This window comes from Acinetobacter sp. YH12098 (genome assembly GCF_013419235.1).
GTDB classification, from domain to species: Bacteria; Pseudomonadota; Gammaproteobacteria; order Pseudomonadales; family Moraxellaceae; genus Acinetobacter; species Acinetobacter amyesii.
Genome location: NZ_VPAO01000023.1, coordinates 1 through 57,671, shown reverse-complemented (window position 1 = coordinate 57,671; position 57,671 = coordinate 1). Strand labels below are relative to the sequence as shown.

The following is a 57,671-nucleotide window of genomic DNA, read 5'->3' as shown; positions in this document are numbered from 1 at the left end:
CCTAAATAGCTTTCATCCAATTGAAATTGCAACGATAAACGTGTTGCAGTTGAGTCTGAAGTATGGTTATCTGCATCCTCAGAATCTTCAAGTAAATTGAAATCAGTTTCAGGGAAATTAGAATTGGAAGATTGTGCTTGACTCATTTGCTCATTCAGACAAAAGTGGTTTAATAGTTCAATTGTAGCTCATTGCCCGTATTAACAGAGGAATTTTTATGTCGCTACCAAAATATAAAATGACAATGCTTGCTCTAACAATAGGCATTGCATCGGCAATGGTAGGCTGTAGCAGTAATCCAAAGAAAGAAGTGGTCGACACAGGTCCACAATCAAGCGAACAGATTTATATCGAAAAAGCACAAAAAGCGCTTGAACGTAACCAATATACAGATGCAGCAAAACACCTTGAAGCTCTAGAGACCTACTACCCTACAGGTAACTATGCGCAGCAAGCACAACTTGAACTATTGTATGTAAAGTTTCAGCAAAAAGACTATGAAGGTGCGATTGCACTTGCAGACCGTTTTATTCGTATGAACCCACAACATCCGCAAGTTGATTATGCGTACTACGTGCGTGGTGTTTCAAACATGGAGCAAAACTACAATGGTTTGCTTCGCTATACTTCTTTAAAGCAATCGCATCGTGATGTGAGCTATCTCAAAGTGGCTTATCAAAACTTTGTCGACTTTATTCGTCGCTATCCATCGAGTGAATATGCAGTCGATGCCGCACAACGTATGAAGTTCATCAGTCAAGAATTGGCTGAAAGCGAAATGAATGCGGCACGTTTTAATGTGAAGCGTAAAGCATGGTTAGCTGCTGTTGAACGTTCACTTTGGGTGATCGAACATTATCCGCAAGCGCCACAAGTTCCAGAAGCTCTAGCGACTGTAGCCTATGGTTATGACAAACTTGGTGATAAAACCACGTCTCAGCAATACATTGAAGTACTTAAACTGAACTATCCAAAACTTGTGAAGTCAGACGGTACAGTCAATATGCGTGCTGCACGTAGTGAAGGCAGCTTCCTTAACCGTGCAACCTTAGGTATTTTCGGTAAAGAAGCACAGACGATGTCTGAGCAAACCTCTACAGACGTAGTTGAAACCGATGAAGAAAAACGCAGTTTAACCAATCGTTTAAGCTTTGGCTTATTGGATCGTCCTCATAGCGAAAAAACTGAGTCGTCAGAATCAGCTGAATAATATAGTCGCAACGAAGGTCGATTTTTCACAAAGGGCAAGTTAGAATACTTGCCCTTTTATCTTTTCAGGATCTACAGATTCGGTTAGATTAAAAGGTATACAATAGTTCGATGGACGATGCTGTACTGCATCTCCACCTGAACTTACAGCATTGCTGATTTCAACATATTTCACGAACTGCCCAAATTCAATAGATAGACAGATAAAACAGCATGGCCATTCCTCAACATACAATTGATCAAATTTTAGATCGCACCGATATTGTCGATGTGATTGGTCAATTTGTGAAATTGAAAAAGACTGGACGCACCTACTCAGGATGCTGCCCATTCCATCAGGAAAAATCGCCATCTTTCCATGTCTATCGTGATAAACAATATTTTCACTGCTTTGGTTGTCAGGCCAATGGTAATGCCATTCGTTTTTTAATGGATATTGCTAGCCGTAACTTCATCGAAGTAATGAAGGATTTATCTAGCCAAACGGGTATTGAACTACCGAAAGACAATAACGATTCCAATAAACTCAAATATAAACGCGAATCTAAACCCAAACCTGTACAAAAACCTCCAATCGAAGCAAAAGCTCTGCCACCCAAAACAGGCGAAACCGACACAAATTCTGCTGCAGTAAATTTCGAACACGACCCATTTGCTGAGTTTCAAAATAACGAAGATGCCTTTTATGGGAACGATCCGTTTGCTCACTTTGACCAAGTTGCCAATGGTTTTGAAGATGTGCCGCAAGACGGAAACTTATATGACTTGCTGGAAAATGTCGCACAGTTTTATGAGCAACAACTTCCGCTCAGTCCAATTGGGCAAGCTTATTTTAAACAACGGGGTCTCAGTGCAGACACCATCGCCTATTGGCGTTTAGGCTATGCCCCTGAAGATTGGCAACATCTGGAAAAAGCCTTTCCACAAGATATCGAAGGACTCAAACTTCTCGGTTTGATTCGCACCAGTGATAGTGGTCGTGACTTTGACTTACTGCGTGAGCGAGTGATTTTCCCGATTCGAGATGCGAAAGGTCGCGTGGTCGGTTTTGGTGGTCGTGCCCTAAATGATGAAATCAAACCGAAGTACATCAACTCCCCTGACTCTGAAGTTTTCCATAAAAACCAGTTACTTTATGGTTTATATGAAGGCCGTAAACAAAAAGCCCAAGATTGGTTAATGGTCGAAGGTTATATGGATGTCATTGCCCTACAGCAATATGGCATTCATGGCGCTGTAGCGACTTTAGGGACTGCCAGTAATACTGAACATTTAAACATTTTATTTAAGCAAAATAGCCGTATTACTATTGCATTTGATGGTGATGCCGCAGGTCAAAAAGCAGCTCGTCGTACGCTCGAAATTGCACTGCCATTACTGAATGATGGACGTGAACTTAAATTCTTTGTTTTGCCAAATGACCACGACCCAGATTCACTGATCCGCCGTGAAGGTATTGAAAATTTTCGACGTTTACTGGACACCTCACCGCTACTTTCTGAGTTTGTTTTTGCACATTTAACGCAAAATCATAATGTTGCTTCGCCTGAAGGTAAAAGTCAGGTGATGGGCGAACTGAGACAACTGACTGAACTGTTGCCGAAAGGTGGTTCATATCGTTATTTGCTACAGCAATATTTCCGTGAAAAATTAGGGTTTAGCCGAAAGTGGCAGCCTCAAGTCAATAATGATGCATCATTGAGCTTTAGTACAAAAATTGATGCCGAAGAATATGTGATTGCGATTTTGATCAATCATCCTTATCTCTACATTCATTTTGAGCCTTTACGCGCCTTAGTTTCACAAGATCTCTTGCTTTATCACGTTTTAAATATTTTCAATGTGATTTTTGATGAATTGCCTGATGACCCAGAGTTATCGACCTATTATGTACTCGGTGCATGTGCAGCGCATCATCATGAATTACAACATATTTTAGAGCATGCCAATATCAGTGACTATACGTCATCACCTGAACAGGCAGATAAACTTGCAGCAGATTTATCGACAAAATTGCAATATCAATTCTTACAACTCAAGATCAAGTCGAATAAGTTTTCTAGCCTTGCTGAAATGCGTAATTTAAAACAACGTATTTATGATATTGATAAAAAAAGATCGCTCACCCTCCTTGAAGATTAAGTTTTAACTTCAAGTTCAAGCTGTGAACGACATGCTATTCAATGAATCAGCTTATTTATTTTTTTGGTTTACGGCGATTTTCAGCCACATTAACTAAATTTTGTTCTAACATTTCAAAATAAGCAGGGTCTTCCGCCATTGCTGCATTTCGCAGCACGATAGAAGTTGGATGCAGCAACTTTTGGGTTAAACGATGTGACATTTCTTGCATAATCTTCGCAGCATCTTCGCCCTTTTGTAGACGATTCAGCGCCAAAGCCAGTTCTTCTTGACGCAATGACTCACCATGTTCACGGTATGCATGAATCGTCGAGCCAGCCAAATTCACTTTTTGCTGCGTGATTAAATCTGTCGCAAGCTGATTGACCATGACTTCGGCTTCAACTGCCGCCTGACGACGCTGAGCCAAATTTTCTTCAATGACAGTTTGCAGGTCATCGACACCATATAAATAAACGCCATCTAGACTTTCAACTTTGGCTTCAATATCTCGTGGTACAGCCAAATCAACCAATAGCATTTGTTTATAACGACGTTTTTTCAGTGCTGCTTTGACATCCGCAAAATAAATCACTTGATGCAAGCTTCCGGTACAACTTGAAATTACATCTGCACGATGTAAATTGTCTGCCAAATCTGCAAAATCAATAATTTCAACTTCTACACGATGAGCAATCTCTTGCGATAAAGCTTCGGCACGGGCACGTGTACGGTTACAGATAATAATTCTGCCCACACCCATTTCGGCCAAATGCTTTGCAACCAAGCTATTCATTTCACCAGCAGCAACAATCATCACCGTCAATTTTTCAGGCTGACTAAAGACCTGTAAAGCGAGCTGAGCAACAGCATAGCCCATCGACACCGCATGACTTCCAACGGCTGTTTCAGAACGCACACGTTTTGCCGCATAAAAGGCATATTCAAAAATACGGTTTAAATTTGGGGAAACGGTTTCGGCATCTTTGGCTAAGGACAAAGCCGTTTTGACTTGACCTAAAATTTGAGGCTCACCAAGCATGAGCGAATCCAAGCCGCTAGCCACACGCATGAGGTGTGTCACCGCTTGTGCATTTTCATAACGATACACATGATTTGACAATTGCTTTACATCGATACCATTTGATTGGGCGAGCCAATTCAATACCACGTCTGCATTTTCAGACATCGCATAGACTTCGGTACGATTACATGTAGACACCACCACCATGTCATTGAGTTCAGGCGTATGGCTTTGCTGTTCAAGCAGTGCAGTTAACTTTTCAGGGTTAAATGCAATCTGTTCACGCAGCTCTACAGAAGCGGTTTGATGGTTGACACCCAATGCAAAGAAAGACATATCAGATCATCATTTCGCTAAATTTATGCTATTGTGCAACATCGATGTCATAAAAAGCATTACTTGGATCAAGAAAAATTGCGTCTAACAAATAGCCGACTGAACGGCCAGACAATAAAGCAGTATTCTACCACATTCTTACTTGTCGGTAGCATGGCTTCTACTGCCCCAATTCGGGCCGTGGGAGAAGTTTACCATGCAAATTCAGGATATGATGCAATTAAACAAAGTATGATTGCGGAATTTGCCTTAGCCTATAACGACATTCCAACCGCGCTTCATAATTACACCGTGCTTGCAATCAAAAGCAAATCCACCATGGTCAAACAGCGTGCTTTAAACGTTGCTATTGAGCAAAATGATTTACAAGCAGCCTTAGATATTGCTACACATTGGGTTGTGCAAGAACCTGAAGATGTACCAGCATTATTTTATTTATCACATATTGCTTTGAAAGCCCATGAATATGAGCTTGCCGCCGAAACACTTGATAAAATTTTAACCATTGACCCAAATGCAGATTTAGAACAAATTTTGGCGGGTATTTCCCCTGAATCAGAGGAAGATCGCGCTTATCTGATTCAAGCACTGACCGCTAGCAAGGAAAAAACCAACCCTTCTATTTTGGTCTTAGTCGCAGGTTTACAAGCTCAAAATGGTGCCTTTGCTGATGCCTTAGACACCATTAATTTAGCACTGAAAAAACGCCCGAAAGTGACTGGCTATATCTTAATGAAAGCCAATTTACTTATGTCGTTGGGTGATGAAGACGAAACCTTAATATGGTTCGAAAAATCGAGCCGCAAACACCGCAATAATATGGAAGTTCGCTTAGCAGAAGCAAAATATTTAATTAAAATCAATCAGTCAGAATTAGGTCTAGAAAAACTCGAAGATATACTAAAGAAATGGCCATCTGCTGAAGAACCGCTATTTATGGCAGGTTTGACCAGTATTGACTTAGAGCTTTATGAAAAAGCCGAAAAGTATTTGGTGGAGTTACGTTATTCGAGCAAATACCAAAATGAAGCGTATTACTATCTCGCAGTAAATGCTGAACGCAAACAGCATTATGAAACGGCAAAAGCCTATTATCGCCTTGTTGATGGCAGTCTTTATACAGTTTCACGTCGCAATATGATCAGCATTTTTAGCCAGCAAAATAAGCTGCATGATGCACTGCGCTTTTTAACCCAAGAGCGGGTTAATTATCCTCAACATGCCAGTTTCTTATATCTTGCTCAGGCAGATATTTTAAAACGCATGAACAATAAAAAAGCAGCAGTCCGTTTGCTTGATGAAGCGGTAAGAAACTTGCCCGAAGATCCTGAGCTCATTTATGCCGAAGTTCTACTGCTCGACGCCCATCAAGATAAAGATAGACTCGACCAATTACTAAAACAATTACTTGAAATTGAACCCAATAGCCCGACCTATTTAAATGCATATGCCTATACCTTGGCGGTACAAAATAGACGCTTAGATGAAGCCCGAAAATACGTCGAACATGCCTTAGAATATGCTCCTGAGCAAGCTTCAATCTTAGATACGTTCGGTTATATTTGTTATTTGCAAAATGATTTTAGTACATCTGCATCTGTTTTGGCCAAAGCGTATGAACTGAGTAATAGTTTAAAAATTGGCATTCGCTACGCACGATCAGTCTTCATGCAAGGTGATATGAATAAATTTGACGCGTTGTTACAACAACTCCAACAAAAACATCCGAATGATCCGCAATTAGAGCAACTACATTCGTTATTGTTACCCCAACCCATGAAAAAGAGTTAAAAAGACTTTATGCAAGTATCTTCAAAATTTGGGGTATCTGCCCTGACCTGCTGCGCTTTATTTTTTACCGGTTGTCAGCAATACGTTAAAACACCCGCTCAACCTAGCCCAGAAGAAGTCGCTGCCAATCAATTTAACTTACAAGGTAAGATTGGTGTGCGCACGCCACAACAGTCAGGAAGTGCTTTTTTTACGTGGGTTCAAGACCGCAATGAATATGACATCGAACTGAGTGGCATCTTGGGTGTTGGAAAAACTCAAATCAGCGGTAAACCCGGTCAAGTTCAGTTAAACAGTGCAAAAACCGGTTTAATTGAAGCAGAAACACCTGAAGAATTACTGGAACGTGCTACTGGTTGGCAAGCTCCCATTACCCACCTCGTCGACTGGGTACAGGCGCGCCCTGCAACCACACAAGCAAAAATTCAACGCGATACTGCACAGCGCCCACAACAGATTATTGAAGATGGTTGGACGGTTGACCTAAGCTATAACGAGACTGCGACGGTACCGAACAAGTTAATTTTAAAACAAGCACTTGAATCCGGTCAGGAAAACCGTATTACAATGGTGATTCAAAATCGTTAATTTGCCTAAAAGCTGAGCTATGACTTCTGTGATTCGTGTACCTTCTCCTGCAAAACTCAATTTGTTTTTGCACATTACTGGCCGACGTCCTAATGGATATCACGAATTGCAGACGATTTTTCAGCTCATCGATTTATCTGATTGGATGGAATTTCACCCACTTGCAAATTCTGCTGATGAAAATTTTATTCAAATTGAGGGCTTAAACAGCGTCAATCTAGAGCAAAATTTAATTTATCGTGCTGCTCAAATACTCAAACCGTTTGCTAAAGCACTGACTGCACAAAAAATCCACATCGAAAAAAATATTCCGATGGGTGCAGGGCTCGGTGGTGGTTCATCCAATGCAGCAACAACCCTTATTGTGCTCAATCAACTGTGGAAATGTGGTCTAAATACTGAACAACTAGCAGAACTCGGCTTACAACTTGGGGCAGATGTTCCCGTGTTTGTACATGGTCTAAATGCATGGGCTGAAGGCATCGGTGAACACTTAACATTCATAGATTTAGCTCAAAAACAGTACATTGTGCTGAAACCTGACTGTTTTATCAGCACTCAACTGCTTTTTTCACAAAAAACGTTGACAAGAGACTCAAAGCCCACTAAATTTTGCGGCTATCAGGAAACGCCATCTGATTTTGGAAATAACTTTGAGTCTGTGGCACGAAGCTTATATCCCGAAGTCGATGAAGCAATGCAGTACTTAGATCAGTTCGGTGCCGCAAAGCTTACAGGTACAGGTGCTTGTGTATTTACTGAAGTAACTGAAAATATGAATATTGATGACATATTGAAAAATGCACCATGTAAATCTTACTTGGTTCGCAGTTTACAAGAATCACCATTACGTCATTTTGAAGTTTGATATAGGGGCGTCGCCAAGTGGTAAGGCACCGGGTTTTGATCTCGGCATCCGTTGGTTCGAATCCAGCCGCCCCTGCCATCATTTTTCACCTGTAGATGTAATTGCTGTAAAGTATTAGGGGCGTCGCCAAGTGGTAAGGCACCGGGTTTTGATCTCGGCATCCGTTGGTTCGAATCCAGCCGCCCCTGCCATTTACTTTATTCGCTATTTCATCAATTTAGGGGCGTCGCCAAGTGGTAAGGCACCGGGTTTTGATCTCGGCATCCGTTGGTTCGAATCCAGCCGCCCCTGCCATTTACTTCAAAAAAGACAGAGCATAATTTGCAGTATCTTTGTTGTTTCAACTTGACAAAATACCGCAAAAATATTAAAGTTCTGCCGCATTAGGGGCGTCGCCAAGTGGTAAGGCACCGGGTTTTGATCTCGGCATCCGTTGGTTCGAATCCAGCCGCCCCTGCCATCTAATTCCCTAATTTGCCAACCGCCAAGGGTGCTTCATGCCCAATCTTGTCGTTTTTAGTGGATCTGCACATCCACAATTCGCCCAAAAAGTCGTTAGCCACCTTCACATCCCTCTAGGTGCTGCATCTGTAGGTCAATTTTCTGACGGTGAAATCGCTGTCGAAATTACTGAAAATGTTCGTGGTAAAGACGTATTCATCGTACAACCAACTTGTGCCCCAACTAACGATAACCTTATGGAAATCTTAGTTATGGCTGATGCTTTGCGTCGTGCAAGTGCTGGTCGTATCACTGCTGTCATTCCTTACTTTGGTTATGCTCGTCAAGACCGTCGTCCACGTTCAAGCCGTGTGCCAATTACAGCAAAAGTTGTTGCAGATATGCTCACAACTGTTGGTATTGACCGCGTTGTCATGATCGACCTTCATGCTGACCAAATCCAAGGTTTCTTCGATATTCCTGTAGACAACATTTACGGTACTCCTGCGCTTTTAGCAGATCTTCGTCAACAGTCACACGACAACTTAATGGTTGTTTCTCCTGACGTTGGTGGTGTAGTACGTGCGCGTGCTGTAGCTAAGCAAATGGGTGATATCGATCTTGCGATCATCGACAAACGCCGTCAAAAAGCGAATGAATCTCAAGTAATGCACTTGATCGGTGACGTTAAAGGCCGTGACTGTGTCATCGTTGATGATATGGTGGATACAGCAGGTACATTGTGTAAAGCTGCTGACGCACTAAAAACTTTTGGTGCTCGCAAAGTTGTTGCTTACGCAACTCACCCAGTACTTTCTGGTAAAGCTTTAGAAAACTTGAAAAACTCTGTGATTGACGAATTGGTTGTAACAGACACCATTCCGCTTTCAGAAGAAGCTCAAGCTCTTGGTAAGATTCGCCAAGTTTCAGTTGCAAGTATGGTTGCTGAAACAATTCGTCGTATTAACAACGAAGAATCTATTAGCGCAATGTTCGATTCTTATCTATAATATAGCGCTAAATTTAAAAGCCCTGCCTTTTGGTGGGGCTTTCTATCACTAGACTGGTCGAAGGTCTAGTCAATTAAACTTAAATAGGAATGTCTATCATGGCAAACTTCGTATTAAATGCAGTAGCACGTGAAGAAGCAGTACAAGGGAAAGGTTCGAGCCGCCGCCTTCGTCTTCAAAATAAAGTACCAGCAATCATCTACGGTGGTGCAGCTGAACCTGTAGCAGTTACTTTAGAGCTTCGCGAACTTGTTAAAGCTTTAGAAAACAACGCTTTCTTTGAAGAAGTTGTTGAAATTAACATCGACGGTAAAGCTGAAAGCGTTAAAATCCAAGCTTTACAACGTCATCCAGCTAAAAACACTCCTATGCACGCTGACTTCAAACGCGCATAAGTGTTAAATGGTGTAAATGAGTGAGTAAACTTTCACTGATTGTTGGTTTGGGTAACCCAGGTTCTGAGTGTGCCCAAACCCGCCATAATGCAGGCTTCTGGTTTGTAGAACGCCTTGCAGAACAATATGGCATCCAACTTAAAGCTGATCCTAAATATAAAGGCATCAGTGGTCGTGGTAATATCGAAGGTCAAGACGTTCGTCTGCTGTTACCTACAACCTTTATGAACCTCTCTGGTCAAAGTGTTGTTCCCTTCGCCAAATTCTATCAAATTGCTCCTGAAGCAATGCTTATCGCACATGATGAACTTGATATGAACCCTGGTGTCATTCGCCTGAAAACTGGCGGTGGTCATGGTGGTCATAATGGTTTACGCGATATCGTCCCGCATATTGGTCCAAATTTCCATCGTTTACGTATTGGTATTGGTCATCCTGGTTCTAAAGAACGTGTCTCAGGCCATGTTTTAGGTAAAGCACCAAGTAGTGAACAAGGCTTAATGGATGATGCTATTGCACATGCCTTATCACGTACTAAATTGTTGGTAAGTGGTGAGATTCAGCAAGCCATGAACCAGATCAACGCTTACAAATAGAACTGACAATTCCACAAATTGTTGAACAATACTTATTGCCATCTGAATGATTTCAGAGCAAAATGCGCTTGCATTTGACTGCTCACCCAGCATTCAAGAGATTGTTCCACCATAAGATACGATCTTAGGTCTACCAAGGAGACGCTAGCCATGCTATCTCGTTTATTAAAAGCTAAAATCCACCGTTGCGTCGTTACACAAGCAGAATTACATTATGAAGGTTCTTGTGCAATTGACGGTATTCTTCTAGATTTAGCCGGTATCCGTGAATATGAAGAAATTCATATGTGGAACGTGACTAATGGTAAGCGTTTTACCACTTATGCCATTCGTGGTGAAGAAGGTTCTGGCATTATCTCTGTAAATGGCGGTGCTGCTCACCAAGCAGATATTGGCGACTTGATGATTATCGCAACTTTTGGCGATTTCACAGAAGCCGAAGCAAATGCACATAAGCCACGCTTAGTCTATGCGAACCCAAATAACACAGTGAACCACACAGCGAACTGTATTCCAGTTCAAGTTGCTTAATTCAAGTATTTAAAAATTCTAAAAAGCCCGCAAAATTTGCGGGCTTTTTTATGGCTGAACTATGCATTATTGACTGCAAAAATTCAGTATTACACATATATCCCTACCCAACGCAACATCTCAACTTATTTGTCTACCCTGCTCTCGGGCCCTTCCACCATGCTTGATTTTGTTTACAATCAAAGGGCTGTAAATGCTCTCCGACCAACCCCACCAACAAAGGCTGACCATTTTCTTGTACCTTTAGCTCTGCATATTGCGCATCGCGATAGCACGCTTCCAAGCCTTCAGCAAATAAAAAGCTGCTCGCCGCGGGATATAAACCCTCAAATCTATTGTCAGGATTTTTGAGCACCAGTTTTGTAGATGAGCTTGGATACTGCGCTAATAACTCTGGGTTGAAACTGGTTCGAATCACTCTACGCTGTGCATCAAGTTGCGCATAACTCACAATACTGTTTTGATCTACAAAATAGTCACGGTGTACATTTTCTTCTTTGTTCACTTTGGCTGTCTGCCTATTGGCAGATTGCTCTTCAGAAGGCTGACTACCAAAATAGAGCTGATAATTCAAGGCCATATAATCTCCTTGAATCAAAGAGCGAGGGTCGACAGGTTGCAGCTTTACATAAATACTCTGACTGTTTGCCAGATGCCATTCATGCCGTGCAATCATCAGTACAAATAAAAGAATACTGAGTACAGCCAAACCAATAGGAAGCATTTTTTTATTGAGTATGTTCATCATGCTCCTTCCCCTTGTTTATGCTGTATCGCAGTTAACATTTTGGTGATGCCAAGCAGCAAAAGACCAGAGATCAAAATCGTTAAACTTTTCAGTAAAAAGCTCAACCCTAAATTGTAATACAGCATCCATAAGCTAAAAATGATCAACACGATGCAAAGGGCTTTAACCAAAGATTGCTGATAGACCTGCGCCCATGCCAATAAAACCAATAACAAGAAAATTTCAAAATAGCCCATCGCAATCAGCACAAGGCCCAATAGCAGTAACAGCCATTTTTCGCGCCCCGTCTGTTTTTGCTGATTTGCGATGTAAAGGCCAAGCCAAACCACAGGCAGCAGGTAACCGACAAACAGGTCAAGAACACCATTTTGGGTCTGTTCAAACTGTAGAATGTTATTTGACAACGTCTGCAACACCACACCCGCCAATACGATGCATAACATCCATAACACAATGCTTTTTCGATACATCGAGTGCAACCAAGCTGTTGCACTCCCGAGCAAGAAAATCAGTAGAATATAATTCAATCCAATCACAGCTAAGATGACATGTTCATTGCTCATAAAAAGATCGGCATCAAATAGTGTGGCCACTGCAAGGCCGTATCCTGCAATGAGTTGAATAAAAACAATAAACCAATGCATTCGACTAAACAAACAGAGCAATATAACGCCAATTTGCAACACTAAAATAAACGAAATGCTATTGGTTAAGCTCTCTGTATGAATGAAGACCGCAGATTGGCCACATACCCATAAGCAGTAAGCAAATTGGCGACTAAAGATACTTTTAGCTCGTCGAATCAACCACCAAGCCACAGCTACAAAAACTAAGCCCATGACGATCGAAAACGCCATCCAATAGGTCAGCAATAAGCTCGATAAAATAATGCCTGCCAACCATGCCCCAATCGCTAAAGGAATAACCGCAAATTTAGTCTGTGGCAGAAATTTCATCAGTGCCCAACTGATCACCGCAAACCAAGCAAATATCAGCAAAGCAAAAACCAGCAATCCTGCAATCGAATCTGATAAAATATGTTCTGCCCATTGGAAAATCAAAATACTGAAACTCGCGGCAAGACCCGCGGCTTGTAAACTGGTTTCTAATGCACGCTGTTGTCGATAAAAATAGATAATCAGATAAATTGGAAGCAACAATGCAAAAATTAAATATTGCCATTGATACTGATCTGCCCCATTTCCGCAGTATAAAAACATGCAATACATCGACATTAATGTAATGAATGCAATAAATACAAAGCGCAGTGCAGCATAATATTTCAAACACAAGGTCACACATATTGCCGTCAATATATTCATACAAAGTAAATACCACCATGAATGATCAACGATTAAATAGCTTTGTTTAAAATATAAAAATAATGCCAATTGACTGATCAAACACAGTAGCGTAAAGACTCCGATATTCGGTCGATATAACCAAGGTAAAAGCAGCAAAGCCCACACCAAAAACAACAGATAACTGTCTGCACCTGTTTGATAGACCTGCCCAATCACAGCCAAACTCAATCCAAGCAACAAAGCACTTAAAGTATCTAAACTTTGCTGAATCCAAACACGACTTGCAACATATACACTCGTCACAGCACTCAGCAGCAACAGCAACATTGGAATTGCCAATTGGATGAATTTTGGCAACATCAACCAGTTTGCCGCGATCAAATACACGAAACTGGCTGCTATCAGTGCAACACCGATTACTTGCAGATACCGAATAACCTGTACATCTTGGAACAGATCTGTTGAAAACTCTTGATCTAACTGTGAATGATGCAGCTTTATATTCTGCTGCTGAGAATGCTGAGGAGCGGTCATTTTTTATCATTATGCAATCATGGTTGATTTATCGGCACGATAGCATGCTTTGACACACTTTATATAAATGCTTACAAATCCAATCTTATAACTTTACTTATCTAAAATTTTGCAAATGATTCTAAGCAATAATCCCCCATCATCACTCAAACAGGTCTATACTCAAGACACATCGCTTCAGGGCGGGGTGAAATTCCCCACCGGTGGTAAATTTGCTGGGTTGAAAGCCCTGCAAAAAGCCCACGAGCCAATCGTTTGAACACGATTTGCAGATCAGGTGCAATACCTGAGCCGACGGTATAGTCCGGATGAAAGAAGACGACGTCACATCTCTATATCATTGATCATTTTCAATATATATCGTAACGCCACTATTTCACATGTCCTGAAATGTTCAACCGTATCTAAAATTTACGCGAGCGTTTCAATGTCTAGTTTAATTCAACCCGAAATTTTCTTTTCTGCCCTTCCACCTGCAGAACAGCGCATGCTGCAAGCCTTAGAAGACATTCGTCAAGGCAAGCCTGTTTTAGTCATGGACGATTTTGACCGTGAAAATGAAGCCGACCTGATTGTTGCAGCAGAAACACTGACTGTAGAAACCATGGCACGTATGATTCGTGACGGTTCAGGGATTGTTTGTTTGTGTTTAACCGATGCTCAGGCTAATCATTTAGAACTTCCACCCATGGTATCTGATAACTCTAGCCATTTTAAAACTGCCTTTACCGTAACCATTGAAGCTGCGGAAGGTGTTACTACTGGCGTTTCAGCAAAAGACCGAACAACAACAGTCAAAGCCGCAATTAAAGATGGTGCTGTGGCTAGTGACTTAAACCGTCCGGGTCATGTTTTTCCTTTACGTGCGCGTGAAGGCGGCGTATTGACCCGTCGTGGACATACTGAAGGGACTATTGATTTGGCACGTCTGGCCGGTTTAAAACCCGCAGGTGTTTTGTGTGAATTAACCAACCCAGACGGCACAATGGCCAATGGCGTACAAGTTTTAGCGTATGCACAAACCCATCATTTGACTGTACTCACCATTGAAGAAATTGTGCAATATCGTTTACAGCACAATCTCTAGTGCGAATTAATTAAAGCTCTACACGTTCATAAAAAGGCTGACTGAATCAGCCTTTTTATTTTTTACTGCATATTTCAAATTAAGAATTAAACCGTGAATATGCTATAGATCCCGTAGATGGCAACTACCATTAAAATCACCCCACACAGGGCCAACAATTTTTTATACCAGCGAGATTTCGACAATCGATGAAAAGACAAATACACCAAAGACAAGGTTGCGAAATCTAAAACGATCCAACTCAGGGTCAACACAATTAAACTCAGATTAAGATGAGGAGTAATTCCTACAAACTGCGGAAAAAATGATGCGAAAAAAATAATATCCTTAGGATTTGAAATTCCCACGATCAATCCTTTCTTAAAGCCCCTTTTGCTGCTTTTAACTGCAGAGATTGCTCAGTGGGCTGTGTCATCACTTCTTTTAAAATATCAAACCCAATATAAGCAATATATAAACAACCCAATATTTTGATGCCATCGAGCCAGTGCGCATTCACATTTAAAATGCCTTTTAAAATACACACAGACAGTACGATCAAAATCAATGACGCAAAATTCGTCCCCACAATGGTTTGAAATGCCTTTTTATATCCGCCTTGTAAACCTGCACTCGCGACCAACAGCATCACAGGTCCAGGTGTTGCAATCATCACGATGACTGCAACACAATATAAAAAGTACTCCGAATAATTCACGCTGAGATTCCTTCACTTATTTTTTTACATCACGATAAATTTCATAAATAAAAAAAGAGGACTTAGTCCTCTTCATCCATGTTTTGCAATAAATGCAAGCGAATGGCATCTGCTCTTAAAAATGCCAAATCATAGCTGGCTGTGGCGAGTGCTAAAACACGACGCTCAAATTCATCCCACAACGGTCGCACCTGTTTGTAATGTATCCCGAGTCCACTTTCATCTGTGAAATGACGGTTTTTTTCGCAGAGCTTGAGTGCGTGATACAGTTTACGGCCTTTGCTTGCATCTGGACGTAAGCGAACTCGCTTAGACAAGACAAAGCCTTCGACATGGATGATATCTGCTTGCGGCAACATCGGTATTAAAATTTGATCTAATTGTGCATCTAAACGACACCAAATGGCCGTGTGTTGCTCTGCTGTATAGGTATTCCATTTTATGACTTCATGGTTAAAGCGGCGGCAACCACGACAGACTGAATCACCAAATACCGTAGAACAACGCCCTGCACATGGGGTTAACGAGGCAATTCGACGATCAGTACTCAAAACCGGCTCCATTCAATCAATATTTATGGGATAAAAACAACTCGGCATGACTATACACGCTAAAACTACTGAAATGAAGCTATGATCAAATGTGTGGTTAAAAGCCATCGCTTTACTCGCTTATTCATCCAAATCACGGTAGAATGTGCGCCTTAATTTTTATCCTGTTTATTCATTTGGAGTACTCCATGAACGCTACTGTAGAACAGCTTGCACCTGTAGAACAGCAAGCGACCTCTGGTTGGGTTGTTGCCGCACTTTATCAATTCAAAGAAGTTCAAGATCCTGCCGATCTTCAACAACGTCTTTTAGACTTGGTAAAAACCATCAACCTTTGCGGTACTCTAATTGTGGCAGGTGAAGGTATTAACGGTACTGTTGCCGGTGACCGTAAATCTGTAGATATCATCCATCAATTCCTTCTCAATGAAGGCTTTAATGCGATGGAATACAAAGAATCGCATAGTACGGATAAACCATTCCGTAAAATGAAGATCAAACTGAAAAAAGAAATCGTGACTTTAGGTGTGGAAGTGAAACCACGTGATTTAGTCGGTCACTATCTTGATCCTAAAGAATGGAATGAACTAATTGCACGTGATGACGTAATCCTAATTGATACACGTAACGACTATGAATACAAAGCAGGTACATTTAAGGGTGCGATTGACCCGAAAACTGAGACTTTCCGTGAATTCCCTGAATACGTGAAAAAAGAGCTTGAGCAGCATAAAGATAAGAAAATTGCCATGTTCTGTACAGGCGGTATTCGCTGTGAAAAATCAACCTCACTTTTACTTCAAGAAGGCTTTAATGAGGTTTATCACCTTAAAGGCGGTATTTTAAAATATTTAGAAGAAACCCCTGTTGAAGAAAGCATGTGGGAAGGTGAATGTTTCGTATTTGACGGTCGTACTGCTGTCACTCACGGTATGGAAGAAGGCGAAAATATCAAATGTCACGCATGCGGTTGGCCACTGGCTCCTGCTGAAGTTGAACTTCCGAGCTACGAACACGGCGTATCATGCAAATACTGTATCGACAAAACCACTGAACAGCAAAAAGCAGGCTTCCGTATGCGTCAATCACAAATTGTGGCAGCAAAACGTAAGCGTCTCTAAGCAAAATTTGTTGTAACGATATATAAATAAAAGCCCTATTTTTAGGGCTTTTTTTACGCATTCTCAACAGTGACTTAATTTTTTTGACAAAATAACTATATCTGGTTATTTACGAGAATCAGTTCGCGCATTTATGCTTATTCTGATCCATTGATCCGAGAAAATCCTTATAGATAATTGAAAAGGAAAGCATTATGCCAAAATTAATCAACTCTCCTATTGCAACCTCAAGGCGCCTTGCTTTACCCGCTCCACGTGTAAAAGAAAGTGTTGCAGAATTAAAACACCTCCTTAACCAACAGTCGCATATTTTGATAGTCAGTATTGCCACATGCATTGGTGCAATTTTTGCCTTATTTATTGCTTATACTTTGCACTTACAACCCACTCTGCTCAACATTCTTGGACTTTGTGCGATTCCATTTGCTTTATCTCTGAGCTTACGCCAAGTCTATATTCACACCCTGTTAAATATGGAACATGATGATTAATTTGCGCACCTTGCAAAGCTACTTATTGCAACTTTGTCCTACGCTGTTCAGTATATAAAACGATTTTTAAGGCTGCTAAAGCGCCAAAATCAAAAATAAAATCCAAACTGAACAGCGTACACTCAATACTATAAAAACTATGATCCAAGCCTTTCAATTATTCAACCTTATATCATTCAGCATTGCTTAATGCCATCACGTATTCATACTTTTCCTTCTAATTCAGCCTACGTGCTACTTAAAGACAAGATGAACTCAATATTTGTTGTTTTACTTAGGTGGTTTCAGGAATATTTAAAACGGAACTTTACCCACTGCACTTTTCAACATAGGATAAATACACCTTTTCTCTGCCTTAGCTACCATGACTTTAACTGAATGGATCATTTCAATCATGGAACAATTGGGTTATCTCGGTATTGCCCTACTCATGTTCCTTGACAATGTCTTCCCCCCAATCCCCTCAGAAATCATCATGCCCTCGGCTGGCTATTCTGCCTCCCAAGGTCAACTACTGCTCATTGGTGTCATTATTTCAGGTTGTGTCGGCTCTTTACTGGCGGCTGCATTGCTATATTGGATTGGTTATAAATTTAAGCATGAATCCATCTTTCACTTCGTCGATCGCTATGGAAAGTATTTATTTATCAAATCGGCAGATGTAAAAAAATCTCTAGCATGGTTTGAGCAATACGGTCACCGCATTGTATTTTTCGGACGAATGATTCCAGCTGTGCGTTCTCTCATTAGTATTCCTGCTGGAATGAGCCGCATGCCATTTTGGAAGTTCATGTTTTATAGTGGTTTAGGCACGATTATTTGGACCACTTTTTTAGCTTGTATGGGTTTTTATTTAGGTGAAAATCAGCAGTTAATGCAGCAAATATTTAGTAAAGTTGGCCATGTGATTATTCTGATCACAGTCATCATTATTAGTTGGATTTTGTACCGTCGACATAAACGTCGACCTCGTTAATTTTTTGTTTTGGGGCTTAAATGAAACACTATCTCCTACACTTTGCTGCTGTTTATAGCATCGCCTTGGTGCTTTTGATTACCGTATTAATTTTTGGATTAAATCTTGGTGGTATTACATTAATTCCTACATTGGTGGCATGTGCATTAATCAGCGTTGGGCATTTTGTAAAGAAAGAACAACGTGTGCCTAGCAACCATGAAAAGATCCAACTGGTTTGGGGCTCCAGTGCCGTTGCAATCATCATTGGTAGCTTTTTTGTGCTGTTCTTGGTGCTGATGAATCCCAATGCCGAAAGCATTATGAAGTCTGTGGATAATGCAGGCATTGGGCTAACTGCTGTAGTTATGCTCTGCATGGTCGCCATTCATGGCACGATATTTCATATTGCCTATGGTTGGTATGCAGACTATTGCGCTAAAAAATTATAAATTTTTCAATGTATTGCGTTAAAATTTAAATCATCACCACTTCAATGAAAGTTAAAATTCAGTGAAGACACTTCAGGTAAGTTATACTCGCACTTTATATAATGAAAACATGAACATTAAATAATGAAAAAATACATCATCACATTTAGCATTGCTTATGCACTCGCCATGGTTACTGTCGCAGCCATCGAATCTTTCTTTGATTTACCTGGTGGTTCATCTATTACCTGTCTCATCGTGGGCGGTCTTGCTGCAGCATCTAGCTTTGTTAAAGACCATCAGCGAGTGCCAAATAAGTTAGAAAAGCGAACTTTGATTTGGAGCTGTATTTTAGCTTCGGTTCTCATCAGTGTCGTTGCTACAGTCATTTGTCTCTTGATCTTCCCTGAAACCCAAGCCTTTATTCAAATGGCGCTAACGCAATTACCCGCTTGGGTCTGGCTGCTTGCTATCAGCTTTACCTTATTCATCCATTATCTCATGTTGGCTTTATCTTTTGGATGGATGGCAAAGAGCTTCTTAAAAGCCAAACGTAGTTAAGCCTTTAGACTAACTTTGAATTGAAAAGGTATAGCGCTAAAAAAAGCACCCCAAGGTGCTTTTTTTAAATTTCGTCGAAATTAATTTGGTGTGTGATACATCAAATATAATTCGTTCAAATTGGTTGGGATTTCTTCTGCAAGTTCATCCATCAACTGACCATTACGACGGAAAGATTCCATTTGTGGATCTTCTTCATCAATGCCACTGAACACCATGATTGGCAAAGTTAAATCTACTAATTGTTCTTCAAACTCGTCGGTGAACCATGCATCTTCGTTTAGGAACATGGCATCAACGAAGCCAACACTCCAGTCACCAAGACTTGATTCAACATCGGCTTCTTCAATTTCAAATGGAAATTCAATACCATCTTCATTGGCAAGATTCTGACGAATCGATTCGAGCCATGCTTTTACTTGTGCAATAATTTCAGCAGGTACTTTTTTCTGATTGTTATCAAAAAGTTCGTCTAGCCATTTATCAAAAGCTGGGCCTACTGCAATTGCACATAAAAAACCATGAGTCGCTGCAAAATCTAGACCATGCTCGTTGTCATCGCCGTCTAAATAGTCACTCAAAAGGTCTAAATCTAAAGCACTCATTTCAAATCCAGAGTTAGAAACTTAATGCGTAAGCATAGCATTTTCAAGCGCTATGCTAAATCGCTATTTAGTCTTCTTCGTCATCAAAATCATCGTCATCGTCGATGTCGTAATCAAAATCTTTAAGCTCACGTTCAAGACGGCGCTGAGCCAGAAGGTCATCAATAAGTCGGCGCTTTTCTAACGATTCTTTCGCGCTAGTTTTTGCACTGGCCTCATCGAAATTCACATCATCATCACCGTAGTTATCATCTAGTTCAAAATCTGTAGAAGACACCAAAACTACCTCATAATGAAAAAAATTGAAGGGGTCTAGCCGCTATTTATATGGGATATAAAATATTGTCAAGTTTTATTTGTTTTTTTAACAACTAAACTTTAAAAATAGGTCTTTTTTTCTTACCAAAATCTGTGGCATGATATAATCCACCCTGTGTCCTTCATTTTTATGACAGTCAAAGATGACTCGTAAAATAATCGATGCATGGGATGAACTTGAAAACAACAATTTCAGCCCCACCTAAATTACTGAATTTAAATTTTTAATATCTCATTGGACAGCTTGATGCTGTACCGTCCTAATGGGATAAGCCAGCTATTAACAAGATTTAATGAGACGATCGTGCTAAAATGCACGGTTTTTTACTGCCACAGATTCAACGAAGAGTAAGCAAAGATGAGCGATATGACTTCCCCTACTTCTCAAGTAGCGGCTCTGATTAGCCGAGGCAAAGAGCAAGGTTACCTAACTTTCGCCGAGGTTAACGATCATCTCCCGGACTCAATCACTGAAAGTGAACAGATTGAAGACATCATTCAGATGTTGAATGACGTGGGTATTCCGGTACATGATCGTGCACCAGAAACTGACGATACAATGTTTGAAGGTGGCAGCGAAGCGACTGACGAAGTTGCTGAAGAAGAAGCCGCTGCTGTACTTGCATCTGTTGAAAATGAACCCGGTCGTACCACTGACCCTGTGCGTATGTATATGCGCGAAATGGGTACAGTTGAGCTTTTGACACGTGAAGGCGAAATTAGCATTGCAAAACGTATCGAAGAAGGTATTCGTGACGTTTTACATTCTATTGCTTATTGGCCAAATGCAGTCGAAGTTGTATTGCAAGAATATAAAGATTATGAAGCGGGTGAACGCCGTTTAGCTGATATTCTTTCTGGTTATTTAGATCCAGAATCTGACGAAGCCATCCCAGAAGTGATCGATGAAGATGATTCTGAGATCGATGAAGATGAAGCGTCAACCAACAAGCCAACTAAAGATGTCAAACTTGATGATGACGATGAAGAAGAAGAGTCTGAAGGTGATGATGATTCTGAAGGCGAATCTGGTCCAGATCCTGAAATTGCTAAAGCACGTTTCACTGAGCTTGAACAAGCATGGTTAGTCACTAAAGCTGCAATTGAAAAACATGGGCGTAACAGTAAAGAAGCTGCTGCTGCACTTGAAGCACTTGCAACTGTGTTTATGATGTTCAAATTCACACCACGTTTATTCGACATCATCTCTGATTTGATTCGTAATACCCATGACCAAATCCGTACTTCTGAACGTGAAGTTATGCGTTATGCAGTACGTCGTGGTCGTATGGACCGTACTCAATTCCGTACGTCTTTCCCAGGTCAAGAATCTAACTTTGCTTGGTTAGATGAACAAATTGCTAAAGCACCTGCAGAAATGAAAGGCTATCTTGAAAAAGTCCGCCCTGACGTTCTGGCATTCCAACAAAAAATCGCTGACATCGAGAAAGAACTTGGTTTAGATGTTAAAGGCATCAAAGACATTTCTAAACGTATGTCGATTGGTGAAGCGAAAGCTCGCCGTGCGAAAAAGGAAATGGTTGAAGCTAACTTACGTTTGGTAATTTCGATTGCGAAAAAATACACCAACCGTGGTTTGCAATTCCTCGACTTGATCCAAGAAGGTAACATTGGCTTGATGAAAGCAGTGGATAAATTCGAGTATCGTCGTGGTTATAAATTCTCTACTTATGCAACTTGGTGGATTCGTCAGGCGATTACGCGTTCGATTGCTGACCAAGCACGTACTATTCGTATTCCAGTACACATGATCGAAACCATTAACAAGATCAACCGTGTATCTCGCCAACTTCTTCAAGAAATGGGTCGTGAACCTACACCAGAAGAATTAGGTGAACGTCTAGAAATGGACGAAGTGAAAGTTCGTAAAGTGCTTAAAATCGCGAAAGAACCAATTTCAATGGAAACACCAATTGGTGATGATGAAGATTCGCATCTTGGTGACTTCATTGAAGACGGTAATATCACCTCTCCTATTGACGCTGCAACGTCAGAAGGCTTAAAAGAAGCAACACGTGAAGTTCTTGAAAACTTGACTGAACGTGAAGCGAAAGTCTTGAAAATGCGTTTTGGTATCGATATGCCAACCGACCATACCTTGGAAGAAGTGGGTAAACAGTTTGACGTAACACGTGAACGTATTCGTCAGATTGAAGCGAAAGCATTGCGTAAATTACGTCATCCTTCACGCTCAGAACATCTGCGTTCATTCCTTGAGAATGATTAACCTATAACTAGGACAATGCAGGCTTGAATATGGGGTTTTCCGCCCCATATTATGAGCATGTAGCAAATGATTCCAAATACCTGCTCATTGCAGGTATTTTTAAATAATGAGGTGTCCCATGACTGATATGACTAATCGCGCTCCTTCACGTGAATTGCAAGAGCATCTTTGGGTCTTCCCTATGGACTACCCTATTAAATTGATTGGTAATGCAGGTGAAGAACTTCGCCTTGCAGTGAATGAAATTTTTGTTAAACATTTTCCTGATTTTGATGGCAGTAAAATGACTGTAACTCCATCTCGTACAGGTAAATATCATTCAATTACTGCTCAATTACGTTTCGAAGAGTTAGAACAAGTACATGCGGTCTATGCGGATTTAGCAGCTTGTAAACACATTCGTACCGCGCTGTAATTCTGTTGATTTAAATAAAAAAGCACGCTTTAGGGCGTGTTTTTTTATGTCTAAGTATAATAGTAATACCCTCAAGTAATTCAGTATTTAACCCCCCTTTTGTACGTCTAATTCATTATAATCCATACATGACTTTGATAGAAAAGGACACGAAATACGTGACTGAAACTGTTCAAAAACCCGAATTAATCATTCGTCAATATAACCACCTTACCCCTTATGCAGACCGCTTTTTAGAGATGAAAACTCTCACTGAACAGCGAGATGAAAACTCACCCGATGAGCTGTGGATATTGCAACATCCCGATGTATTAACTCAGGGGCAAGCTGGCAAACCTGAACATATTTTGGTGCAAAGTAACATCCCTGTGGTACAAACAGACCGTGGTGGACAAGTCACTTGGCATGGACCGGGTCAGTTGGTCGCTTATTTCATGTTTGACTTAAATCGCTTAGGTTGGAACGTGCGTACGCTGGTTTCCTATGCAGAAAACTTGATGATCGAACTGCTGAAAAAGTACGGCATCGACGCTTATGCCAAGCCTGATGCACCGGGTGTTTATGTCAATGAAAGAAAAATTGGTTCCTTGGGCTTTAAAATTCGTAAAGGCCGCTCATATCATGGTTTAGCACTGAATATTGATTGCGATTTATTTGGTTTTCATACCATTAATCCATGTGGCTATGCTGGCTTAGAAATGGTTCGTATACAAGATTTGGTGCAAGATTACCCTAAATTTGAAAACTTATGCGTCGATATCATTGATACTTTGAAAAACAGTGGTTACTTTAAAGACGTAACAGTCAAACAACTATAAAAGACTTTGCTTTCTCAAATAAAATAATTTAGAGTAAAAGCTCTAAATTAATAATTATAGATAAGGGATGTACACGTGATTGCAACTAAATCCGTTAAACCCGCGCTCCAGCAGGCCTATGTCAAACTCATGATGGATGTGATTGGCAGAGGTCTGGTCATGGCGAGCCAGGTCGATGAAGAAATTAAACAAGAAGTTGCTAAATTTCCAGTTAATTTTATTTTATCTATGAATGTTTTTCCTAATGGTGCTGCATTTGTCGCGCAAGTCACGGAAGACCATCAACTCAAACTCCTCACACTCGGCACTCAAAAGCCTGACTTAACCATTACGTTTAAGCATTTGAATCATGCCTTTTTGGTCTTCTCATTTCAAGAAAGTACCGCACAAGCCTTTGCCAATGACCGCATGATCGCCGATGGTGATTTGTCTTATGCCATCCGACTGGTGCGTTGTCTCAACAAAATGGAAGCGTTAATTTTACCTAAATTGGTGGCTGAATTGGCTGTCAAAGAATATCCAACACATTTAAGCCTAAAAGAAAAACTGAGCGGTGCTGCAAATATTTATTTAAAAGTAGCCCAGTCTTATTTAAAACGGAGCGCATAACACATGGCTAAACCATATTACGAATTTTTTTGTCCTGTAAAAGTGATTGCTGGCCATGCTGCTTTAGAACACATCCCATTCGAACTGTCTACTTTGGGTGCTAAACGTCCCATGATCATTACTGACAAAGGTGTTCGCAGTAATCAATTACTTGCACCGATTGAAGCGGCATTTGAAAGTACCGAGACGGTGATTGGCTATATTTTTGATGATGTTCCACCAGACTCAAGTTTAGAAACCGTACGTAAAGCGGCTCAACTTTACCGCGACAACCAATGTGATGCCATTATTGCTGTCGGTGGCGGTTCAGTGATTGATACCTCTAAGGCAACCAACATCTTGGTCTCTGAAGGTGGTGATGACTTACTGAAATACTCAGGTGCGCACAACTTACCAAAACCTTTAAAACCATTTTTTGTGATTCCAACAACCTCGGGGACAGGTTCAGAAGTGACTATGGTCGCTGTGGTTTCTGACCCTGAAAAGAATATAAAAATGGCCTTTGCATCGAATTATTTGATGCCACATGCGGCAATTCTTGACCCACGTATGACGCAAACTTTGCCACCTCATCTTACGGCTATGACAGCGATGGATGCGATGACGCATGCCATTGAAGCCTATACGTGCATGGCGGCGAACCCGATTTCAGATGCCTATGCAACTGCCGCAATCAAGAAAATTAGCAATAGCTTATTTGGTGTATTAGATAATACCAGCGATGCACATGGGCGCTTAGAACTTGCACAAGCTTCTACAATGGCAGGAATTGCATTTTCGAATTCGATGGTTGGATTAGTCCACTCATTGGGTCATGCTTTAGGTGCTGTTGCTCACCTGCCCCATGGATTATGCATGAATTTATTCTTGCCGTATGTGTTGGAATACAACAAAGAAGTGAATGGCGATAAGATTGCTGAATTGCTATTACCACTGGCTGGTCCTGATATTTATGCACAAACACCGGCCAACCTCCGCGCTGAAAAAGCCATTTCAACGCTTTTAGCCATGCGTGACCGCTTGTTTAGTTTGACCAAATTACCACGTACTTTGAGTGAAACAGGTAAAGTGACTGAAGCTCAATTAGATGAAGTGGCAGAGAAAGCACTGAATGATGGATCTATTATTTATAATCCTAAAGAAGCCAGCTTAGAAGACCTTAAAACTATTCTAAAAAAAGCTTGGTAATTGCTGAAAAATAAGCGAATATAGCGAAAAATTAAGCCTGATGTTTTTTTAAACATCGGGCTTTTCACTTGCAGAACGCAATATCAGTTATTTTTTAATCAAACTGGCATAATTTCTGCTAAAAATAATTTCAAAGTTACTGACAAAATGTACCAATTTGGAGTAGATTGGCGCACTTTTGTTTTAAAACGTAGGGGGGATCGTTCGTCTCAAACGATCCTTAGAATATGACTGATCCTTGATCAACGATAAGAGGATAACGCCGTTGACAAATATCTCTGGGACTCAATCGGCAGCTAAACTGCAAAAAACGCTTGGACTCTGGCACATTATTATTATTGGTTTGGCTTACATCCAACCAATGACTCTATTTGATACTTTTGGTTTAGTATCTGAAGAAAGTCATAGACACGTGCCGACTTCTTACATTATTGCCCTTATTGCAATTCTGTTTACCTCGATTAGTTATGGTCATATGATCCGTCGCTACCCTTCTTCGGGTTCTGCGTATACCTATGCCCAAAAATCTATTCACCCGAACGTAGGTTTCATGGTGGGTTGGTCTTCTTGGTTAGACTACCTATTATCTCCAATGGTGAATATTATTCTTGCAGTGATTTACCTTGAAGCACTATTTCCAACAGTAAACCACTGGGTATGGGTCATTGTGCTAACGGCATTCATGACTGGAATTAACTTACGCGGCGCGCGTTTTGTTGCTAACTTCAACAGCCTGATTGTACTTGTGCAGTTATTAGTAATTGGTATTTTCACGTGGATGGTCTACAGCAAGCTTCAAATGGGCTTCAATGCTGATGGCCCGATTTCTGCGGCAGAACGCTACCAATTATGGAGCCTTGAGCCATTTTGGAATGAGCTGACGTCTGTGGGTGCGCTGATTACAGGTGCAACATTACTGTGCTTCTCGTTCACTGGTTTTGACTCATTAAGTTCATTGGCAGAAGAAACCAAAGATACTGAGAAAACACTGCCGAAAGCGATTTTCTTAACTGCTTTAATCGCAGGGATTATCTTCATTATTAGTACCTACTTCATGCAGCTGTTCTTCCCTGCTGAGCCGGGTAACTATTTCAAGAATATTGCTGAAACACAGCCAGAGATACTCTTGCTCGTCGGCGGCTCACTGTTCCAATCCTATGTGTTAACTTTTGCGATTGTGACAGTAATGGCATCAGGTATTTCTGCACATGCTGGCGTATCACGTCTGATGTATGTAATGGGTCGTGATGGCGTCATTAACAAAAAGATTTTTGGTCATATTAGTCCGAAAAACTTCACACCATCGTACAACATCATGATCGTAGGTGCGGTTGCATTAACTGCGGGCTTTATGAATCTTGATATTGTCATTTCGATGATTAGTTTTGGTGCATTGACAGCCTTTACTTTCGTGAACTTATCTGTGATTTCACGTTATGCACTTCGTGATGGCCGCACAAAAACAGCCAAAGATATTTTTAGCTTTGTCGTTATTCCAATGCTTGGCTTTATCAGTATCTTTGCGATGTGGTTAGAAATTGAAGAAACTGCATTGAAATATGGTTTGTGGTGGGCAATGTTCGGTATTTTATACCTTGGTTATAAAACTAAAGGTTTTAAACACCCTGCACCGCAACATAACGAATTTGATGATAAATTCTAATCAAGTTTATCTCTAAACAAAAAAGGCGCTTAAAGCGCCTTTTTTGTTTTAAATATACCAATTAAGGTTGTATGAATTTTCTAGATTGCTGAAATTGAATTGAAATTTCTTCACACTTGTCTGGTGTATTGCCTTTTAATTCAACCGATGCTCCATCACCGTGTGACCATATACCATCTTCAACAGTCTCTAAATTTACAGCTGCTTCAAATATATGCTGTTGTTGTGGATAGAGTTTGATATCTATAGGTGTATCACATACTTGTTTTGGAAAATATGGTCTAACCTGCTCGAATAATTGCATGGTTAATGGCATATCACATTGCAAATGAATGGTGACTGGTACGCTATTGGTATTTTTTAAGATCAATTGAACATTTTGCGAATTAAGATCCGCTTGGGCAGCAGGTATTTCTACATACGTTTTTGTGTCAATCGACTGACGATCAAATGGATTGAGGAAGGCTAATTTACGTTCCACGCCATAACAAGAATCCTGCACGGAAGCTGAAAACTCTAAATATCGTGTCCCCAAGATAATTGTTCCGCGGCCATCCCCTGCATGACCGATATCAATGATTGGATCACCTGTGCCTTCGATCGTTACCCCACCGCTCGAAAAAAAATCAATTTCACAGCCTGACAATATGGACATCAGGCTGCAAAGTGTCAGTATTTTAAAATTTAATTTTCGCATCATGTTGATAAACTCCAAAGCGAAATGCACGATTTGCTTCAGGATTCCCGTCATCCATTGCGCAACGCTCCGCGGCAAGTTTTAAAAGTTGTAGTGAGTATTTCTGCCAAAGCTCTAAGCTCATTTCATGTAATTTATTAATCGATTCTTCTGTTAATTCGTCAGCACAAATGGCTTGTTCTAAGTAAGGTATTTCATCAGGATTCAATAAATTATGCAAACCCGCTTCTAAATGCGCTTGAACATTTCGTGTTAAAATTTTACGTGCTTCTAACTGCGAAGGATCTGGAATAAAACGACGTTGTTGTAAATACACCTGTCCATCTTTTTCAGTGGCAATTTCCAAACGAACAAGCTCATTGAGTACCGAACGTGGATGGCGCTCGGTGGAGATACGTTTCACTAACATTTCAAAACTATTTTCCGACTCACTACTAAAGGGCAATGAATCCCCCCAGCCTTCTGCAAGCCACAAACCAATCACACGTGATGGCACACTAATTGGCTCCGAAACAGTTGCTTCAGTCAGATCCTTACCCTCAGAAATCACTTCTTTATAAGCAGTCACGTCTTTACGGTGCAGGCCAGAAAGTAAACTGATCGCGGAAATCGTCGGTTTTTGATCGATACGCTCTAACTCTTGTACAGCTTGTTGGAAAAAAACCGGTTTCAATGCAGCAGTAAACTCGGTATATCCCACACCTGAGCGAATCAGCCATTGGCTCAGCTCATTCATCAGCACCAATACTTGCTGTAAATTTTGATCTGCCTCATTAGTGAGAAGTTTGCTCATTGAATTGCCATGAAAATTAGACTGCATAAGTGAAATTTTCGCATTGTTTAATCTACTTCACAATTTTTATCTGATGAGATCTTGAGGATATTCAGTAAAAAAATGATTATTTACATTAAAATGCGTAAAAGAAACACTGATCGAGATATCTAAACTTTCAACACTATGCCACCAACCAATTGGGATAAATAAGGTTTCCCCTGGTTGCAAAATGCACTCAAATGGCGTCACTTTTTCTAACAATGGATAGTCTGCTAGATCAGCCTTTGCGACGTCTGAAACCTGACTGAATACCCAATGATCGTTATACATATACGGCATTTGCCATGCAGGAATCAAAGTCACTTTTTTACGTCCATAGATTTGTGCCAACATATTATTGGTTAAGTCATAATGCAGTGGTGTAAATGTGCCTGCAGGGCCAAACCATAAAAAATGTCGATTTTTGATCTCTTTTTGACAATAAGCTTTGGCGAAGTCACCTAGATCTTCACTAATCTTTTGCATAAATTGCTTATTTTGAGCGGCGTTATTCGCAGTTAAATAAATGTCATTGCTGTGCTTAGTGGCTTTAATTTGTGCGACAAAATCTTGCATCAAAATAATACGTTTCAATTGTACCGATTTTTTTTCAAAATCTTGATGCTGCTCACGATGCATCTGGACTTCAACCAACTCATTTTCAAAATGCTGTGCAAAATAATCAGGACTCCATTTATGCAGTGCAGGCCAATGTTGTATCCCACCTTTTAAAATGACCGGTCGCATCTGGCTATAATATCGCTCTATAAATGTTTCAAAATCAGGTGTTTCTATGCAATCGATTGTGGATGGAATGTGGTCGTTCAATTGATTCAATTGACCCATCACCTGTAATAGCCAACGCTGTTTATTCTGCTGTTGCTGTACTTGCTTCAGTTTTTTAAAAATTACGTTATTGTTTACACGCTTTAGAAACTGAATGATCAAATGATTTGAAATATTTTTTTGCTTAATTTTTTCTAAAATTTCATCTGTCTCTAAGCCCTCAAGACTGTATTCCAAAAGTTCATTTTGCAGCTGTTCTGAAAGTTGGTCTGCATCAGAAAATAAGTATTGATCCGCCCTTGGGCTTAATCCATGTGATTGTAAAATTAGACTTATTTTCTGTACATCGCAACCATTTTCAATATTTTCATTCAACCAATTTTGCCATTCCGTCGGTAAGGACTGATACCAATTTTTACTTTGCTTTAGATGTTCACTCTGGCTTTCTACATTCATTTTCACCACTCCACCCTCTTTACAAGTGAAGTATAAATGATCTATTTTAAAAATGCTAAATTTTCGCATTTTATAATTATTTAAACACCGCGAATGTTATGAATCCGTCAGATATCACGCGGAATGACATAACAAAGTAAAGGAGAAAGTTCATGAAAATTCGTCATTTAGTCATCGTTAGCAGTCTGTCTTTAGCTTCAATATCAGTATATGCAGGTTTTGCCGATACCATGCGTGATTTAAGAAATACACTGAATCAATTTAATGAAACATCCAAAGAAGTATCGAATACCGCAAAAGAATGGACAGGCAGTCAGGCCACGACTAATTCAAATTATGCTGCAAATGGTTTCAGCATGGGACAGCAACTCAGACCTAAAATTAATAATCTACCGCTTTATCAAACTGCCGATAAATCGAGCCAAGTCATTAATAAACTGTCAAAAAATGCAGACATTATTTTTGCGGGAAACATGACTAAAACAGGTTTGATCGAAGTCACTACAGAACATGGCAATGGCTGGATTGAGTCACACCTTGTGCAATAAATCTAGATTTTAAAAGTTTATACAACTGCATCAGCCGTACATAACAACTTCACTCTATTGAGCACTAGTCATGAATAATAATCACAAAATCAGCATTATCGCTGCTGTATTTACAACATTGGTGGGCTGTGGTGGATCAAGCTCCAATGATGGTGGCGCGACACCTACACCTACACCTACACCTACACCTACACCTACACCTACACCTACACCTACACCTACACCTACACCTACACCTACACCAACGCCAACACCAACACCAACACCAACACCAATACCAACAACTGTAGCGGATAAATTCACAGGAGAATGGATTCAAGGGAACTCTGCCCTCGGTAACAGTAATTGTGATTTGCCACAAATTTCAATTCATAAAACCAGTGAAAATTCAGTCAGTTCACTGAACGAAGAACTAAAATATGCGGTACACAATAGTTCAAGTAAAACTTGCAGCGGTGAATTTATTTCCAAACGCTATCAATTACTTCATGACATGGTCATGAGTGAAATACAGCCGGCTGCAACACTAAATAACTTTGAATATCATTCGATTAAGTTTCAACCAGTCAGAGGTGGCGCGACGAGCAACCGTGTCTTAACTTTTTTAAATAATAATTCTTTCTGTGTAATTAACGCGACGATTTCAAATCCAAGCTATATCATCATGCAACGAGGGCTAATTACCGACCCACTCAAGGACAGCCGCTGCTATACAAAAAATTCCAATGAATTCTTCACCAATTTAAAACCAAAAACCAAAATCACAACTGCAGATTTTAAGTCTGAGAATTTTATTAATACCACCGACACAGTAAACTTCTTGGCTCAGCTCAATACAATGGGACAAAGCGGTTATAAGTTAATTGGCTATGATACTCAAACCCTGGACAATGGTAATGTTAATAACTACATGAAACTTGCCAATGAAAATACGCGTTTCAATCATATTGTTGCAGCCCGTACAGCACCCTCTACCGCTGACATATATTTTACATGGCGTAATCAGTTAAATGAAAAAGGCAAATCAGGCTATCAATACTTGCATAGCGTCAGACCAACCAATGCCCTGAATTTCAAAGATTATTTCATTAAAAAAGAAAACGATACCGCGACATACACCTATGACAGCGGCTATGTTTCCCCGCTCGTAGAACCAGTGCAACTGGAAACTATGCTCAATACACTGGGTGCCCAAGGCTGCCGTATTATTCAATTCAAAAGCTATTTCACAGGTTTACGACCTGAAGTTCTGAACGGTAAACAAAATAGTCCTAAAGTTGCAACCTGTATAAATAGCAGCGCACACCATGGCACTTACAGCTATCGCTATAAAACTTACCCAACCGGCAGCAATAGTGTAGAGCGCAGCTTAAAATTACAGGAGTTGATTGATGAGCAAGCTAAAGACGGTTACCGCTTAGTCAGCCGTGCTTTAGATATGAGTTCAACCACCAAAAACGGCATGCTGTTTATGAAAGACAGCGAAAACACTAATGTCGGTGAGTTTAAAGTCTTTAGTGAAACTGTCTTTGCAACGTCGACATTTAACGACGTCTTACTGAAACGTCTTCAGCAGCAAGGTCAATTGGGTTGGTTATACACCAGCGGTCAACTGCTGTTTGCAAATAATCCAAAACATCTACAAACAGAACTGAGTGACTTTAATTTAATTGATTAATTCATGAGGTATCTCGAGCTTTTCCATGTCCTTTATTTTTTACATCAAGGACATGGATCATTCACATAAATCAAAGCAGTGATAAAAATCACTTATTTTAAGCGGCAATTAAAACCCATCTTGGTATCAACGATATTATTTTCATAACCTAAGCTTTGAATAAATTGATTTCGATCTGCTACTAACTGCTGATCGGCAGGGCTAAGACGCGCTTTATTTTTTTGAGCCAAGCTGTATGTTTCATTGACTAAGTCTTGATATAGCCCACATACTTCCTGACGCTTTGCTTTTTTCAATTGACGACCACCATACCATGAACGTTCAAAATCGTCGGCTTTTAGTGTTTTCCCCCATTCCTCAATACGCTGATTTTGTCTTTGCTGCATTTCCAGCATGCCCTGCTGGATTTCAGCCTTAGTAAAAGGCTTAATCACCTCAGCCTTCGGTACAACTGGAACATTTTCTGTAGTTGCAGTAACGGTGACTGGTATCTGTTCCGTTGTGGTTGATACGGTTGGATTAGCCCAACTCATTGATGAAATGAATCCGGTCGCAAACACGACACCAAAAGCTTTTAAATTTATAGATTTCAAGTTTTAAGTACCCGTTTTATTTCTTCACAGTGTTCTTATACACATTTTTATATTGATGCTGAAGTTTTTAAGCCCTTATTTTACAAAACTTCATTGCTGTAAATGGTTCACTGTGTTCACTCCCAATAAAAAAGCCGCTCGATAGAGCGGCTTTTTGAACAGATCACACTTAGACCAATTCTTTAAAGTCTTGCTGACGCCAAGCTTCATATAAAATCACAGCAGTAGCATTAGACAAGTTTAAACTACGCGAATTTGGTGCCATCGGCAGGCGAATCCAATGTTCTTTTGGGAACATCATACGAACATCTTCCGGCAAACCACGTGTTTCTGGCCCCATTAACAATGCTACAGGACGATTTAAATTAGAGGTATGCGGTGTTTCAAAACCTTTGGTGGTTAATGGATAAATGGCATCCATCTCAATACCTTGTGCTTTTAAGCCAGCAAGGCATTCTTCAAAGTTTTCCCACACTTTCATGTGTGCCCATTCATGATAATCCAAACCAGCGCGGCGAAGTTTTTTATCATCTAGCTCAAAACCTAATGGTTTGACCAAATGCAACTGCGCTCCAGTATTGGCACATAAACGAATGATATTCCCTGTATTTGCAGGAATTTCTGGCTCGTATAAAACAACATGGATCACAGTTTTTTTCTCTACTCTTTAGTTAAATAATGGCTTAAAGCTCAGGCTATAGTTTCTATAGCTGTAGCATAAGTTTAGATGGTACAACAAGCGCTTTTTTATCCTCTTTGCTTAGCTTTCGCATTGCAATTGGATAATACCAGAACTTGTTTATCCTCTTTGCTTAGCTTGCGCATTGCAATTGGACAATACCAGAACTTGCTTATCCTCTTTGCTCAGGCATAGCCTTCGCCTTGCGCTCGGGCAACGCGTTGCGTTGCTTATCCTCGCTCATGCCATTGAAGCTGTTCACGCAGACTCACCACATCACCAATAATCGTCAATGTAGGCGCCTGAATTTGGTATTCACTGACTTTAGATGCAATATCCGCCAATGTCCCGACCACGACTTTTTGTTCAGGTGTCGTCCCTTTAGAAACCAATGCGACAGGCATGTCTGAACGCTGCCCATGCGCGATGAGTTTCTCACAAATTTTTTCTAGACCGACCAAGCCCATATACAGCACAAGCGTTTGATTTTGATAAACCAACTCATTCCAAGGCAGCTCAGGCGAACCTTCTTTCAGATGGCCTGTCAGGAAGCGTACACTTTGCGCATAATCTCGATGCGTTAAAGGAATCCCTGCATAAGCCGAACATCCAGAGGCAGCAGTAATTCCCGGAACGACTTGGAAGGCAACGCCTGCCGCAAAGAGTTCCTGAATTTCTTCACCGCCGCGGCCAAAGATGAACGGATCTCCACCTTTTAAGCGGCAGACGCGTTTGCCTTCACTTGCGTATTTTACCAGTAAAGCATTAATGCCTTCTTGCGGAACAGCATGATTGGATCGTGCTTTACCTACATAGATTTTTTCAGCGTCACGGCGGCAGAGGTCCATAATCGGCTGAGAAACCAAACGGTCATAGATCACCACATCCGCTTGCTGCATTAAACGCAGGGCTTTTAAGGTCAGCAGTTCAGGATCACCCGGCCCTGCACCCACCAAATACACCTCACCTTTCGGCTGTTTCCATTCCAATAATGCCTGTTCAATCAAACGATTGGCTTCAGTCAAATTGTCATTGAATACCTGCTCTTTGAGCGGGCTTGCATACAAGTCTTCCCAAAAAATACGGCGTTCATCTGGATTGACGATTTTGGATTTAACGGCTGCGCGCCACTTACCTGAGAACTCAGCCAGTTTGCCCATGCCATGCGGTATTGAGCTTTCTAACTGGGTGCGTATTTGGCGCGAGAGTACTGGCGATGTGCCATTAGATGCAACGGAGATGACCAGTGGAGAACGGTCAATGATCGCAGGAACCATAAAACGGCAATGCGGCGGATCATCGACACTATTAACCAAGACATTTTCAGCTTCGCAGGCTTCAAAAACCGCCTGATTGACCGCTTTGTCATTGGTTGCTGCAATCACTAAACGAAACTGACGCAGCGCAATGGCATTTTCTTGATAAACCGATTCGTGATAAATCGAGTTGAGATATTGACCTTGGGTTTTATTAACCAAGGTCAATAAATCATCTTCAATTTCGGGTGAGCAAACTGTCAGCTGAGCGCCCGCTTTTGCAAGCAGCACAGCCTTTCTATATGCAATTCGACCACCACCAACAATCAGACAAGGTTGCTGCTGCAACTTCAAAGAGATTGGAAAGATATCCACACACGACCTCAATAGTTTAAATCTGATTGTCTTAAGCAATTTTTGTGCACAAATGTATGCACTTTATCGACTATTAATCGATAAATTCAGCACCGCCCATATATGGACGAAGTACTGCTGGAATTTCAATTGAACCGTCTGCACGTTGATAGTTTTCCATCACGGCAAGTAAAGTACGGCCAACTGCCAAACCTGAACCATTTAACGTGTGTACAAACTCAGTTTTCTTTTGGTCAGCACGGTAACGCGCTTTCATACGGCGTGCTTGGAAGTCACCCATGCATGAGCAAGATGAAATTTCACGGTAGGTATTTTGACTTGGCACCCAAACTTCTAAATCATACGTTTTGATTGCACCAAAGCCCATGTCTCCGCCACACAGAACGACTTTACGGTATGGTAAGCCTAATGCTTGAAGAATACCTTCGGCATGACCCGTTAATTCTTCCAAAGCATCCATCGAAGTTTCAGGTTTTACAATCTGAACCATTTCTACTTTGTCAAATTGGTGTTGACGGATCAAACCACGTGTATCACGGCCATACGAACCCGCTTCACTACGGAAACATGGCGTATGCGCTGCATATTTTAATGGCAAACGTTCTGGATCAATGATTTCATCACGCACGAAGTTGGTTACAGGCACTTCTGCAGTCGGGATCAGGTAGTATTCTTTTTCGCCTTGAAGTTTGAATAAATCCTCTTCAAATTTAGGCAATTGGCCTGTACCACGTAAAGAGTCTGCATTAACCAAATACGGTACATACGCTTCGGTATAGCCATTTTCCAAGGTATGTGTATTTAACATAAATTGGGTAATTGCACGCTGTAAACGCGCCAATGGGCCTTTGAGTACGCTAAAACGAGTACCTGTCAATTTGGTTGCGGTTTCAAATTCTAAACCGCCCATCATTTCACCCAAGTCAGTATGGTCTTTGATCTCAAAATCAAACTGACGTGGTGTACCCCATTTTAAAACTTCAACATTGTCATTTTCATCTTTACCTTCTGGCACAGACTCATGAGGTAAATTTGGAATCGATAAAGATTTGGCTTCGAGTTCAGCCTGAAGGTCAGAAAGTGCGAGTTCTGCCGCTTTAATTTCATCACCAATGGCAGACATACGTGCCATGATTTCAGATGCATCACCGCCAGCTTTTTTAATTTGACCAACTTGTTTTGCACCAGCATTACGTTCAGCTTGTAACGACTCAGTTTTAGACTGAATTTCCTTACGGCGAGCTTCAAGGTCTGCCCACTCTGCTACGTTGAGTTGAACACCACGTTTTGCTAAGGCTAAGTTTACAGCCTCAATATTATTTCTGAGTAATTTCGGGTCGATCATAGCCAATCTTAAGTAAAGAAAAAAACTGGCTATAGTGTAAGCTCTTAACACTCAAAAATACAGTGACCGAGCTTACAGCTGCCCCTTATTAGACCAATAATCTTGCTGCAAATTGTCTTATTTGGTTTCGTAATTTGGCAAACTTGGTAAATATTCAGGTTTAAATAGCCCTTTAGCCATAAAATATGGAAGTTTTAGCTCAGGCATGCCCTCTGCGTAGCTCGCCAATTCATACAGCGGATAAGCAAATACGATCCCGTTCGCGCCATAATAAAAATTATCGCTTAACTGAAGTTTTGAACGTTCAATATCATGACTATCTAACCACATATAGTTGGCATCAAAAAGTGCGCTAATCACTTTCGCATCTGCACCTTTGACCAAGACATCTTGTAAAGCCAAACGTTTTTTGGCTTTTAAATCAAAATTGACATATTCAACATGAGACATGCCATGAGCAGCATGCGCTGCGTAGGTATAGCTTTCGATTGCAAAAGTTGCGATATATCCCCACTGACTAATATATCGAACAGAAGTGGTACTTTGACTTAGGCCTGCATCCGTCTTGTCTGATAAATCGATTTTTTGATTCGGCTCAGTTGAAAATGCAATTGGATCTGCCTTTTTAATTCGGTCTGTAAAATATTGATTGATCCAATCAACATTGGTTTCAACCGTTTGGATCGTATATTGGGTACAGCCTTCCGCATCGCAAGCCTGTGCTTTTGGTAATTGCATCGCAACTGATTTAGATTGAATAAGTGGAATCGCATCAGCGACGACTGCTGGCTTCTGTTCCGTTGTTTCACCTTCAACAGGTTCATTTCGAGGATGGCAGGCCGTTAATGACCCGATTAAAACCACAGCTGAAACAGCCCAAGCTATATTATTCATATGATTTTTTTTCATCCCAAAATTCCCTATAGCAACAGTCAAAACCACAAGTCACTTCATTTAAGCAAACTGTGAATATCAGCATACTACTAAATTTCTCTTATATTCAGCTTGCTGGCTTTACATTTCTCCATAAAAAAAGCAGACGGATGTCTGCTTTTTTTCGTTCATGACAATTATTGATCAATAATGTCCGTACCTTTTGGAGGTACAAAATTAAAGGTTGATGCTGGAATAGACGCATTCACCTTCACATTCTTGAAACGTACATGCGTTGTTTGACCTAGTGAGTCTTGGAGAATCATTAAAGTCGGCGCATTTTTCGCACCAAAACTAATAGTTAAGCTTTGAAACACACCATCATCACTTTTTGGATATAAAGTGTAATAAGTTTTGGTCTTATTCGGCTGTGTAATACGATAAGACTTCATGATTTGAGCCGTATTACCCGACAATAATAATGCAGGCGTATTCGCAACTTGGTCATCTAAGCTTTGGCGTACCGCTTGTTGTAGGTCTGGGTCATAAATCCAAACTGTTTTACCTGTAGTCGCAATGGTTTGCTTAGATGGGCTGGTTGTTTCCCAATAGAATTTACCCGGACGCTGAACTTTCATGACCCCAGTAAAAGTCTGGTTCATATGCTGCGCACTTAAACCTTTCTTTTGAGTAGCTTTCGGGTTGGTCACTTTTGTAGTTTGCTGAAAGTTAGCAGTAAAACTTTTAATACCCGATAATTGTTTCACCAAATTGGCAGTTGCCTGCTGCTCCGACGCTGCAACTGGTGCCGCGAATACTGTCGTACTCATAACCGGTGCCAGTGTCGCTGCACCTAATGCCATAGCACAGATGGTTTTACGAAGCATTTTCATAGATTCACCTTTTATATTTGCATCAACGCAATTTGTTAGATGGCTCCATCTTAAACCACTTTCATTGACTAAATTTAGAGAAAATAAGAAGTTTTGTATGGTTATTAATGCAAATTGCTGTTTTTTATTCATCATGATGGAGAAATATAAAGTAAAAAGGCACTTGATTTGACTCAAATGCCTTTCAAATAATTAAACCATGATTTAGCAATTTCAACATTCCAATTTTCAGTTATTTCCATTGCCACCCAATAGCAGCTCCTGCACCAAAGTCACTTTCAGAGTTGCTGGTTACCCCAATTTTATACACATATTTTTTGTTTTCAGTGACACCACTGAAGCCAAGAGCATAGCCTTGTGAACCTTCCCAAGTCCCCATACCTACACTGAACATGTTTTATCCAGCATCTGTCGGTTGCGGTAAGGAGGCGATTGCAATACTTGAAGCAACAGCACCATAAACATTATCTTTAAATTTATTGAAATTATGGTTCAATTCATTCACACGTTGGTTGGTATAACTATTGGCTTGATTGAGTACATTTGCCCCATGCTGATCTGTATATGCTTTTGAACTATTTAGCACTTCTAGATCTGCTTGACGCATTTGTTTCACATTCACCGCATCGGTGTCTGCCGTACCAGCTGCCACATGGATAATTTGCCGCTCTGCACCAGCCGAGCCAACGGAAACCGTATTATTGCGATTAGAGCTTGAACCATTGCCTAGTACAACAGCATTATTTGCCGATGTGTTGATCTTGTTACCAACCACATAGGTATTATTACCTGTGACTGTGTTATTTGAACCTACAGCACCAGATCCATCACCACTGACTGTATTGTTTACACCGAGGGCAGTAGACTGATTGCCATCAGCTTTATTACCTGCACCAACTGCAATCGCATCTTGTCCATTCGCAGTTGGTTTAGGTGCGGTATTAGCAACGTTTGATTGTATTTTAATGTACGGATCTGTTCCTTTTAAGCTCAATAACCAGTTCACTTCAGTACCTACAAATCCATTTTTTATCGCTAGTTCATATGCACTGAAACCATTTTCACCAGCTAGCCCTTGTGCGCCAACTGCACCACGTAGACTTTCTAGCCATTGGTCTTCATTGCCTTCATAACCATTGCTCACCGCAACTTGATAAGCACTTGCACCATCTAGACCATTGCTGCCATTCAGACCGTTCAAACCATCCTTACCATCGATGCCGTCTCGGCCATTGAGTCCATCTTTACCAGTAGCGCCTGTTGCTCCTGTATCGCCTTTTTCACCAGCAGGACCTTGAGGACCTATTGGCCCTTCTGGGCCAGGAATTCCACTATTGCAACGATTACAAGTATGCTCAGGTATAACGAGCCATTCCACCAGCCCATGCAATTGAACCTATAGAAAGTAAAATACTCACAGCAAGTAATTTTGGTACAGCTTTAATATCGATTGAAGTTGTTTCACCAAGTCCTAGTGTCTTTTCAAATGCAATTTGTTGGCTTTTATCAGGACAATTCCTTTTCTGATAGTCAGCATTGATAAAAACTGTATTCAATATTTTATTCATGTCCTTATCCTTTTTTTGTATTTGTACTCCTCTATTACGCTCTTTATATTTTGTGACTTAAATCACTATTTATGATGATTTATTGCTTCATACATCGTTTGTAACAATCTAAAAAAATACCTCACATATTCTTCGGACGAAAAAAAAACCCGCAAAAATGCGGGTTTTTTTCTATTAAAACTTACGCTTCAACAGATACGTAGCGACGACCGAATTGGCCTTTCACTTCGAATTTTACAACGCCGTCAGCAGTTGCAAATAAAGTATGGTCACGGCCCATACCTACATTTACACCAGCGTGGAATTCAGTACCACGTTGACGAACGATGATGTTACCAGCAGTCACAGATTGACCGCCGTAGATTTTAACACCCAACATTTTTGGGTTCGAGTCACGACCGTTTTTAGTCGAACCACCGGCTTTTTTAGTTGCCATGTCTACTTACTCCTCGTAATTAGCCTGAAATAGCTGTAATTTTCAACTCAGTGAACCATTGACGGTGACCTTGTTGTTTACGATAGTGTTTACGACGACGCATTTTGATGATGCGGATTTTGTCGTGACGACCATGGCTAACTACTTCAGCAGTTACTTTAGCGCCAGCTACTACTGGTGCACCAATTTGAATGCTGTCACCGTTAACAAGCATCAACACGTCATCAAAAGTAACAGTTGAGCCAGTTTCAGCTTTCAATAATTCTACTTTAAGGGTTTCACCCTCAACTACACGGTGTTGTTTACCACCGCTTTGGATTACTGCGTACATTTAAGTACTCCAAACATGCCCGTGTTGTCGTGCCGGTAAAGGGATATACCGATCTTAAAACGATCGTCACTGGGGTTTTGCAAAGGCAAAGATTTTAAGGGATAACCCGAAAAACAACAAGTCATTTCCGTAAAATATTAGATGAGTATGCGTTTATTATATAAACAGCGTCATTAAAACCATTAAAATGAGTGCTCTATTTCACTTATCATGCTTTTGGCAAGGTTTGACATAGATTTTTAGCAACAATTCGCTAATATACTCTGGACTGACATCAACAACATGCTGTTCAAACAACATGCTAAAGATAAAAGTCTGTTAAAAAATAAGTACAATACTTCCGCTTGATGAAAAAAATCACTTAAGATTAAGTCAATTGAGTAAGTTCTTATCTGTTATTCATATAACAAATTGCTACACTACGTCTGTAATTCAAAAATTATTGAGGTTTCTCTTCATATGACCATCGACTTTAAGCAAGATATTCTCGCGCCTGTTGCCACTGACTTTGCTGCGATGGACAAATTTATTAATGAAGGGATCACGTCTAAAGTTGCCTTGGTCATGGCAGTCAGTAAACATGTGGTTGAAGCAGGCGGTAAACGCATGCGTCCAATTATGTGTTTACTTGCAGCAAAAGCTTGTGGTGCGGAAGATCTAGAAAAACACCGTAAACTTGCAGCAATTATAGAAATGCTACATACCGCAACCTTGGTTCATGACGACGTAGTTGATGAATCGGGATTACGCCGTGGTCGCCCAACCGCAAATGCGACATGGAATAATCAAACTGCCGTACTTGTGGGTGATTTTTTGATTTCTCGCGCTTTTGATTTATTGGTGGATCTAGACAGCAAAGTATTACTCAAAGACTTTTCAACAGGTACCTGTGAAATTGCTGAAGGTGAAGTTTTACAACTTCAATCACAGCACCAACCTGAAACTACTGAACAAACCTATTTAGATATTATTCACGGTAAAACTTCGCGTTTATTTGAGCTCGCTACCGAAGGTGCAGCGATTCTGACTGGTACACCAGAGTACCGTGAACCGCTTAGAAAATTTGCCGGACACTTTGGAAATGCCTTTCAAATTATTGACGATATTTTAGATTACACCTCAGATGCTGAAACATTAGGTAAAAATATTGGTGATGATTTGATGGAAGGTAAACCAACTTTACCTTTAATCTCTGCCTTAAAGAATACCACTGGCGAAGAACATGACATTATTCGCCGCAGTATTGCCACAGGTGGTACGGCAGATTTAGAGCGTGTTATTCAGATTGTACAAAGCTCTGGAGCACTTGATTATTGTAGCCAACGAGCGACTGAAGAAACTGAGGCAGCACTAGCCGCTTTAGCAGCGCTACCAGATACTGAATATCGTCAAGCTTTAATCAACCTCGCAAACTTGGCATTACACCGAATTCAATAATTAACAATATTCATCGTAATCCCCCTTGCCTATGCATATAAAACTCAATGATATCTTTTTGACCATGCAGCAACAGCTCGATACCCCTCGGGCTGTGCTGAATGAAAACTTGCTGATCGAATTGGTCAACCGAATTCGACCAGAAGATACAAAAAATACTGACGAAATTAAGAAAAAATTTCAGGCTTTCATCCAAGCTTTACTCATCACGCCAGATGCAGCCTCTACCCTACAAAGCTTTGTTCTAAAACTCATTAGCCGATATAAACAAACCAGTTTATATGCGGACACGGGTATTTTGTCTCTCGATGGTTTTTGGGGACAACTGTTCCAACGTCTTGGCGCACATTTTCTACCCCTGATCAATGACGAAACTCAACTACAAGATTTAGTCCGTCGAGTTTTTTATCGTCATAGCGACAAATATTGGCTAGACAGTATTGATGATCAGCAATGGATGCAGCTCTTTCGATTGTTTAACCAAGGTCATAGCAATCAGGAAGAAAAAAAGAAAATTCGCCGTGAATTAATTAAGGCCATTACCGTTTTGTCTTATCGGGTGAGTGGTATTGGCTTATATCCTGAATTTATTAATGCACAACCTGAACTGACCGAATATGAATCACCTTTTTTGGTGCAAAACCGCGAAATAAACGATTTTATTCAGCAGTATAAAAAGCTCCATCAAAGTGCTGAAGAAATGAGTGCTGTGCTACCGCCAGATGCTTCTCAAGCGTTGGTAATGCTGGAACAATGTCGTGATGTGGTGCTGAAGATTCGGCGTGCGACCAAACGAATTGGCGTAAGTGTCAGCCTGACTTACTTATTGTCGCTTTTAGAACAGTGTTTAGATCGCTTAGAAATCTTACTCAACCTGATTGTTGAAGAAGATGATGTCCGCTATGTGTCTATGGGTAGTTTACTCAGTGATGTGACGTCAGCGATTTATAGCGAGCGCAGTGTGCGCGATTTGCTCGCCACCAATAGTGAATTGGTTGCCCTACAAGTCACCGAAAACGCAAGTAAAACTGGCGAACACTATGTAAGTACGGACAAACAAGGCTTTATGAGCATGTACCGATCTGCGGCAGGTGCCGGTGTGATCATTGCATGTATGGCAACTTTAAAAGTGCTGATGGCCCGTGTCAGCATGGCACCGCTCATGCAAGCCATTTCATATAGTCTGAACTACTCTTTCGGCTTTATGCTGATTCATGTCTTACATTTTACTGTTGCCACTAAACAGCCTGCGATGACAGCTGCCGCCCTTGCCTCGACGGTTCAGCATCGTAAAGGCTCGAAAATGGCGCAGATTGCCGAGCTTGCCGCGCTAATTATTAACATCATTCGAACCCAGTTTATTGCAATCTTAGGCAACATCAGTATTGCGATTCCAGTTGCAGCATTGATCGCATTAAGTTGGGACATGGCTTTACATGAGCCATTAATGAATCATGCAAAAGCAGCTAAAACCTTACACGACCTCAATCCATTTACCTCACTGGCTGTGCCACATGCTGCGATAGCTGGGGTATGTTTGTTTTTATCAGGTTTGCTTGCTGGGTACTTTGACAACATGGCGATCTATCGCAAAGTTGGACCTCGGATTCAAGCACATCCAAAGTTAAAACGCATCATGGGTCAAGAGAGACTGGATAAGCTTGCCGCTTACATTGAGCGAAACTTAGGTGCTTTAGCAGGTAACTTCTTATTCGGGATCATGCTGGGCAGTATGGGAACGATTGGATTTATTTTTGGTTTACCTTTAGATATTCGCCATATCGCCTTCGCATCGGCCAACTTCATTCAAGGCCTCATCAATATTAATGGTTCACCAGACATTGGCTTAATCATTGTGTCATTCTTAGGGGTTATTCTGATCGGTCTGACTAACTTATTCGTCAGTTTCACGTTAACCATTATTGTGGCACTACGGGCACGTCGCGTAAGATTTGAACAATGGAAACCACTGGCTAAACTGGTGATGACTCATTTTCTAACGCGACCAAGTGATTTTTTCTGGCCACCGAAAACCCCACTTGAAGTTGAAGATGGCACACAAGCCAGCAAGAACAATCATTAGCAGATTTGTGTTTTATTTTAGTAAGATGTAAATGAACACAAAAAATAAAATCAGTATGATTTACACAGACTTGAAATAAAGTGTACTGATGAGTACACTTTAGTCCATTAATTAACCGAGCTCAAACCGGTTAAAATGACAAGGAATATAATATGCCACGAACGCTACTGTTTGTTGGTTTTTTTGCATTAATTATCAGTGTGTTGTCGCTTTATTCTAGCTATTTAAATCTATTAGATTTAAGTATCGTGGAATGGATGAGTCAGCACCGTATTGCTGTTTTTAATCAAATTGCCATCGGACTTTCCGCGCTAGGCGGCATGCCTTTTGTATTATTTTTCACCACGCTATGGTGTTTACACTTTGCGTGGTATAAAAAATACACAGAGATTGTTTTTATCAGTATAGGGATCTTTGGAAGTATCGGCCTTGCATGGTTGCTTAAATTTACGTTCACCAGACCGCGTCCCCCAGAAATGTACCATCTTGTAGCGTCTTACGGGAGTTCATTCCCAAGCGCACACAGTTGTTATGCTGCATCGCTTGCGTGTCTGATGATCTTGATTTGCCGACAACATGCTCAACATCGTTTGATCACCATTTTGGCATTGTTATGGATGCTGTGTATGGGTGTTTCGCGAGTATATGTTGGGGTTCATTTTCCGACAGATGTCTTATCCGGTTGGAGCATAAGTTTTATTTGGATCGCGCTACTTTATTTGAGTTACATCAAAATCAGTAAAGCGTAAACAAATGAATAATTTAGATAAATATCTAATTGAGGTGGAACAATGATGTCTGCAAAGCTTTGGGCTCCCGCCCTGACTGCTTGCGCATTGGTAACAAGTATTGCACTTGTTGGTTGTAGCAAAGATCCTAAAGATGCACAGCAAGCTGCTGCTGCACAGCAAATGCCACCAACTGAAGTCGGTGTCATTGTTGCCCAACCGCAAAGCGTTGAACAATCTGTTGAACTTTCCGGCCGTACATCTGCCTATGAAATTTCAGAAGTACGTCCACAAACCAGTGGTGTAGTACTGAAACGTCTATTTGCAGAAGGCAGTTATGTTCGCGAAGGACAAGCCTTGTACGAGATCGACTCGCGTACAAACCGTGCTTCAGCTGACAGTGCTCGTGCTGCTTTAAGACGTCAACAAGCAAATTTAGGCGTGTTACGTGTTAAAGAAGGTCGCTACCGTCAGCTTGTGGGATCAAATGCGATTTCTAAACAAGAATATGACGATATTGTTGCGCAAGTAAAACTGGCTGAAGCAGACGTTGCTGCATCTCAGGCAGAACTTAAAAATGCAGAAATTAACTTAGGTTACTCAACTGTACGTGCGCCAATTTCAGGTCAAACCAACCGTTCTACAGTGACAGCGGGTGCATTAGTTACTGCATCTCAGGCTGATCCATTGGTAACAATTCAACGTCTTGATCCAATGTATGTTGACATTAACCAATCAAGCGCTGAACTTCTTCGCTTACGTCAACAGTTAAGCAAAGGCAACTTGGACAGCAGTAATAACACCAAAGTGAAATTACGTCTTGAAGATGGTAGCGAATACCCAATTGAAGGTCGTCTTGCATTTTCTGATGCGAGTGTAAACCCTGATACAGGTACTGTTACGCTTCGTGCTGTTTTTTCTAACCCGAACCATTTATTGCTTCCGGGTATGTTTGCCAATGCTCGCATCGTTCAAGGTGTGATTCCAAACGCTTACCTGATTCCACAAGCTGCTATTACACGTACCCCTACAGGTCAAGCGATTGCAATGATTGTGAATGCAAAAGGTGCTGTTGAATCTCGTCCTGTAACCACTGTTGGTACGCAAGGTTCGAATTGGATCGTTACTCAAGGCTTAAACACTGGCGATAAAGTGATTGTTGACGGTATTGCGAAAGTTAAGCCAGAGCAACAAGTTGTAGCCAAACCGTATCAACCTCAGGCTGCTGCACCTCAAGGTGCGCAACAACCTGCTGCAGCAAAGCCAAACGCTAAAGCCGCAGAACAAGCAGCGCCTAAAACTGAACAAAAAGCTACTTCAAACGCATAGGGAGTAGACTGAATGGCTCAATTCTTTATTCATCGCCCCATTTTTGCATGGGTGATTGCATTGGTGATTATGTTGGCGGGTGTACTCACGCTATCAAATATGCCAATTGCACAGTATCCGACCATTGCGCCGCCAACGGTTTCAATCTCTGCGACTTACCCTGGCGCATCTGCAGAAACAGTTGAAAACACCGTAACCCAAATCATTGAACAACAAATGAATGGTTTGGATGGCTTACGTTATATTTCGTCAAACAGTGCGGGTAACGGTCAAGCATCTATTACATTGAACTTTGAACAAGGGATCGATCCAGATATCGCCCAAGTTCAAGTCCAAAACAAACTCCAGTCTGCGACAGCGCTATTACCTGAAGACGTACAACGTCAAGGTGTAAAAGTCACCAAATCTGGCGCAAGCTTCCTACAAGTTGTAGCATTCCACTCACCATCAGGTAAGTTGACTGCGGACGACATTAAGGACTATGTAAACTCGAATATTTCTGAACCTCTCAGCCGTGTGGCAGGTGTAGGTGAAGTCCAAGTATTTGGTGGTTCTTATGCGATGCGTATTTGGCTAGATCCAGCCAAAATGGCAAACCTGAAAGTTACACCGAGTGATGTGGCTGCGGCTATCCGTACACAGAATGCTCAGGTTGCTGTTGGTCAGTTAGGCGGTGCGCCTGCAACTGAAGGTCAAGTACTGAACGCGACAGTTACAGCACAAAGTTTGTTGCAAACACCAGAGCAGTTTAAAAACATTTTCCTGCGTAACAGTAGTGATGGTGCTCAGGTACGTTTAGGTGATGTTGCACGTGTTGAATTAGGTGCTGACAACTATCAGTTCGACTCTAAGTTCAACAACAAACCTGCTGGTGGTGTAGCGATCAAACTAGCAACTGGTGCAAACGCATTAGACACAGCCGAAGCTGTTGAAGCACGTTTAAAAGAACTACGTCCAAACTACCCTGAAGGTTTAGAAGACACGCTTGCATTTGATACGACTCCATTCATTAAGTTATCGATTGAAAGTGTTGTACATACCCTTGTAGAAGCCGTGATTCTCGTATTCTTTGTGATGTTCTTATTCTTACAGAACTGGCGCGCAACGATTATTCCGACATTGGCTGTACCTGTAGTGGTATTGGGTACTTTTGCTGTCATTAACATGTTTGGTTTCTCGATCAACACACTCACCATGTTCGCGATGGTACTGGCGATTGGTCTCCTCGTAGATGATGCGATTGTTGTCGTAGAGAACGTTGAACGTGTTATGGTTGAAGATCATCTTGACCCAGTGACTGCAACTGAAATCTCAATGAAACAGATCTCGGGTGCCTTAATCGGTATTACCTCTGTGTTAACCGCTGTATTCGTGCCGATGGCATTTTTCGGTGGTACGACAGGTGTAATTTATCGTCAGTTCTCAATCACGCTGGTAACAGCAATGATTCTGTCATTGATTGTAGCATTGACCTTTACCCCTGCCCTATGCGCGACCATGTTGAAACAACATGATCCAAACAAACCTGAAAGCAACAATATCTTTGCCCGTTTCTTCCGTTGGTTTAACAGCTCTTTTGATAAAGTTGCGCATAAATACCAAGGCGGCGTGAACTTCATGACACACCACAAGATTTTCTCTGGTGTGATTTATGCAGTTGTAATCGGCTTATTAGTGCTTTTATTCCAAAAGTTACCATCATCATTCTTACCTGAAGAAGACCAAGGTGTTGTAATGACACTGGTACAGTTACCACCGAATGCCTCACTTGAGCGTACGGATAAAACTGTCACTGCAATGACCGATTACTTCCTGAAAAACGAAGAAAAATATGTCGATTCTGTATTCAGTGTTGCCGGTTTCTCGTTCACAGGTGTAGGTCAAAACGCAGGTCTTGCATTCATCAAGTTAAAAGATTGGGAAGACCGTACATCACCTGAATCTCAAGTGGGTGCGATTATTCAACGTGGTATGGCATTGAACATGATCGTGAAGGATGCTTCATACATCATGCCAATCCAATTACCAGCAATGCCTGAATTGGGTGTAACTGCCGGCTTCAACTTGCAGTTAAAAGCTTCTGCAGGTCAAACTCATCAACAACTTATCGATGCCCGTAATATGGTGCTCGGTATGGCTGCTCAAGATAAACGCCTCATGGGTGTTCGTCCTAACGGTCAAGAAGATACGCCACAGTACAAAATCACGATTGACCAAGCTCAAGCCGGTGCTATGGGTGTCAGCATTGCTGAAATCAATACCACAATGGGTATGGCATGGGGTGGTTCTTACATCAATGACTTCGTTGACCGTGGTCGTGTGAAGAAAGTCTATGTACAAGGTGAAGCTGCGGCACGTATGATGCCTGAAGACCTGAGCCAGTGGTATGTCCGTAACAACCAAGGCACAATGGTTCCATTCTCGACCTTCGCTACTGGTGAATGGACTTATGGTTCACCACGTCTTGAACGTTATAACGGTATCGCATCTGTGAACATTCAAGGTTCACCGGGTGTGGGTGTAAGTTCGGGCGACGCGATGAAAGCGATGGAAGAAATTGTACAAAAACTTCCTTCGATGGGCGTTCAAGGCTTTGACTATGAATGGACAGGTTTATCTCTAGAAGAACGTGAGTCTGGCGCACAAGCACCATTCCTATACGCACTTTCATTGTTAATCGTCTTCCTATGTCTTGCTGCCTTATATGAAAGCTGGTCTATTCCGTTCTCAGTATTACTGGTTGTACCATTAGGTGTATTGGGTGCGTTATTACTGACTTTCCTTGGAATGGTGTTCTTCAAAAATCCAAACTTGGCGAATAACATTTACTTCCAGGTGGCTATTATTGCCGTCATTGGTTTGTCCGCGAAGAATGCGATCTTGATCGTAGAATTTGCCAAAGAACTTCAAGAAAAAGGTGAAGATCTGTTTGACGCAACTTTGCATGCCGCTAAAATGCGTCTACGTCCAATTATCATGACCACTTTAGCCTTTGGTTTTGGTGTACTTCCGCTTGCCCTTTCTTCGGGTGCAGGTGCAGGTAGTCAGCACTCTGTAGGTTATGGTGTATTGGGTGGCGTAATCAGTTCTACCCTACTTGGTATCTTCTTTATTCCTGTGTTCTACGTATGGATCCGAAGTATCTTTAAGTACAAACCAAAACAACAAAATAATCAGGAGCATTTATCGTGATGCAAAATGTATGGTCTATTGCAGGTCGTAGCATTGCGGTTTCTTCACTTGCGCTTGCTTTGGCTGCCTGCCAAAGCATGCGTGGTCCAGAGCCGGTTGTTCAGACCAATATCCCCGAAAGCTACACAGCAAGTGCTTCTGGCACTTCTGTGGCTGAGCAAGGATATAAAGATTTCTTTGCTGACCAACGTCTGGTACAAGTTCTTGACTTAGCTTTAGCCAATAACCGTGACCTACGTACGGCTGCTTTAAATATTGAACGTGCACAACAACAGTATCAAATCACTGCCAATGGTCAATTACCAACCATTGGTGCAAGTGGTAGCGTACTTCGTCAAGACACGTTGAATACGCAAAAGCCTGTAACTTCTTACAATGTCGGTTTAGGTGTCACTGCCTATGAACTTGATTTTTGGGGTCGTGTACGTAGTTTAAAAGACAACGCCTTAGATAGTTACCTTGCAACTGCAAGTGCCCGTGATGCAACGCAAATTGCGCTCGTGGGTCAAGTGGCTCAAGCATGGTTAAACTATGCGTATGCCAACTCAAACTTGAAGCTTGCGGATCAAACCTTAAAGGCTCAGCTTGAATCTTATAATCTCAACAAAAAGCGTTTTGATGTAGGTATCGACAGTGAAGTTCCTGTTCGTCAGGCTCAAATTTCTGTAGAAACTGCACGTAATGATGTTGCGAACTACAAGACTCAAATTGCTCAAGCACAAAACTTATTGAACCTATTAGTGGGTCAACAAGTGCCTGCGAACTTGCTGCCGAACCAACGTGTCAATCGAATTACTTCGACCAATACCATTGGTTCAGGTATTCCAAGTGACTTGTTAAACAACCGTCCAGATGTCCGTGCAGCTGAATACAAACTGTCTGCTGCTGGTGCGAACATTGGTGCAGCTAAAGCACGTCTGTTCCCTACGATTAGTCTGACAGGTTCTGCGGGTTATGCTTCAACGGACTTAGGTGATCTATTTAAATCAGGCAACTTTGTATGGTCTGCTGGTCCTAGCCTAGATATTCCAATCTTCGACTGGGGTACACGTCAGGCCAATATTAAAGTTTCTGAAACTGACCAGAAAATTGCATTGTCTGATTATGAAAAATCAGTTCAGTCAGCTTTCCGTGAAGTGAATGATGCGCTTGCAGTTCGCCAAAACATTGGTGACCGTATTGCGGCACAGCGCCGTTTAGTTGATGCAACCAATACAACTTACAAACTATCAAATGCCCGCTTCCGTGCTGGTATTGATAGCTACTTAACTGTACTGGATGCACAGCGTGCTTCTTATGCAGCTGAACAAGGTTTGTTGTTGCTTGAACAAGCAAATCTCAACAACCAAGTTGAATTGTATAAAACACTTGGTGGTGGTATCAAAGCCAACACTTCTGATGCTGTGCAATACCAACCGTCTACTGCTGAGCGTAAAGCTGCATCAAAACAATAATTTGAGTTAGCCTAGCCCGTAATATTTGAAAAGCTCACTTCGGTGGGCTTTTTCATTTTTAGATCGGAGCTACAAAATAAAAATGAACATATTGCTTTTTGCTGAAGAGTTTCCTATCTTCAATTCACCTTTTTATATTGATAACTAAAAATGCTTTTAAGTAATCTTGAATCTGTTCCGGGTCATACCATTACACAACAACTTGATGTCGTTTATGGCAGTACTGTCCGCAGTAAACATGTTGGTCGTGACTTTATGGCTGGCCTAAAAAATATCGTGGGTGGTGAACTCAAAGGTTATACAGAACTACTCGAAGAATCCCGTCAAGAAGCTATGAGCCGTATGATTGACAAAGCACGTGCCTTAGGCGCGAATGCGGTCGTCGGTATCCGTTTTTCAACCTCAAATATTGCTCAAGGCGCCTCTGAATTATTTGTGTATGGCACGGCAGTTCGCGTAGAAGCCAACTCAGCAAAACTACCAGACCCATTTCCAACTCAGGACTAAGTCATGGATGCCTTTATTTTTAAAGTCCTGATCTTTGTGGTGCTTTTTTGTATTGGCTGGGGCTTCGGTCGCCATATCGAACAAAAACATCTCAAAGAACTCGAAGCTCAAGAAAAGCGATTGGCGCATATTCGCATAGACAACAACCGCTTTAAAACTACTGAACATTTCGGACAACTGATTTCGAGTAATGTAGTGATTTCACATGATTATTTTAAATATGTGATTGCCAATATTCAGAACTTCTTTGGCGGACGTTTAACCAGTTATGAAAGCATCGTCGATCGGGCACGTCGTGAAGCCGTGGTGCGTTTAAAGCAAGAAGCTGAAAAGATGGGCGCAAACCAAATTATGGGCTTACGTTTAAGCACCACTGAGTTGGGTATGCAAGGTGGCATGGTCGAAGTCTTTGCGTATGGAACAGCAATTCAAAAGAGAGACATCTGATCTCTCTACTTCTCCCCAATTCATTTTTTACTATTTAATTTACTTTACACAATGTGTTTTCAAACTCTTCATAACTCACATTTTCATTGCGACAAACTTTAAAGCAAACCTCATTAAATTTCTTTTCATCAATATTTGGATCATGATAACTAAATGCAACATCTCCAGCATAAGCACGTGCCAGATCTTGCACCACAATGTCAGCTTTACATCCATATAAAGTTGGACATGCCTCTAATGTTCCTTCGTAATACTCTTTACACTGAGTCGGTTCGACATCCACCTTATTGGGTTTTTGCATCGACACATTTAAACCATTTTCATTCATTAGAAGAAAATATTGAAGTTTTCTAAATGGTTTTAAGTCAATCTCGAGTCCCGAATGATTGATACGAGCCAATTGATCTTTGTAAGAATTATGATCATCTGAGATTAACTCTGCATTACCAGCTTTATCGATTTTGATAAAGCTATAGTTGACAGGCATATATGCGCCACTCCCCTTATGTGCAATCACTTCGATCAAATGATCTTTCGCAATAAATGCTCCCGTAAAGACAGTCGATTCAACACTGGTCAGCAACTTACCTTTCACTAAAACACAATATCCAAAACATTGATCTTTGAATCTAGCCTGATCGCCTTTAAAATCATCAACAGGATGAAATTCAGCTCGCCATTTAAAATCACCAATTTTATTCGAGCTATAAGGTAATTTATCAACATCTGAATCTTGAGGATTTTGACTGTAATACTCAGACTTCAATAATCCTTTTTCATCAAACAGTTCTTCGATCGGTAACCAGCCCTCATTTGGTCCTCGCATAACAACTTCTGCACTCGCCACTTCAACTTTAGGTTCAATCTCAACAGATTCAGTAACTGGTTCTGATACAGTTCCTATTTCTTTTTCAGGCTTTTCGAGTGTTGAGTTGTGCTCAATTTTTTGAGCTTTCTGTTTAAAATAAAAATAAGCCACTGTACCGATTGCGCCAATGATTGCGCACAAAATGATGGCTATTCCCCATTTGTTAAAATTATTCTTTTTCATTTCTTATAATCTCGATACTCATTAAAAAAGTCACTCTTAAGAGTGACTTTTAAACAATTTAAACTTGATAAAACTTACTTCACTTTGGTTTTACGAATCATTTTATACAACGTTGTCGGTGATAAACGTGATACCCAAACACCGAGCTTTTCTTTAGAACCACCCACCACGATGTATTCTTCCCCACGTTGCAAAGATTGCACTACTGTTTCGGCAAACTGATTGGCTTCTAGACCATTTTCAATGGCTTCATCCTGATGCCCTTGTGGCTTGCCTGCACCATTGAGTGCATTAAATGAAACATTGGTTTTGACAAATCCGGGGAAAATCACCGATACGCCCACCCCTTGATCTGCCACTTCTGCACGTAGACTGTTCGCCCACATATGAATGGCAGCTTTTGCAGCAGAATAGGTCGCGCGGTACTGTGTCCCTAATAAGCCTGCAACACTTGAAACAAAAGCAATTCGACCCGACTTTTGCGCTAAAAAAGTCGGTAAAACGGTTTTAGTCAAATAGACTTGAGAAAAATAATCTACTTCCATGATGGCACGTTCAGTTTGCATGGTCGTATCCGTGATCAATGCACGCTGACTCAATCCCGCATTATTGATTAGCCAATCAATTCGGCCTTTATTCGCAAGGACTTGTTCATAAGCGTGGCGAACTTGTTCTTCATTGGTAATGTCTGCACACACTGAAAGATGCTGATCTGGATGTAATAATGAAACCCGGACTTTTTCCAACTCTTCAAAACGACGTGCGGTCAAAATGACCTGCGCCCCTTGCAAAGCACATTCTTTTGCTAAAGCTTCACCCAAACCTGAAGATGCCCCAGTAATCCATACCACTTTTCCGTTCAAATCATCACGTTTTGCCATTTTGACATCCTTTTAAATAACTAATTTATTCATTTATATGTATTTTATGCTTTATGTAGTACAGGCTCATTGTTCAAAAACACCATAAAATGGTCAAAATACTGACTCATCGACCGTGCATCATAAATTTTGCCGAGTTTATCGAAGCGTTTATATCCGAGTTGCGTGGTGAGATTGATGACACCGGTTAAAGTTTTATCCACCACCATATTAAATTTCAGCATTTTTTTCGGTTCACGCACCAAATGCGTCACCCCTGCATCGACCACTTGCGTGAATGCTTTCAACGCGAGCGGCACGTATTGATTTTGCCCATCTTTCATCTGACTGACATAGCCCAGCAAGTCAGTGGCTAAAGAGGCATCGATCGGGTAATGCATAAAATGCTGACCATCTTCGCTGTAAAAACGTCCATATAAATAATTTACCATCGGTACAAGGCGGTCATTGCCAAAAAAAGACACCGACCACGGCATATATTTACGGGTCGTTTCACGTATTTGCTGAATAATTTTTTCGGATTCATTGTCTCCAGACTTATTCATGCGCGCCATTTGGCCAAAAACTTGATCTAAAATTTCACATGCAATATCCGCTAAATTATCCCCTAAGGCTTTGGACTGACTTTCTGTTTCACCTGCGTTGAGCTTTTGATGAATCGTCTCAAAACGTTGATATGTCGTAGGTTGAATCTTTAAAGAAATAGAATAAGTCATTTGATATTGCTCCTTTTATCTTAGTTTTGGGATCAATGGATACTTCTTATCTTAGGTCCTATCATACGGACTCTTTTATTTACTGCCAAATCCTAAAAGTTAACATTCGCCCAACATCCCTAATTCACCATTTTTTTTGCTACAATAGATCTAATTTTTTATCCACTTTTGATCTGTTTAGACTATGACTGATTCAGCGCAAAATATTGCTACGACCTACGATCCGACCGAGATCGAAAAAAAATGGTACAAGACTTGGGAAGAGAGAGGCTACTTCAAGCCATCTCAAAAAGGTGATTCATTCTGTATTATGATTCCGCCACCAAACGTCACTGGTAGCTTGCATATGGGTCATGGTTTCAACAATGCCATTATGGATGCGTTGACTCGTTATAACCGTATGTCTGGCAAAAACACCCTTTGGCAGCCAGGTACCGACCATGCAGGTATCGCAACGCAAATGGTTGTTGAACGTCAATTGGGTGCTGAAGGCATCAGCCGTCACGACCTTGGCCGTGAAAAGTTCATCGAAAAAGTGTGGGAATGGAAAGAACAATCTGGCGGGAACATTACCCGTCAAATTCGTCGCCTTGGTTCATCTGTAGACTGGTCTCGTGAACGCTTCACTATGGATGAAGGTTTATCAAACGCTGTGAAAGAAGTGTTTGTTAAGCTGCATGAAGAAGGCTTAATTTACCGTGGTAAACGCCTAGTCAACTGGGACCCTAAACTACAAACTGCCCTTTCTGACTTAGAAGTTGAGTCTGATAAAGAAGAAGCAGGTTCACTTTGGCACTTCAAATATTTCTTTGAAGACAAATCAATCCGCACCCATGACGGCAAAGATCACATTGTTGTGGCGACAACACGTCCTGAAACATTGCTTGGCGATACAGCTGTTGCGGTTGCGCTTGATGATGAACGCTATGCAGCGCTTGTAGGCAAAAACATCATCCTACCTATTACAGGCCGTGCTGTTCCAATCGTAAAAGACGAATATGTAGACAAAGAATTTGGTACAGGCTGTGTGAAAATCACCCCTGCGCACGACTTCAATGACTATGAAGTGGGCAAACGCTGTGAACTTCCAATCATCAACATCTTCAACAAAAATGCTGAAGTTCTTGCTGAATTTGAATACATCGCGAAAGCGGGCGAGCAAATTTCTAAAACCATTCCTGCCCCTGCGGACTACATTGGTTTAGAACGTTTTGCTGCACGTAAAAAATTGGTTGCTCAAGCTGAAGCTGAAGGCTGGTTAGACCAAATTCAACCGTACACATTGAAGCCACCTCGCGGTGACCGTTCAGGCGTAATCGTTGAGCCATTACTGACTGACCAATGGTACGTAAAAATTGCACCGCTTGCAGAGCCTGCAATTAAAGCGGTTCAAGACGGTCAAATTAAGTTTGTACCTGAGCAATACAGCAATATGTACATGGCTTGGATGAACAACATTCAAGACTGGTGTATCTCACGTCAATTATGGTGGGGTCACCGTATTCCAGCTTGGTACGATGCGGAAGGTAATGTTTACGTTGGTCGTAACGAAGCGGAAGTACGTGAGAAAAATGGCATCCCTGCCGATGTTCAATTAGATCAAGACGAAGACGTACTTGATACTTGGTTCTCATCTGGTCTTTGGACATTCTCAACTTTAGGTTGGACTGGCGATGCCAAAAAAGATGCTGAGAACTATTTCTTAAATACCTTCCACCCGACTGATGTGCTTGTTACTGGTTTCGACATCATCTTCTTCTGGGTTGCCCGTATGATCATGATGACCATGCACTTCATGAAAAATGAAGATGGTACGCCACAAGTGCCGTTTAAAACGGTGTATGTACACGGTTTGGTACGTGATGGCGAAGGTCAGAAGATGTCTAAATCTAAGGGTAACGTGCTTGACCCATTAGATTTGATTGACGGTGTGGATTTAGAAACTTTAGTACAAAAACGTACTACAGGTTTGATGAACCCGAAACAAGCAGCGAAGATTGAAAAATCAACCCGTAAAGAATTCCCTGAAGGTATTCAATCTTACGGTACTGACGCAGTTCGTTTCACATTCTGTGCGCTTGCCAACACCGGTCGTGACATTAAGTTCGACATGAAACGTGTTGAAGGTTACCGTAACTTTGCCAACAAAATCTGGAACGCTACTCGTTTCGTGATGATGAACTGCGAAGATCAAGTGATTGGTCAAGAAGTACGCCAAGATCTTTGGGAATTGCCTGAACAATGGATTGTGAGCCGTCTACAAAAAGCGGAACAAGCAGTGCAAACAGCATTTGCAACGTATCGTTTAGACTTGGCTGCACAAGCGATTTACGAGTTCATTTGGAATGAATACTGTGACTGGTATGTGGAGCTGACTAAGCCTGTTCTGAATGACGAAAACGTATCGGTTGAGCGTAAAGCTGAAGTACGTCGTGTGCTTCTTTCTGTGATGGAAGCGTCTTTACGTTTGGCTCATCCATTGATGCCGTACCTAACAGAAGAAATCTGGCAAACACTTGCGCCGAAACTGAACATTTCTGGCGAAACGATTATGCTGGCACAGTACCCTGTTGCTGACCAAACATTGGTGAATGAGCAAGCTGAAGCAGATATGCAATGGCTTCAAGGTTTAATTGGTGCAGTACGTAACATCCGTGGTGAGATGGGCTTAGGTAATGCACGTTTATTGCCTGTTCTACTTCAAAACACCACTGATGCGGAAAAAGCGCAAATCGCACGTATTGAACCGTTGTTTAAAGCATTGGCAAAAGTTGAAAGCATTACTTTCCTTGCTGACGGTGAACAACCGCCATTGTCTTCTTCATCTGTCGTAGGTCATGTGTCTGTATTCGTTCCAATGAAGGGTTTAATCGACCCGAAAGCGGAATTGGGTCGTTTGCAAAAAGACTTAGACAAGGTTCAAAAACAGCATGACCAAATTGCAACTAAACTTTCTAACGAAGGTTTTGTAGCGAAAGCACCTGCGGCTGTGGTTGAAGGTGAGAAAGTGAAACTTGCTGAGTTTGCTGATCAGTTAGCGAAGATTAAAGCGAATATGGAGCAGATTGCAGCGCTTTAATGTGTTGTTAGTTTGATCTAATTTGTAGTATAAAGGGCTGATTATTCAGCCCTTTATTTAAGTTGACAAAAATAACTAATCATGCGAAAAGGTTTTTTTAGTTAACAGATGTTCACACATGCCTCGGATTGTTTCTGTACCACTTAGTTTAGAACAGCGAGAACGACTCATTTTTCTGGCCAAAC

At 41.1% G+C, this 57,671-nt stretch carries 56 protein-coding genes, 4 tRNA genes, 2 pseudogenes and 1 riboswitch (1 of these 63 running past the window's edge); of the genes and pseudogenes, 37 read left to right on the top strand and 25 right to left on the bottom strand.

Going from position 1 to position 57,671, the window contains the following annotated elements; all coding sequences use genetic code 11:
* Positions 1 to 146, bottom strand: partial view of a 23S rRNA pseudouridine(1911/1915/1917) synthase RluD gene (gene rluD / locus FTU38_RS09330; protein WP_078191355.1) — the 5' portion only. It extends 907 nt beyond the left edge of the window; only the first 146 of its 1,053 coding nucleotides appear in the window; its start codon is at positions 144 to 146; the stop codon falls past the left edge of the window.
* A gap of 71 nt (positions 147 to 217) precedes the next feature.
* Here rluD and FTU38_RS09325 point away from each other — a divergent pair, with 71 nt between their 5' ends.
* Positions 218 to 1,210: an outer membrane protein assembly factor BamD gene (locus FTU38_RS09325; RefSeq protein WP_180106161.1), complete on the top strand. Its 993-nt coding sequence runs from the start codon at positions 218 to 220 to the stop codon at positions 1,208 to 1,210.
* A 212-nt stretch (positions 1,211 to 1,422) separates the two neighbouring features.
* The gene (locus FTU38_RS09320; protein WP_180111033.1) at positions 1,423 to 3,351 is read left to right on the top strand and encodes a DNA primase; all 1,929 of its coding nucleotides are present in this window, start codon (positions 1,423 to 1,425) and stop codon (positions 3,349 to 3,351) included.
* Between the two features lie 55 nt (positions 3,352 to 3,406).
* Here FTU38_RS09320 and hemA read toward each other — a convergent pair whose 3' ends face one another.
* Positions 3,407 to 4,690, bottom strand: coding sequence for a glutamyl-tRNA reductase (hemA, locus tag FTU38_RS09315; RefSeq protein WP_180106157.1), 1,284 nt, complete (start codon positions 4,688 to 4,690; stop codon positions 3,407 to 3,409).
* 78 nt (positions 4,691 to 4,768) lie between these two features.
* Here hemA and FTU38_RS09310 point away from each other — a divergent pair, with 78 nt between their 5' ends.
* The 11 genes from FTU38_RS09310 to panD all read left to right on the top strand — a co-directional run bounded on the left by FTU38_RS09310 (position 4,769) and on the right by panD (position 10,910).
* Positions 4,769 to 6,481, top strand: a complete 1,713-nt coding sequence (locus FTU38_RS09310) for a hypothetical protein (protein ID WP_180111032.1) — start codon at positions 4,769 to 4,771, stop codon at positions 6,479 to 6,481.
* A 9-nt stretch (positions 6,482 to 6,490) separates the two neighbouring features.
* On the top strand, positions 6,491 to 7,069 hold the full coding sequence (gene lolB / locus FTU38_RS09305) for a lipoprotein insertase outer membrane protein LolB (protein ID WP_078191359.1): 579 nt from the start codon (positions 6,491 to 6,493) through the stop codon (positions 7,067 to 7,069).
* A gap of 28 nt (positions 7,070 to 7,097) precedes the next feature.
* Positions 7,098 to 7,937, top strand: a complete 840-nt coding sequence (ispE, locus tag FTU38_RS09300; RefSeq protein ID WP_180111037.1) for a 4-(cytidine 5'-diphospho)-2-C-methyl-D-erythritol kinase — start codon at positions 7,098 to 7,100, stop codon at positions 7,935 to 7,937.
* A 3-nt stretch (positions 7,938 to 7,940) separates the two neighbouring features.
* A tRNA-Gln gene (locus FTU38_RS09295) sits at positions 7,941 to 8,015 on the top strand.
* Positions 8,016 to 8,053: 38 nt separating this feature from the next.
* A tRNA-Gln gene (locus FTU38_RS09290) sits at positions 8,054 to 8,128 on the top strand.
* A gap of 28 nt (positions 8,129 to 8,156) precedes the next feature.
* Positions 8,157 to 8,231, top strand: a tRNA-Gln gene (locus FTU38_RS09285).
* Positions 8,232 to 8,322: 91 nt separating this feature from the next.
* Positions 8,323 to 8,397, top strand: a tRNA-Gln gene (locus FTU38_RS09280).
* Between the two features lie 37 nt (positions 8,398 to 8,434).
* Positions 8,435 to 9,388 (top strand): ribose-phosphate pyrophosphokinase, encoded by a 954-nt coding sequence (locus tag FTU38_RS09275; RefSeq protein WP_078191360.1) that lies wholly within the window; start codon positions 8,435 to 8,437, stop codon positions 9,386 to 9,388.
* A gap of 98 nt (positions 9,389 to 9,486) precedes the next feature.
* The gene (gene rplY / locus FTU38_RS09270) at positions 9,487 to 9,783 is read left to right on the top strand and encodes a 50S ribosomal protein L25 (RefSeq protein WP_078192179.1); all 297 of its coding nucleotides are present in this window, start codon (positions 9,487 to 9,489) and stop codon (positions 9,781 to 9,783) included.
* Between the two features lie 20 nt (positions 9,784 to 9,803).
* Positions 9,804 to 10,379, top strand: a complete 576-nt coding sequence (gene pth / locus FTU38_RS09265) for an aminoacyl-tRNA hydrolase (protein WP_180111031.1) — start codon at positions 9,804 to 9,806, stop codon at positions 10,377 to 10,379.
* 150 nt (positions 10,380 to 10,529) lie between these two features.
* Positions 10,530 to 10,910: an aspartate 1-decarboxylase gene (gene panD / locus FTU38_RS09260; protein ID WP_078192181.1), complete on the top strand. Its 381-nt coding sequence runs from the start codon at positions 10,530 to 10,532 to the stop codon at positions 10,908 to 10,910.
* A 133-nt stretch (positions 10,911 to 11,043) separates the two neighbouring features.
* Here the strand turns inward: panD and FTU38_RS09255 are convergent, their stop codons facing one another.
* A complete protein-coding gene (locus tag FTU38_RS09255) occupies positions 11,044 to 11,658 on the bottom strand; it encodes a GDYXXLXY domain-containing protein (RefSeq protein ID WP_257225702.1) in 615 nt (204 codons plus the stop codon).
* Positions 11,655 to 13,496 carry a DUF2157 domain-containing protein gene (locus FTU38_RS09250; protein WP_168378107.1) on the bottom strand — a complete coding sequence of 614 codons (1,842 nt, stop codon included), beginning with the start codon at positions 13,494 to 13,496 and terminating at the stop codon, positions 11,655 to 11,657. The genes FTU38_RS09255 and FTU38_RS09250 overlap by 4 nt, the downstream gene beginning before the upstream one ends.
* Before the next feature lie 170 nt (positions 13,497 to 13,666).
* Positions 13,667 to 13,820, top strand: a riboswitch (FMN riboswitch).
* 103 nt (positions 13,821 to 13,923) lie between these two features.
* On the opposite strand from FTU38_RS09250, the gene ribB reads away from it, so the two are divergent.
* On the top strand, positions 13,924 to 14,583 hold the full coding sequence (gene ribB, locus FTU38_RS09245; RefSeq protein ID WP_078191365.1) for a 3,4-dihydroxy-2-butanone-4-phosphate synthase: 660 nt from the start codon (positions 13,924 to 13,926) through the stop codon (positions 14,581 to 14,583).
* A gap of 86 nt (positions 14,584 to 14,669) precedes the next feature.
* On the opposite strand, the pseudogene FTU38_RS09240 reads toward ribB, so the two are convergent.
* A pseudogene (locus tag FTU38_RS09240) lies at positions 14,670 to 15,280 on the bottom strand (LysE family translocator).
* A gap of 62 nt (positions 15,281 to 15,342) precedes the next feature.
* Complete coding sequence (locus FTU38_RS09235; protein WP_168378110.1) at positions 15,343 to 15,831, bottom strand: DUF1289 domain-containing protein; 489 nt, start codon at positions 15,829 to 15,831, stop codon at positions 15,343 to 15,345.
* 188 nt (positions 15,832 to 16,019) lie between these two features.
* Between FTU38_RS09235 and FTU38_RS09230 the strand changes: the two genes are divergently transcribed.
* The 5 genes from FTU38_RS09230 to FTU38_RS09210 all read left to right on the top strand — a co-directional run bounded on the left by FTU38_RS09230 (position 16,020) and on the right by FTU38_RS09210 (position 19,390).
* Positions 16,020 to 16,952, top strand: coding sequence for a rhodanese-related sulfurtransferase (locus tag FTU38_RS09230; RefSeq protein ID WP_180093757.1), 933 nt, complete (start codon positions 16,020 to 16,022; stop codon positions 16,950 to 16,952).
* A 194-nt stretch (positions 16,953 to 17,146) separates the two neighbouring features.
* Positions 17,147 to 17,443, top strand: coding sequence for a hypothetical protein (locus tag FTU38_RS09225; RefSeq protein ID WP_180011540.1), 297 nt, complete (start codon positions 17,147 to 17,149; stop codon positions 17,441 to 17,443).
* 364 nt (positions 17,444 to 17,807) lie between these two features.
* The gene (locus FTU38_RS09220) at positions 17,808 to 18,419 is read left to right on the top strand and encodes a DedA family protein (protein WP_168378111.1); all 612 of its coding nucleotides are present in this window, start codon (positions 17,808 to 17,810) and stop codon (positions 18,417 to 18,419) included.
* Between the two features lie 20 nt (positions 18,420 to 18,439).
* Positions 18,440 to 18,850: an ABZJ_00895 family protein gene (locus FTU38_RS09215; RefSeq protein WP_078192189.1), complete on the top strand. Its 411-nt coding sequence runs from the start codon at positions 18,440 to 18,442 to the stop codon at positions 18,848 to 18,850.
* A 123-nt stretch (positions 18,851 to 18,973) separates the two neighbouring features.
* Positions 18,974 to 19,390, top strand: a complete 417-nt coding sequence (locus tag FTU38_RS09210) for an ABZJ_00895 family protein (RefSeq protein ID WP_180111030.1) — start codon at positions 18,974 to 18,976, stop codon at positions 19,388 to 19,390.
* Between the two features lie 80 nt (positions 19,391 to 19,470).
* Here FTU38_RS09210 and FTU38_RS09205 read toward each other — a convergent pair whose 3' ends face one another.
* Together FTU38_RS09205 and FTU38_RS09200 are read right to left on the bottom strand one after the other, a co-directional pair.
* On the bottom strand, positions 19,471 to 19,995 hold the full coding sequence (locus FTU38_RS09205) for a YecA family protein (RefSeq protein WP_078191372.1): 525 nt from the start codon (positions 19,993 to 19,995) through the stop codon (positions 19,471 to 19,473).
* Positions 19,996 to 20,062: 67 nt separating this feature from the next.
* Positions 20,063 to 20,272, bottom strand: a complete 210-nt coding sequence (locus tag FTU38_RS09200) for a PA3496 family putative envelope integrity protein (RefSeq protein WP_078191373.1) — start codon at positions 20,270 to 20,272, stop codon at positions 20,063 to 20,065.
* A 399-nt stretch (positions 20,273 to 20,671) separates the two neighbouring features.
* Between FTU38_RS09200 and rpoD the strand changes: the two genes are divergently transcribed.
* The 6 genes from rpoD to FTU38_RS09170 all read left to right on the top strand — a co-directional run bounded on the left by rpoD (position 20,672) and on the right by FTU38_RS09170 (position 27,254).
* A complete protein-coding gene (gene rpoD / locus FTU38_RS09195; protein WP_078192191.1) occupies positions 20,672 to 22,561 on the top strand; it encodes an RNA polymerase sigma factor RpoD in 1,890 nt (629 codons plus the stop codon).
* A 127-nt stretch (positions 22,562 to 22,688) separates the two neighbouring features.
* Positions 22,689 to 22,976: a YbeD family protein gene (locus FTU38_RS09190; RefSeq protein WP_078191448.1), complete on the top strand. Its 288-nt coding sequence runs from the start codon at positions 22,689 to 22,691 to the stop codon at positions 22,974 to 22,976.
* Positions 22,977 to 23,134: 158 nt separating this feature from the next.
* A complete protein-coding gene (gene lipB, locus FTU38_RS09185; protein WP_373683984.1) occupies positions 23,135 to 23,794 on the top strand; it encodes a lipoyl(octanoyl) transferase LipB in 660 nt (219 codons plus the stop codon).
* Between the two features lie 75 nt (positions 23,795 to 23,869).
* A complete protein-coding gene (locus FTU38_RS09180) occupies positions 23,870 to 24,403 on the top strand; it encodes a hypothetical protein (RefSeq protein ID WP_180111028.1) in 534 nt (177 codons plus the stop codon).
* Positions 24,404 to 24,406: 3 nt separating this feature from the next.
* A complete protein-coding gene (locus FTU38_RS09175; protein WP_180111027.1) occupies positions 24,407 to 25,591 on the top strand; it encodes an iron-containing alcohol dehydrogenase in 1,185 nt (394 codons plus the stop codon).
* A gap of 265 nt (positions 25,592 to 25,856) precedes the next feature.
* Positions 25,857 to 27,254, top strand: a complete 1,398-nt coding sequence (locus FTU38_RS09170; RefSeq protein ID WP_111885298.1) for an APC family permease — start codon at positions 25,857 to 25,859, stop codon at positions 27,252 to 27,254.
* Positions 27,255 to 27,315: 61 nt separating this feature from the next.
* Here the strand turns inward: FTU38_RS09170 and FTU38_RS09165 are convergent, their stop codons facing one another.
* From FTU38_RS09165 to FTU38_RS09155, 3 genes are all read right to left on the bottom strand, one after another.
* Complete coding sequence (locus FTU38_RS09165; protein ID WP_218954710.1) at positions 27,316 to 27,909, bottom strand: hypothetical protein; 594 nt, start codon at positions 27,907 to 27,909, stop codon at positions 27,316 to 27,318.
* Positions 27,910 to 27,931: 22 nt separating this feature from the next.
* Positions 27,932 to 28,744, bottom strand: a complete 813-nt coding sequence (locus tag FTU38_RS09160) for a DUF6502 family protein (RefSeq protein ID WP_180007579.1) — start codon at positions 28,742 to 28,744, stop codon at positions 27,932 to 27,934.
* A gap of 66 nt (positions 28,745 to 28,810) precedes the next feature.
* On the bottom strand, positions 28,811 to 30,007 hold the full coding sequence (locus FTU38_RS09155; protein ID WP_180111026.1) for a cupin-like domain-containing protein: 1,197 nt from the start codon (positions 30,005 to 30,007) through the stop codon (positions 28,811 to 28,813).
* A gap of 152 nt (positions 30,008 to 30,159) precedes the next feature.
* Between FTU38_RS09155 and FTU38_RS09150 the strand changes: the two genes are divergently transcribed.
* Positions 30,160 to 30,555: a hypothetical protein gene (locus FTU38_RS09150; protein ID WP_180074202.1), complete on the top strand. Its 396-nt coding sequence runs from the start codon at positions 30,160 to 30,162 to the stop codon at positions 30,553 to 30,555.
* A 70-nt stretch (positions 30,556 to 30,625) separates the two neighbouring features.
* Positions 30,626 to 32,233 carry a PT dipeptide repeat lipoprotein gene (locus FTU38_RS09145; protein WP_180111025.1) on the top strand — a complete coding sequence of 536 codons (1,608 nt, stop codon included), beginning with the start codon at positions 30,626 to 30,628 and terminating at the stop codon, positions 32,231 to 32,233.
* A 92-nt stretch (positions 32,234 to 32,325) separates the two neighbouring features.
* Here the strand turns inward: FTU38_RS09145 and FTU38_RS09140 are convergent, their stop codons facing one another.
* The 11 genes from FTU38_RS09140 to rplU all read right to left on the bottom strand — a co-directional run bounded on the left by FTU38_RS09140 (position 32,326) and on the right by rplU (position 40,582).
* The gene (locus FTU38_RS09140) at positions 32,326 to 32,826 is read right to left on the bottom strand and encodes a hypothetical protein (RefSeq protein WP_218954709.1); all 501 of its coding nucleotides are present in this window, start codon (positions 32,824 to 32,826) and stop codon (positions 32,326 to 32,328) included.
* Positions 32,827 to 32,995: 169 nt separating this feature from the next.
* Positions 32,996 to 33,475 carry a tRNA (cytidine(34)-2'-O)-methyltransferase gene (locus tag FTU38_RS09135; protein WP_111885295.1) on the bottom strand — a complete coding sequence of 160 codons (480 nt, stop codon included), beginning with the start codon at positions 33,473 to 33,475 and terminating at the stop codon, positions 32,996 to 32,998.
* 260 nt (positions 33,476 to 33,735) lie between these two features.
* A complete protein-coding gene (gene cysG, locus FTU38_RS09130) occupies positions 33,736 to 35,136 on the bottom strand; it encodes a siroheme synthase CysG (protein ID WP_180111024.1) in 1,401 nt (466 codons plus the stop codon).
* A gap of 73 nt (positions 35,137 to 35,209) precedes the next feature.
* On the bottom strand, positions 35,210 to 36,481 hold the full coding sequence (gene serS / locus FTU38_RS09125; RefSeq protein WP_180063221.1) for a serine--tRNA ligase: 1,272 nt from the start codon (positions 36,479 to 36,481) through the stop codon (positions 35,210 to 35,212).
* A 117-nt stretch (positions 36,482 to 36,598) separates the two neighbouring features.
* Entirely contained in the window at positions 36,599 to 37,390 is a 792-nt protein-coding gene (locus FTU38_RS09120) for an RsiV family protein (RefSeq protein ID WP_180111023.1), read from the bottom strand.
* 161 nt (positions 37,391 to 37,551) lie between these two features.
* Positions 37,552 to 38,247 (bottom strand): outer membrane lipoprotein chaperone LolA, encoded by a 696-nt coding sequence (lolA, locus tag FTU38_RS09115; protein ID WP_180106130.1) that lies wholly within the window; start codon positions 38,245 to 38,247, stop codon positions 37,552 to 37,554.
* Positions 38,248 to 38,479: 232 nt separating this feature from the next.
* On the bottom strand, positions 38,480 to 38,641 hold the full coding sequence (locus tag FTU38_RS09110) for a YadA-like family protein (RefSeq protein ID WP_180106129.1): 162 nt from the start codon (positions 38,639 to 38,641) through the stop codon (positions 38,480 to 38,482).
* Between the two features lie 3 nt (positions 38,642 to 38,644).
* Positions 38,645 to 39,625, bottom strand: coding sequence for a YadA family autotransporter adhesin (locus tag FTU38_RS17025; protein WP_373683983.1), 981 nt, complete (start codon positions 39,623 to 39,625; stop codon positions 38,645 to 38,647).
* Positions 39,603 to 39,815, bottom strand: a complete 213-nt coding sequence (locus FTU38_RS09100) for a hypothetical protein (protein ID WP_180106128.1) — start codon at positions 39,813 to 39,815, stop codon at positions 39,603 to 39,605. Before FTU38_RS09100 ends, FTU38_RS17025 begins: the two co-directional genes overlap by 23 nt.
* A gap of 181 nt (positions 39,816 to 39,996) precedes the next feature.
* A complete protein-coding gene (gene rpmA, locus FTU38_RS09095) occupies positions 39,997 to 40,251 on the bottom strand; it encodes a 50S ribosomal protein L27 (RefSeq protein ID WP_067764378.1) in 255 nt (84 codons plus the stop codon).
* 19 nt (positions 40,252 to 40,270) lie between these two features.
* A complete protein-coding gene (gene rplU / locus FTU38_RS09090; RefSeq protein ID WP_078191390.1) occupies positions 40,271 to 40,582 on the bottom strand; it encodes a 50S ribosomal protein L21 in 312 nt (103 codons plus the stop codon).
* Between the two features lie 459 nt (positions 40,583 to 41,041).
* On the opposite strand from rplU, the gene sdsA reads away from it, so the two are divergent.
* From sdsA to FTU38_RS09050, 8 genes are all read left to right on the top strand, one after another.
* The gene (gene sdsA, locus FTU38_RS09085; protein WP_078191391.1) at positions 41,042 to 42,019 is read left to right on the top strand and encodes an All-trans-nonaprenyl-diphosphate synthase; all 978 of its coding nucleotides are present in this window, start codon (positions 41,042 to 41,044) and stop codon (positions 42,017 to 42,019) included.
* A 31-nt stretch (positions 42,020 to 42,050) separates the two neighbouring features.
* Positions 42,051 to 44,102: a site-specific recombinase gene (locus FTU38_RS09080; RefSeq protein WP_180106127.1), complete on the top strand. Its 2,052-nt coding sequence runs from the start codon at positions 42,051 to 42,053 to the stop codon at positions 44,100 to 44,102.
* A 152-nt stretch (positions 44,103 to 44,254) separates the two neighbouring features.
* The gene (locus FTU38_RS09075) at positions 44,255 to 44,851 is read left to right on the top strand and encodes a phosphatase PAP2 family protein (protein ID WP_180106125.1); all 597 of its coding nucleotides are present in this window, start codon (positions 44,255 to 44,257) and stop codon (positions 44,849 to 44,851) included.
* A 42-nt stretch (positions 44,852 to 44,893) separates the two neighbouring features.
* The gene (locus FTU38_RS09070; protein WP_180111022.1) at positions 44,894 to 46,159 is read left to right on the top strand and encodes an efflux RND transporter periplasmic adaptor subunit; all 1,266 of its coding nucleotides are present in this window, start codon (positions 44,894 to 44,896) and stop codon (positions 46,157 to 46,159) included.
* A gap of 12 nt (positions 46,160 to 46,171) precedes the next feature.
* Positions 46,172 to 49,351, top strand: a complete 3,180-nt coding sequence (locus FTU38_RS09065) for an efflux RND transporter permease subunit (RefSeq protein WP_180109768.1) — start codon at positions 46,172 to 46,174, stop codon at positions 49,349 to 49,351.
* Positions 49,351 to 50,805, top strand: a complete 1,455-nt coding sequence (gene adeK, locus FTU38_RS09060; protein ID WP_078191396.1) for a multidrug efflux RND transporter AdeIJK outer membrane channel subunit AdeK — start codon at positions 49,351 to 49,353, stop codon at positions 50,803 to 50,805. Before FTU38_RS09065 ends, adeK begins: the two co-directional genes overlap by 1 nt.
* 150 nt (positions 50,806 to 50,955) lie before the next feature.
* On the top strand, positions 50,956 to 51,312 hold the full coding sequence (locus tag FTU38_RS09055) for a YbjQ family protein (protein ID WP_078192212.1): 357 nt from the start codon (positions 50,956 to 50,958) through the stop codon (positions 51,310 to 51,312).
* Between the two features lie 3 nt (positions 51,313 to 51,315).
* Entirely contained in the window at positions 51,316 to 51,759 is a 444-nt protein-coding gene (locus FTU38_RS09050) for a YbjQ family protein (protein WP_078192213.1), read from the top strand.
* Positions 51,760 to 51,793: 34 nt separating this feature from the next.
* Here the strand turns inward: FTU38_RS09050 and FTU38_RS09045 are convergent, their stop codons facing one another.
* The 3 genes from FTU38_RS09045 to FTU38_RS09035 all read right to left on the bottom strand — a co-directional run bounded on the left by FTU38_RS09045 (position 51,794) and on the right by FTU38_RS09035 (position 54,407).
* Positions 51,794 to 52,810 (bottom strand): hypothetical protein, encoded by a 1,017-nt coding sequence (locus tag FTU38_RS09045; protein WP_180111021.1) that lies wholly within the window; start codon positions 52,808 to 52,810, stop codon positions 51,794 to 51,796.
* Positions 52,811 to 52,884: 74 nt separating this feature from the next.
* Complete coding sequence (locus FTU38_RS09040; protein ID WP_180111020.1) at positions 52,885 to 53,691, bottom strand: SDR family oxidoreductase; 807 nt, start codon at positions 53,689 to 53,691, stop codon at positions 52,885 to 52,887.
* Positions 53,692 to 53,735: 44 nt separating this feature from the next.
* Positions 53,736 to 54,407, bottom strand: a complete 672-nt coding sequence (locus FTU38_RS09035) for a hypothetical protein (RefSeq protein ID WP_168378130.1) — start codon at positions 54,405 to 54,407, stop codon at positions 53,736 to 53,738.
* A 184-nt stretch (positions 54,408 to 54,591) separates the two neighbouring features.
* On the opposite strand from FTU38_RS09035, the gene FTU38_RS09030 reads away from it, so the two are divergent.
* Both FTU38_RS09030 and FTU38_RS16960 read left to right on the top strand, forming a co-directional pair.
* Positions 54,592 to 57,486 (top strand): valine--tRNA ligase, encoded by a 2,895-nt coding sequence (locus FTU38_RS09030; RefSeq protein ID WP_180111019.1) that lies wholly within the window; start codon positions 54,592 to 54,594, stop codon positions 57,484 to 57,486.
* 118 nt (positions 57,487 to 57,604) lie between these two features.
* Positions 57,605 to 57,671 (top strand): annotated as a pseudogene (locus FTU38_RS16960) (helix-turn-helix domain-containing protein); the annotation flags it as partial.

Coding starts and splice junctions, on each gene's coding strand:
- FTU38_RS09055 (WP_078192212.1), top strand. CDS start 50,956: ATGCTTTTAAGTAATCTTGAATCTGTTCCGGGTCATACCATTACACAA.
- serS (WP_180063221.1), bottom strand. CDS start 36,481: ATGATCGACCCGAAATTACTCAGAAATAATATTGAGGCTGTAAACTTA.
- FTU38_RS09070 (WP_180111022.1), top strand. CDS start 44,894: ATGATGTCTGCAAAGCTTTGGGCTCCCGCCCTGACTGCTTGCGCATTG.
- FTU38_RS09145 (WP_180111025.1), top strand. CDS start 30,626: ATGAATAATAATCACAAAATCAGCATTATCGCTGCTGTATTTACAACA.
- FTU38_RS09080 (WP_180106127.1), top strand. CDS start 42,051: ATGCATATAAAACTCAATGATATCTTTTTGACCATGCAGCAACAGCTC.
- sdsA (WP_078191391.1), top strand. CDS start 41,042: ATGACCATCGACTTTAAGCAAGATATTCTCGCGCCTGTTGCCACTGAC.
- hemA (WP_180106157.1), bottom strand. CDS start 4,690: ATGTCTTTCTTTGCATTGGGTGTCAACCATCAAACCGCTTCTGTAGAG.
- FTU38_RS09050 (WP_078192213.1), top strand. CDS start 51,316: ATGGATGCCTTTATTTTTAAAGTCCTGATCTTTGTGGTGCTTTTTTGT.
- FTU38_RS09035 (WP_168378130.1), bottom strand. CDS start 54,407: ATGACTTATTCTATTTCTTTAAAGATTCAACCTACGACATATCAACGT.
- panD (WP_078192181.1), top strand. CDS start 10,530: ATGCTATCTCGTTTATTAAAAGCTAAAATCCACCGTTGCGTCGTTACA.
- FTU38_RS09065 (WP_180109768.1), top strand. CDS start 46,172: ATGGCTCAATTCTTTATTCATCGCCCCATTTTTGCATGGGTGATTGCA.
- FTU38_RS09230 (WP_180093757.1), top strand. CDS start 16,020: ATGAACGCTACTGTAGAACAGCTTGCACCTGTAGAACAGCAAGCGACC.
- FTU38_RS09210 (WP_180111030.1), top strand. CDS start 18,974: ATGAAAAAATACATCATCACATTTAGCATTGCTTATGCACTCGCCATG.
- FTU38_RS09165 (WP_218954710.1), bottom strand. CDS start 27,909: ATGTCCATATTGTCAGGCTGTGAAATTGATTTTTTTTCGAGCGGTGGG.
- FTU38_RS09220 (WP_168378111.1), top strand. CDS start 17,808: ATGACTTTAACTGAATGGATCATTTCAATCATGGAACAATTGGGTTAT.
- lolA (WP_180106130.1), bottom strand. CDS start 38,247: ATGAAAATGCTTCGTAAAACCATCTGTGCTATGGCATTAGGTGCAGCG.
- FTU38_RS09120 (WP_180111023.1), bottom strand. CDS start 37,390: ATGAAAAAAAATCATATGAATAATATAGCTTGGGCTGTTTCAGCTGTG.
- FTU38_RS09190 (WP_078191448.1), top strand. CDS start 22,689: ATGACTAATCGCGCTCCTTCACGTGAATTGCAAGAGCATCTTTGGGTC.
- FTU38_RS09110 (WP_180106129.1), bottom strand. CDS start 38,641: ATGTTCAGTGTAGGTATGGGGACTTGGGAAGGTTCACAAGGCTATGCT.
- FTU38_RS09030 (WP_180111019.1), top strand. CDS start 54,592: ATGACTGATTCAGCGCAAAATATTGCTACGACCTACGATCCGACCGAG.
- FTU38_RS09255 (WP_257225702.1), bottom strand. CDS start 11,658: ATGATGAACATACTCAATAAAAAAATGCTTCCTATTGGTTTGGCTGTA.
- FTU38_RS09100 (WP_180106128.1), bottom strand. CDS start 39,815: ATGAATAAAATATTGAATACAGTTTTTATCAATGCTGACTATCAGAAA.
- rpoD (WP_078192191.1), top strand. CDS start 20,672: ATGAGCGATATGACTTCCCCTACTTCTCAAGTAGCGGCTCTGATTAGC.
- FTU38_RS09160 (WP_180007579.1), bottom strand. CDS start 28,744: ATGAGCAAACTTCTCACTAATGAGGCAGATCAAAATTTACAGCAAGTA.
- FTU38_RS09275 (WP_078191360.1), top strand. CDS start 8,435: ATGCCCAATCTTGTCGTTTTTAGTGGATCTGCACATCCACAATTCGCC.
- FTU38_RS09045 (WP_180111021.1), bottom strand. CDS start 52,810: ATGAAAAAGAATAATTTTAACAAATGGGGAATAGCCATCATTTTGTGC.
- FTU38_RS09205 (WP_078191372.1), bottom strand. CDS start 19,995: ATGAGTGCTTTAGATTTAGACCTTTTGAGTGACTATTTAGACGGCGAT.
- rplU (WP_078191390.1), bottom strand. CDS start 40,582: ATGTACGCAGTAATCCAAAGCGGTGGTAAACAACACCGTGTAGTTGAG.
- FTU38_RS09250 (WP_168378107.1), bottom strand. CDS start 13,496: ATGACCGCTCCTCAGCATTCTCAGCAGCAGAATATAAAGCTGCATCAT.
- adeK (WP_078191396.1), top strand. CDS start 49,351: ATGCAAAATGTATGGTCTATTGCAGGTCGTAGCATTGCGGTTTCTTCA.
- FTU38_RS09320 (WP_180111033.1), top strand. CDS start 1,423: ATGGCCATTCCTCAACATACAATTGATCAAATTTTAGATCGCACCGAT.
- FTU38_RS09325 (WP_180106161.1), top strand. CDS start 218: ATGTCGCTACCAAAATATAAAATGACAATGCTTGCTCTAACAATAGGC.
- lolB (WP_078191359.1), top strand. CDS start 6,491: ATGCAAGTATCTTCAAAATTTGGGGTATCTGCCCTGACCTGCTGCGCT.
- ribB (WP_078191365.1), top strand. CDS start 13,924: ATGTCTAGTTTAATTCAACCCGAAATTTTCTTTTCTGCCCTTCCACCT.
- FTU38_RS09155 (WP_180111026.1), bottom strand. CDS start 30,007: ATGAATGTAGAAAGCCAGAGTGAACATCTAAAGCAAAGTAAAAATTGG.
- FTU38_RS09175 (WP_180111027.1), top strand. CDS start 24,407: ATGGCTAAACCATATTACGAATTTTTTTGTCCTGTAAAAGTGATTGCT.
- FTU38_RS09150 (WP_180074202.1), top strand. CDS start 30,160: ATGAAAATTCGTCATTTAGTCATCGTTAGCAGTCTGTCTTTAGCTTCA.
- FTU38_RS09040 (WP_180111020.1), bottom strand. CDS start 53,691: ATGGCAAAACGTGATGATTTGAACGGAAAAGTGGTATGGATTACTGGG.
- rplY (WP_078192179.1), top strand. CDS start 9,487: ATGGCAAACTTCGTATTAAATGCAGTAGCACGTGAAGAAGCAGTACAA.
- FTU38_RS09215 (WP_078192189.1), top strand. CDS start 18,440: ATGAAACACTATCTCCTACACTTTGCTGCTGTTTATAGCATCGCCTTG.
- rpmA (WP_067764378.1), bottom strand. CDS start 40,251: ATGGCAACTAAAAAAGCCGGTGGTTCGACTAAAAACGGTCGTGACTCG.
- FTU38_RS09075 (WP_180106125.1), top strand. CDS start 44,255: ATGCCACGAACGCTACTGTTTGTTGGTTTTTTTGCATTAATTATCAGT.
- FTU38_RS09225 (WP_180011540.1), top strand. CDS start 17,147: ATGCCAAAATTAATCAACTCTCCTATTGCAACCTCAAGGCGCCTTGCT.